Source organism: Acetobacter fabarum (genome assembly GCF_040702925.2).
Lineage (GTDB): Bacteria > Pseudomonadota > Alphaproteobacteria > Acetobacterales > Acetobacteraceae > Acetobacter > Acetobacter fabarum_B.
The window spans coordinates 124,574-182,244 of record NZ_JBFCXX020000004.1; the positions used below are offsets into that span (position 1 = coordinate 124,574).

Annotated in this window: 50 protein-coding genes (2 of these 50 running past the window's edge); 30 read left to right on the forward strand and 20 right to left on the reverse strand. The window is 59.9% G+C overall.

Going from position 1 to position 57,671, the window contains the following annotated elements; genetic code table 11:
• Nucleotides 1–563, reverse strand: partial view of a deoxyguanosinetriphosphate triphosphohydrolase gene (locus AB2L51_RS05120; protein ID WP_395581517.1) — the 5' portion only. It extends 628 nt beyond the left edge of the window; only the first 563 of its 1,191 coding nucleotides appear in the window; its start codon is at nt 561–563; the stop codon falls past the left edge of the window.
• 136 nt (nt 564–699) lie between these two features.
• Here AB2L51_RS05120 and AB2L51_RS05125 point away from each other — a divergent pair, with 136 nt between their 5' ends.
• From AB2L51_RS05125 to AB2L51_RS05170, 10 genes are all read left to right on the forward strand, one after another.
• Nucleotides 700–1,071, forward strand: a complete 372-nt coding sequence (locus AB2L51_RS05125) for a HesB/IscA family protein (RefSeq protein WP_395581516.1) — start codon at nt 700–702, stop codon at nt 1,069–1,071.
• Nucleotides 1,068–1,853, forward strand: coding sequence for an exodeoxyribonuclease III (locus AB2L51_RS05130; protein WP_395581515.1), 786 nt, complete (start codon nt 1,068–1,070; stop codon nt 1,851–1,853). The genes AB2L51_RS05125 and AB2L51_RS05130 overlap by 4 nt, the downstream gene beginning before the upstream one ends.
• On the forward strand, nt 1,831–2,436 hold the full coding sequence (locus tag AB2L51_RS05135; RefSeq protein WP_395581514.1) for a GNAT family N-acetyltransferase: 606 nt from the start codon (nt 1,831–1,833) through the stop codon (nt 2,434–2,436). The genes AB2L51_RS05130 and AB2L51_RS05135 overlap by 23 nt, the downstream gene beginning before the upstream one ends.
• Nucleotides 2,437–2,632: 196 nt before the next feature.
• The gene (pqqA, locus tag AB2L51_RS05140) at nt 2,633–2,713 is read left to right on the forward strand and encodes a pyrroloquinoline quinone precursor peptide PqqA (RefSeq protein ID WP_035370857.1); all 81 of its coding nucleotides are present in this window, start codon (nt 2,633–2,635) and stop codon (nt 2,711–2,713) included.
• A gap of 87 nt (nt 2,714–2,800) precedes the next feature.
• Nucleotides 2,801–3,712, forward strand: a complete 912-nt coding sequence (pqqB, locus tag AB2L51_RS05145; RefSeq protein WP_395581513.1) for a pyrroloquinoline quinone biosynthesis protein PqqB — start codon at nt 2,801–2,803, stop codon at nt 3,710–3,712.
• Nucleotides 3,709–4,449 (forward strand): pyrroloquinoline-quinone synthase PqqC, encoded by a 741-nt coding sequence (pqqC, locus tag AB2L51_RS05150; RefSeq protein ID WP_395581512.1) that lies wholly within the window; start codon nt 3,709–3,711, stop codon nt 4,447–4,449. Before pqqB ends, pqqC begins: the two co-directional genes overlap by 4 nt.
• Nucleotides 4,446–4,742, forward strand: coding sequence for a pyrroloquinoline quinone biosynthesis peptide chaperone PqqD (gene pqqD / locus AB2L51_RS05155; RefSeq protein WP_166111748.1), 297 nt, complete (start codon nt 4,446–4,448; stop codon nt 4,740–4,742). The genes pqqC and pqqD overlap by 4 nt, the downstream gene beginning before the upstream one ends.
• Entirely contained in the window at nt 4,739–5,827 is a 1,089-nt protein-coding gene (gene pqqE, locus AB2L51_RS05160; protein WP_395581511.1) for a pyrroloquinoline quinone biosynthesis protein PqqE, read from the forward strand. Before pqqD ends, pqqE begins: the two co-directional genes overlap by 4 nt.
• Nucleotides 5,828–5,981: 154 nt before the next feature.
• Nucleotides 5,982–6,977 (forward strand): DMT family transporter, encoded by a 996-nt coding sequence (locus AB2L51_RS05165; protein WP_395581510.1) that lies wholly within the window; start codon nt 5,982–5,984, stop codon nt 6,975–6,977.
• Nucleotides 6,978–7,101: 124 nt separating this feature from the next.
• Entirely contained in the window at nt 7,102–7,458 is a 357-nt protein-coding gene (locus tag AB2L51_RS05170; protein WP_166111757.1) for a zinc ribbon domain-containing protein YjdM, read from the forward strand.
• Between the two features lie 206 nt (nt 7,459–7,664).
• Here the strand turns inward: AB2L51_RS05170 and AB2L51_RS05175 are convergent, their stop codons facing one another.
• Together AB2L51_RS05175 and AB2L51_RS05180 are read right to left on the reverse strand one after the other, a co-directional pair.
• Nucleotides 7,665–8,678, reverse strand: coding sequence for a ferritin-like domain-containing protein (locus tag AB2L51_RS05175; protein ID WP_395581509.1), 1,014 nt, complete (start codon nt 8,676–8,678; stop codon nt 7,665–7,667).
• Between the two features lie 130 nt (nt 8,679–8,808).
• The gene (locus AB2L51_RS05180) at nt 8,809–9,492 is read right to left on the reverse strand and encodes an ATP-dependent Clp protease proteolytic subunit (protein WP_395581508.1); all 684 of its coding nucleotides are present in this window, start codon (nt 9,490–9,492) and stop codon (nt 8,809–8,811) included.
• A 126-nt stretch (nt 9,493–9,618) separates the two neighbouring features.
• On the opposite strand from AB2L51_RS05180, the gene AB2L51_RS05185 reads away from it, so the two are divergent.
• The 5 genes from AB2L51_RS05185 to recJ all read left to right on the forward strand — a co-directional run bounded on the left by AB2L51_RS05185 (nt 9,619) and on the right by recJ (nt 16,263).
• On the forward strand, nt 9,619–10,644 hold the full coding sequence (locus tag AB2L51_RS05185; protein ID WP_395581507.1) for an OmpA family protein: 1,026 nt from the start codon (nt 9,619–9,621) through the stop codon (nt 10,642–10,644).
• A 166-nt stretch (nt 10,645–10,810) separates the two neighbouring features.
• Nucleotides 10,811–12,046 carry an LL-diaminopimelate aminotransferase gene (locus AB2L51_RS05190; RefSeq protein ID WP_395581506.1) on the forward strand — a complete coding sequence of 412 codons (1,236 nt, stop codon included), beginning with the start codon at nt 10,811–10,813 and terminating at the stop codon, nt 12,044–12,046.
• Complete coding sequence (locus AB2L51_RS05195) at nt 12,043–13,356, forward strand: homoserine dehydrogenase (RefSeq protein ID WP_395581505.1); 1,314 nt, start codon at nt 12,043–12,045, stop codon at nt 13,354–13,356. The genes AB2L51_RS05190 and AB2L51_RS05195 overlap by 4 nt, the downstream gene beginning before the upstream one ends.
• A 54-nt stretch (nt 13,357–13,410) precedes the next feature.
• Nucleotides 13,411–14,409: a class II fructose-bisphosphatase gene (glpX, locus tag AB2L51_RS05200; RefSeq protein ID WP_395581504.1), complete on the forward strand. Its 999-nt coding sequence runs from the start codon at nt 13,411–13,413 to the stop codon at nt 14,407–14,409.
• An 18-nt stretch (nt 14,410–14,427) separates the two neighbouring features.
• Complete coding sequence (gene recJ, locus AB2L51_RS05205) at nt 14,428–16,263, forward strand: single-stranded-DNA-specific exonuclease RecJ (protein ID WP_395581503.1); 1,836 nt, start codon at nt 14,428–14,430, stop codon at nt 16,261–16,263.
• A gap of 179 nt (nt 16,264–16,442) precedes the next feature.
• Here recJ and rpoH read toward each other — a convergent pair whose 3' ends face one another.
• Nucleotides 16,443–17,327, reverse strand: coding sequence for an RNA polymerase sigma factor RpoH (gene rpoH, locus AB2L51_RS05210; RefSeq protein ID WP_395581502.1), 885 nt, complete (start codon nt 17,325–17,327; stop codon nt 16,443–16,445).
• Nucleotides 17,328–17,647: 320 nt separating this feature from the next.
• Nucleotides 17,648–18,601: an RluA family pseudouridine synthase gene (locus tag AB2L51_RS05215; RefSeq protein WP_395581613.1), complete on the reverse strand. Its 954-nt coding sequence runs from the start codon at nt 18,599–18,601 to the stop codon at nt 17,648–17,650.
• A gap of 249 nt (nt 18,602–18,850) precedes the next feature.
• Between AB2L51_RS05215 and AB2L51_RS05220 the strand changes: the two genes are divergently transcribed.
• Both AB2L51_RS05220 and AB2L51_RS05225 read left to right on the forward strand, forming a co-directional pair.
• The gene (locus AB2L51_RS05220) at nt 18,851–19,900 is read left to right on the forward strand and encodes a FecCD family ABC transporter permease (protein WP_395581501.1); all 1,050 of its coding nucleotides are present in this window, start codon (nt 18,851–18,853) and stop codon (nt 19,898–19,900) included.
• Nucleotides 19,897–20,691: an ABC transporter ATP-binding protein gene (locus AB2L51_RS05225; protein ID WP_395581500.1), complete on the forward strand. Its 795-nt coding sequence runs from the start codon at nt 19,897–19,899 to the stop codon at nt 20,689–20,691. Before AB2L51_RS05220 ends, AB2L51_RS05225 begins: the two co-directional genes overlap by 4 nt.
• A gap of 6 nt (nt 20,692–20,697) precedes the next feature.
• Here AB2L51_RS05225 and AB2L51_RS05230 read toward each other — a convergent pair whose 3' ends face one another.
• Nucleotides 20,698–22,164 (reverse strand): protein adenylyltransferase SelO, encoded by a 1,467-nt coding sequence (locus AB2L51_RS05230; protein WP_395581499.1) that lies wholly within the window; start codon nt 22,162–22,164, stop codon nt 20,698–20,700.
• Nucleotides 22,165–22,426: 262 nt separating this feature from the next.
• Here AB2L51_RS05230 and AB2L51_RS05235 point away from each other — a divergent pair, with 262 nt between their 5' ends.
• From AB2L51_RS05235 to AB2L51_RS05250, 4 genes are all read left to right on the forward strand, one after another.
• Entirely contained in the window at nt 22,427–23,530 is a 1,104-nt protein-coding gene (locus tag AB2L51_RS05235) for a branched-chain amino acid aminotransferase (RefSeq protein WP_395581498.1), read from the forward strand.
• A gap of 158 nt (nt 23,531–23,688) precedes the next feature.
• Complete coding sequence (polA, locus tag AB2L51_RS05240) at nt 23,689–26,499, forward strand: DNA polymerase I (protein WP_395581497.1); 2,811 nt, start codon at nt 23,689–23,691, stop codon at nt 26,497–26,499.
• Nucleotides 26,500–26,502: 3 nt separating this feature from the next.
• Nucleotides 26,503–27,126 carry an SCO family protein gene (locus AB2L51_RS05245; protein ID WP_395581496.1) on the forward strand — a complete coding sequence of 208 codons (624 nt, stop codon included), beginning with the start codon at nt 26,503–26,505 and terminating at the stop codon, nt 27,124–27,126.
• Nucleotides 27,127–27,184: 58 nt separating this feature from the next.
• A complete protein-coding gene (locus AB2L51_RS05250) occupies nt 27,185–27,949 on the forward strand; it encodes a lysophospholipid acyltransferase family protein (RefSeq protein ID WP_395581495.1) in 765 nt (254 codons plus the stop codon).
• 6 nt (nt 27,950–27,955) lie between these two features.
• Here AB2L51_RS05250 and ppk2 read toward each other — a convergent pair whose 3' ends face one another.
• The 3 genes from ppk2 to AB2L51_RS05265 form a co-directional block, all read right to left on the reverse strand.
• Nucleotides 27,956–28,873 carry a polyphosphate kinase 2 gene (gene ppk2, locus AB2L51_RS05255; protein WP_395581494.1) on the reverse strand — a complete coding sequence of 306 codons (918 nt, stop codon included), beginning with the start codon at nt 28,871–28,873 and terminating at the stop codon, nt 27,956–27,958.
• Between the two features lie 70 nt (nt 28,874–28,943).
• Nucleotides 28,944–30,557 carry an inorganic phosphate transporter gene (locus AB2L51_RS05260; protein ID WP_395581493.1) on the reverse strand — a complete coding sequence of 538 codons (1,614 nt, stop codon included), beginning with the start codon at nt 30,555–30,557 and terminating at the stop codon, nt 28,944–28,946.
• A gap of 144 nt (nt 30,558–30,701) precedes the next feature.
• Nucleotides 30,702–31,283 carry an LOG family protein gene (locus AB2L51_RS05265; protein WP_395581492.1) on the reverse strand — a complete coding sequence of 194 codons (582 nt, stop codon included), beginning with the start codon at nt 31,281–31,283 and terminating at the stop codon, nt 30,702–30,704.
• Nucleotides 31,284–31,538: 255 nt separating this feature from the next.
• Between AB2L51_RS05265 and AB2L51_RS05270 the strand changes: the two genes are divergently transcribed.
• A complete protein-coding gene (locus AB2L51_RS05270; RefSeq protein WP_395581491.1) occupies nt 31,539–32,834 on the forward strand; it encodes a dicarboxylate/amino acid:cation symporter in 1,296 nt (431 codons plus the stop codon).
• 183 nt (nt 32,835–33,017) lie between these two features.
• Here AB2L51_RS05270 and AB2L51_RS05275 read toward each other — a convergent pair whose 3' ends face one another.
• Entirely contained in the window at nt 33,018–34,391 is a 1,374-nt protein-coding gene (locus AB2L51_RS05275; protein WP_395581490.1) for an 8-oxoguanine deaminase, read from the reverse strand.
• Nucleotides 34,392–34,438: 47 nt separating this feature from the next.
• Nucleotides 34,439–36,886, reverse strand: coding sequence for a TonB-dependent receptor (locus AB2L51_RS05280; RefSeq protein ID WP_395581489.1), 2,448 nt, complete (start codon nt 36,884–36,886; stop codon nt 34,439–34,441).
• Between the two features lie 344 nt (nt 36,887–37,230).
• Here AB2L51_RS05280 and AB2L51_RS05285 point away from each other — a divergent pair, with 344 nt between their 5' ends.
• From AB2L51_RS05285 to AB2L51_RS05305, 5 genes are read left to right on the forward strand one after another with little or no spacing between them, the layout of a single operon-like run.
• A complete protein-coding gene (locus AB2L51_RS05285) occupies nt 37,231–38,538 on the forward strand; it encodes an allantoate amidohydrolase (RefSeq protein WP_395581612.1) in 1,308 nt (435 codons plus the stop codon).
• Nucleotides 38,535–39,761 carry a pyridoxal-phosphate-dependent aminotransferase family protein gene (locus AB2L51_RS05290; RefSeq protein WP_395581488.1) on the forward strand — a complete coding sequence of 409 codons (1,227 nt, stop codon included), beginning with the start codon at nt 38,535–38,537 and terminating at the stop codon, nt 39,759–39,761. Before AB2L51_RS05285 ends, AB2L51_RS05290 begins: the two co-directional genes overlap by 4 nt.
• A gap of 33 nt (nt 39,762–39,794) precedes the next feature.
• Nucleotides 39,795–40,199: an oxalurate catabolism protein HpxZ gene (hpxZ, locus tag AB2L51_RS05295; RefSeq protein ID WP_395581487.1), complete on the forward strand. Its 405-nt coding sequence runs from the start codon at nt 39,795–39,797 to the stop codon at nt 40,197–40,199.
• A gap of 15 nt (nt 40,200–40,214) precedes the next feature.
• Entirely contained in the window at nt 40,215–40,403 is a 189-nt protein-coding gene (locus AB2L51_RS05300) for a DUF4089 domain-containing protein (RefSeq protein WP_395581486.1), read from the forward strand.
• Nucleotides 40,400–41,749: an AtzE family amidohydrolase gene (locus AB2L51_RS05305; RefSeq protein WP_395581485.1), complete on the forward strand. Its 1,350-nt coding sequence runs from the start codon at nt 40,400–40,402 to the stop codon at nt 41,747–41,749. The genes AB2L51_RS05300 and AB2L51_RS05305 overlap by 4 nt, the downstream gene beginning before the upstream one ends.
• A 161-nt stretch (nt 41,750–41,910) precedes the next feature.
• Here the strand turns inward: AB2L51_RS05305 and AB2L51_RS05310 are convergent, their stop codons facing one another.
• The 4 genes from AB2L51_RS05310 to AB2L51_RS05325 form a co-directional block, all read right to left on the reverse strand.
• Nucleotides 41,911–44,421: a TonB-dependent receptor plug domain-containing protein gene (locus tag AB2L51_RS05310; protein ID WP_395581484.1), complete on the reverse strand. Its 2,511-nt coding sequence runs from the start codon at nt 44,419–44,421 to the stop codon at nt 41,911–41,913.
• A gap of 123 nt (nt 44,422–44,544) precedes the next feature.
• Entirely contained in the window at nt 44,545–45,741 is a 1,197-nt protein-coding gene (locus AB2L51_RS05315; protein ID WP_395581483.1) for an acyl-CoA dehydrogenase family protein, read from the reverse strand.
• Entirely contained in the window at nt 45,738–47,084 is a 1,347-nt protein-coding gene (locus tag AB2L51_RS05320; RefSeq protein WP_395581482.1) for an MFS transporter, read from the reverse strand. Before AB2L51_RS05320 ends, AB2L51_RS05315 begins: the two co-directional genes overlap by 4 nt.
• A complete protein-coding gene (locus tag AB2L51_RS05325; RefSeq protein WP_395581481.1) occupies nt 47,074–47,772 on the reverse strand; it encodes an enoyl-CoA hydratase/isomerase family protein in 699 nt (232 codons plus the stop codon). Before AB2L51_RS05325 ends, AB2L51_RS05320 begins: the two co-directional genes overlap by 11 nt.
• A gap of 132 nt (nt 47,773–47,904) precedes the next feature.
• Between AB2L51_RS05325 and AB2L51_RS05330 the strand changes: the two genes are divergently transcribed.
• Complete coding sequence (locus AB2L51_RS05330; protein WP_395581480.1) at nt 47,905–48,930, forward strand: alcohol dehydrogenase catalytic domain-containing protein; 1,026 nt, start codon at nt 47,905–47,907, stop codon at nt 48,928–48,930.
• Nucleotides 48,931–48,934: 4 nt separating this feature from the next.
• A complete protein-coding gene (locus AB2L51_RS05335) occupies nt 48,935–50,431 on the forward strand; it encodes a class I adenylate-forming enzyme family protein (protein ID WP_395581479.1) in 1,497 nt (498 codons plus the stop codon).
• Between the two features lie 12 nt (nt 50,432–50,443).
• Here AB2L51_RS05335 and AB2L51_RS05340 read toward each other — a convergent pair whose 3' ends face one another.
• Entirely contained in the window at nt 50,444–51,142 is a 699-nt protein-coding gene (locus AB2L51_RS05340) for an IclR family transcriptional regulator (protein WP_198911987.1), read from the reverse strand.
• A gap of 92 nt (nt 51,143–51,234) precedes the next feature.
• Complete coding sequence (locus tag AB2L51_RS05345; RefSeq protein WP_395581478.1) at nt 51,235–52,113, reverse strand: LysR substrate-binding domain-containing protein; 879 nt, start codon at nt 52,111–52,113, stop codon at nt 51,235–51,237.
• 121 nt (nt 52,114–52,234) lie between these two features.
• Between AB2L51_RS05345 and AB2L51_RS05350 the strand changes: the two genes are divergently transcribed.
• Nucleotides 52,235–53,764: a UxaA family hydrolase gene (locus AB2L51_RS05350; RefSeq protein WP_395581477.1), complete on the forward strand. Its 1,530-nt coding sequence runs from the start codon at nt 52,235–52,237 to the stop codon at nt 53,762–53,764.
• 265 nt (nt 53,765–54,029) lie between these two features.
• On the opposite strand, the gene xdhC is transcribed toward AB2L51_RS05350, so the two are convergent.
• The 3 genes in view from xdhC to xdhA are tightly spaced (at most 10 nt apart) and all read right to left on the reverse strand, a layout consistent with a single transcriptional unit that may run on beyond the window.
• Nucleotides 54,030–54,893: a xanthine dehydrogenase accessory protein XdhC gene (xdhC, locus tag AB2L51_RS05355; RefSeq protein WP_395581476.1), complete on the reverse strand. Its 864-nt coding sequence runs from the start codon at nt 54,891–54,893 to the stop codon at nt 54,030–54,032.
• Complete coding sequence (gene xdhB / locus AB2L51_RS05360) at nt 54,874–57,255, reverse strand: xanthine dehydrogenase molybdopterin binding subunit (protein WP_395581611.1); 2,382 nt, start codon at nt 57,253–57,255, stop codon at nt 54,874–54,876. Before xdhB ends, xdhC begins: the two co-directional genes overlap by 20 nt.
• Before the next feature lie 10 nt (nt 57,256–57,265).
• Nucleotides 57,266–57,671, reverse strand: the 3' end of a protein-coding gene (gene xdhA / locus AB2L51_RS05365) for a xanthine dehydrogenase small subunit (protein ID WP_395581475.1). The gene runs 1,100 nt beyond the window's last position; only the last 406 of its 1,506 coding nucleotides appear in the window; its start codon lies beyond the right edge, outside the window — the gene reads right to left on this strand; it ends in the stop codon at nt 57,266–57,268.

The following is a 57,671-nucleotide window of genomic DNA, read 5'->3' on the forward strand; positions in this document are numbered from 1 at the left end:
CCGCCCAGTTCCAGCGGGAACAGCGCATCCACCTCCGCCAGTCTGGCGGATGGCCTGCGTACGGGGCCATTGTGTTTGGCCAGCCCTTCCAGCGTCTCCCATGTCAGGTTCAGGCCATCAAACGCCAGATAACGCCGCTCCAGCAGCATGACCTGCCGCAGCGCCTGCGCATTATGGTCAAACCCGCCATACTCCTGCATGCGCGTGGCAAGTGCATCCTCCCCCGCATGGCCAAAAGGGGTGTGGCCAAGGTCATGCGCCAAAGCCACGGCCTCGGTCAGGTCCTCATCCAGCCGCAGGTAGCGGGCCATGGAGCGGGCCACCTGCGCCACTTCCAGCGAATGGGTCAGCCGGGTGCGGAAAAAATCGCCCTCGTGGTTGATGAACACCTGCGTTTTATACTGCAAACGCCTGAAGCCGGAGGAATGCACCACCCTGTCCCGGTCGCGCTGCCAGGGGGAGCGGGTCAGGGATTCGGGCTCCGCATGCAGGCGCCTGCCCCGGCCCTCGCCGGGCTGCACGGCATAGGGCATCAGCTCATCGCGTTGTGTGGCTTGCAGCATTACGCACCTCCTGGCCTGTCCGGGCGCACAATGCCCACGGACCATGCCCCCTGATCTTAGGCTATTGGAGGAAAGTTGACCATTGGAGGCATCTTGCCCCTTCAAACCTGCACACGGGCGGATTATCTATGGAGGTATGACACAGCCAGCCCCCACTTTTTCCGTCTCCGACTCCGCTGCAAACCGCATTGCCAGCGTTATCGCCAAAAAACAGGCCAGTGCCACCACCGGGCAGGAAGCCCCGGTTGCCCTGCGCGTAGCGGTGGAAGCAGGGGGGTGCAACGGGTTCCAGTATCAGTTCATCCTCACCCCGCCCGGCGGGCTGGCCGCTGATGACGTGCGCATAGAAAAAAACGGCGCACTGGTGGTGGTGGACCCGACAAGTCTGGACCTGCTGGCCGGGGCGGAGCTGACCTTTGAGGACAAGCTGATGGGGGCACATTTTGCCGTGACCAACCCCAATGCGGCGTCCTCCTGCGGGTGCGGCACGAGCTTTTCCCTCGCATGAAAATCGCGACATGGAACATCAACTCGGTGCGTCTGCGGCTGGATCTGGTGCTGAACTGGCTGGCGCGCGAACAGCCCGATGTGCTGATGTTGCAGGAAATCAAATGCGAGACGCATCTGTTCCCCTCCGAGGTCTTTGAACAGGCAGGCTACCGCAGCGCCGTTGTGGGGCAGAAGTCCTATAATGGAGTGGCCACGCTGGTCCGTGGGGATTTTACGGTCACAACCGAGCATCTGCCCGGCTTTACCGACCCTGCCGCCCGGTATGTGGAGGTCTGCACTCAGGAACTGGTGCTGGGTAACCTGTACCTGCCCAATGGCAATTCCGGCGCGGAGCAGGGTTACGCCTCCAAGCTGGAGTTTCTGGCAGCGCTCACTACGCGCGCGCAGGATTTTTTGCAGCAGGATACGGACTTTGTGCTGGCGGGGGATTACAACATCTGCCCCACTCCCGAGGACTGCGCCCCCGGTGCGCTGGCCCCGGATGACGCCCTTGTGCGCCCGCAAAGCCGGGCTGCATGGCGGCAACTGCGCTGGCTGGGCCTGACCGACGCCCTGCGCGCCCTGCACCCCCATGGCGCGGCCTATACGTTCTGGGACTATCAGGCCGGAGCATGGCCACGGGACAGCGGGTTGCGGATCGACCACATGCTGCTCTCCCCCCGTGTGGCCGAACGCCTGCAAACAGCACAGCCCGACCGGGAGGAACGCGGCAAGGAACGCCCGTCCGACCATGTACCGCTTATTGTCACGCTGGAAAATGGCGCACCCACACCCAGCTAGGCCCACAGGTCCAGCGGGCAACCCCGCCGCGGGTGCTCACCTGCCCTACACCATCCGCCCCGCCTGTCTGGCGGATGCCCCGCACCTGCCAGCACTGGAGCGGGACGCCGCACAGGCATTTGCCACCATACCGGAACTGGCATGGCTGGCCGGGGGTGACGTGCTCCCCCTTGCCGAACATACCGCCAGCATAGCCGCGCAAGCCTGCCGGGTTGCAGCCAGTGCTGCGGGGTCGCTGCTGGGGTTTGTAACAGCACACCCTTATGGGCAGGACCTGCATATTCAGGAAATGTCGGTCACGCGGGCGGCACAAGGCCAGGGACTGGGCCGCCGCCTGCTGCACGCAGTATGCACAGCCGCACAGAAGCGGGGATTGCAGCGTGTAACACTCACCACGTTTGTCAACGTGCCATGGAACGCGCCATTCTATGCCTCAGCCGGGTTTTGCCATGTACCCCACGCGGCACTGGACGCACGGCTGGCCAGCATACTGGCGCATGAGCACGCCACCGGCCTTGCCGCAACGCCCCGCTGCGCCATGCAGTATGCTGTACCTGCAACGACTGAATATGTTTCAAAATGAAACAGTTGCGCCGCTCAAAGCGGGCCTGCGCCATCACACTGCCGTGATAAGGCCGTGCCTGCCCCCCTTATGGTGGCGCCAACCCTTGCACGTTTGTTTTTTTTCATCACACTAACCACGCTCTGACGCACCGCACGTACCTGCGATGTGTGGCTGCGTTTTGTGCACACCACACCCAATGCCAAGGAGAAACATCATGGCCTGGAACGCACCGAAAGTGACGGAAATCCCGTTGGGCGCAGAAATCAACAGCTATGTCTGCGGTCAGAAAAAATAAGAGAGGACATGCCCTCTCTCAGCCGTCAGGCGGGTTGGTGCCTCACCGGCTTTCCCCCTGACGGCTTTTTTGTTTAGAAAGCGCCGTATGCTTGATATTGTCGTCCTTGGCGCAGCCGCTGGTGGCGGTTTTCCGCAATGGAACTCCAACGCCCCTGCCTGCCGCCGCGCCCGCGCGGGTGACCCCGCAGCCCCCGCCCGCACACAGGCCTCCATAGCCGTTAGCGGGAATGGCACGTCGTGGTACGTGCTGAATGCCTCCCCCGACCTGCGGACCCAGATCAACCAGACCCCCGACCTGCACCCGCACACCGGCCTGCGCTCTACCCCCATTGCCGGGGTTGTGCTGACCAGTGGGGAAATTGACGCCATTACCGGCCTGCTCACCCTGCGCGAGCGGCAGGCGTTTGATCTGTATGCAACGCAGCCGGTGCTGGACCAGCTGGATGCCAACCCCATTTTTACAGCGCTCGACCGCACACTGGTGCCCCGCCTGCCCATGGTGCTCGATCGCCCGATTGCCCTGGACCCGCCGGGCTTTTGCATCACCCCGTTTTCCGTTCCCGGCAAAGTCCCCCTTTATGCCGAAAAAGCGGAAAACCCGGCCGAAATCATGACGAATGGTGAAACCATCGGGCTGGAAATAACGGATGGTACCGCCCGTGCCCTGTTTATTCCCGGCTGCGCGATGATGACGGATGAACTACGCGCCCACATTCAGGGAACTGACGCCGTATTTTTTGACGGCACGCTCTGGACGGATGATGAAATGGTGCGCGCGGGCCTTGGCAGCAAAACCGGCCACCGCATGGGCCATATGTCCCTCGCCGACCAGCCCGATGGTACGTTCTGCGCTTTTGCGGATTTGAATGTGACCCGCAAGATCCTCATCCACATCAACAATTCCAACCCTGTTCTGCTGGCCGACAGCACCGAGCGCCAGCAGGCCGAAGCCGCGGGCTGGGAAGTGGCCTTTGATGGCATGAAGGTAAGATTATGACAGACCGTATTCTCACCCCCGATGAACTGGAAGCCGCCCTGCGCGCCATTGGGGCCGAGCGCTACCACAACCTGCACCCCTTCCACCGTGCCTTGCACGATGGCAAGCTGAACAAAGGGCAGGTGCAGGCATGGGCGCTGAACCGCTATTACTATCAGGCCAGTATTCCCGCCAAGGATGCCTCCCTGCTGGCCCGCCTGCCCACCACGGAACTGCGGCGTGAATGGCGGCGCAGGCTGGAAGACCACGACGGCACACAACCTGGCACAGGCGGTGTTGCCCGCTGGCTCAAACTGACCGATGGCCTCGGACTGGACCGTGCGTATGTGGAATCGCTCGAAGGGCTGCTGCCCGGCACGCGCTTTGCCGTGGAAGCCTATGTGCAGTTCGTGCGGGAACGCTCCATTCTGGAGGCCATTGCCTCCTCCCTGACCGAGCTGTTCTCCCCCACCATTATCAGCGAGCGGGTTGCGGGCATGCTCGGCAACTACGATTTTGTCACCGAGGAAACACTCGCCTACTTCAAGCCCCGGCTCACGCAGGCCCCGCAGGATTCCGCCTTTGCGCTGGCCTATGTGCGCGAGCACGCCCGCACGGCAGAGCAGCAGACAGCGGTGCTCAACGCGCTCAAGTTCAAATGCAACGTGCTGTGGTCCATGCTGGACGCACTGGATTACGCCTATGTGGTCCCCGGGCGTGTTCCCCCCGGTGCATTCCGCCCAGGCCCGCAGGCATGACCGAGGCCACTGGCCCAACCTTATGCGAGACGACCGTGCCACGCTTTGCGCGAGGCACCCGCCTGCACTATGACCGCGTGCGGGAGGTCTGGTTTATTCAGGCCCCCGAACGCGCTTTTCATGCCGACGCCATTGCCGCCGAAGTGCTGCAACTGGTGGATGGCGCGCGCCCGCTCCACACCATTATAGACCTACTGGCCGAAAAATTTGCAGCCCCCCGTGCCGTTATTGCGCAGGACGTGCTGGCCATGGTGGCAGAACTGGCCACAAAGCAGGTGCTGCTGCCCGCATGAACGCGCCCCCTCCCCCCATGAGCCTGCTGGCGGAGCTTACCCACCGCTGCCCCCTGCAATGCCCCTACTGTTCCAACCCGCTTATGCTCGACCCCAGAACGCAGGAACTGGGCACCACGGAATGGCAGCGTGTGCTGGACGAGGCGGCGCTGATGGGCGTGTTGCAGGTTCATTTTTCTGGCGGGGAACCCATGGCCCGCCCCGACCTACCAGAACTTGTACGCCACGCAGCACAGGCTGGCCTGTATTCCAACCTGATCACCTCTGGCGTGCTGATCCGCCCGGACACCCTGCGCGCTCTGGCCGATGCGGGGCTGGACCATATCCAGCTCTCTTTTCAGGACGTGGACCCCGCCAGCGCGGACCGCATTGCCAACATGGCAGGCGCACACGCCAAAAAGCTGGAAGCAGCACGCCTGATTACCGCAGAGGGTCTGCCGCTCACGCTCAATTTTGTCATCCATCGCCAGAATGCAGGGCGTGTCCCCGCCATGCTGGAACTGGCCGAACAGCTTGGCGCCAGACGGGTGGAAATTGCCCATACCCAGTATTATGGCTGGGGCCTGCTCAACCGCGATGCCCTCCTGCCCGACCGTGCCCAGATAGAGGCCACAACCGAAGCCGTAGCCGCAGCCCGCACCCGGCTGGCAGGGCGCATGAGCATAGATTTTGTCACCCCCGATTATTACGAGGACCGGCCCAAACCCTGCATGGGCGGATGGGGCCAGCGTTTTTTAAACATTACCCCCACAGGCAAGGTACTCCCCTGCCACGCGGCGGAAACCATTCCCGACATCACCTTCCCCAATGTGCGCGAGGCAGGCCTTGCCGCCATATGGGAGGACGCCCCCATTTTTAACCTGTTCCGCGGCACGGAATGGATGCCCGAACCCTGCCAGTCCTGCGCGTTCAGGGAGGAAGACTGGGGCGGCTGCCGTTGTCAGGCACTGGCGCTGGCTGGCAAGGCGGATGCGGCAGACCCGGTCTGCCACAAGGCCCCCGATCACAAACAGGTCACGCAGGCTATTGCCCGGCGCCCCCAAACGCCGCCTCCCTTCCGCTACAGGCGCTTCGGGAACGCCTGAGACAAAAAGGGTTTTTACAAAACTCGCCGCCACATGGCCTAAACAGCAGCACGGACGCCACAGGCTGGCTCAGGCCATGCGAACAAATTGCATCGCAGCCGCACTTATGGCTAAGAGGCACCCGTAACCCGCTCGGACCCGAGCACCCCACCATTTGCCCGGGCCGCATGGCCCCACCCCCCCGGCCAAGGCGACCAACCCCATGCACCACCCAGCCGCACAGCATAACCTTGGCAAAGGCATTGCCTGCGGTGTTGGGGCGGGCGCGTTATGGGGGCTGGTTTTTCTGGCCCCCGAACTGATCCGCAACTTCAGCGCGCTGGAAATGGCCTGTGGACGCTACGTGCTGTACGGCCTGTTTGCCGCCGTTATGGTTGCACCACGCTGGCAGGTGCTCAGCCATACCGTAGGCCTGCGCACATGGTGGACGCTGAGCTGGCTCTCCTTTGCGGGAAATACGGCTTATTATGTGCTGCTCTCAAGTGCAGTCAAAAACGGGGGCATTACCAGCACCACTCTTGTAATTGGCTTTTTGCCCGTGCTGGTGACACTGGTTGGCAGCCGCGACAAGGACGCCCTGCCCCTGCGCCAGCTTTTACCTTCCATCCTGCTATGCCTGGCCGGGGCTGCATGCATTGGCTGGCAGGCCATGCATACGCATGTACATTCTGTGGCCCGTGCGCCTTTTCTGGGGTTGCTCTGCGCTGTAGCAGCCCTTGGCTCATGGACACTTTATGCCGTGGGGAATAGCCGCGCACTTATGCGCCAGCGGCATTTTTCCGCCCATGACTGGAACCTGCTGACCGGGCTTGCCACTGGCGCCCAGAATGTAATCCTGCTCCCCCTTGCCCTTCTGCTGGACAGCTCAGCCCACGGGCTGGAGCAATGGCGCAACTTTGCGCTGGTCAGTGCAGGCGTTGCCCTGCTGGCCTCCATTGCAGGCAACGCGCTGTGGAACAGAATGAACCAGCTCCTCCCGCTGACACTGGTGGGGCAGATGATTCTGTTCGAAACCCTGTTTTCCCTCTGCTACGGCTTCATATGGGAGCAGCGGCTACCCAGCGGGATGGAAACACTGGCCTTTGGCTGTGTGGTGCTGAGCGTATTGCTGTGCGTACGCGCCCACCGCAAACCGGCGGCCCCTGCGTAAACCTCTGCTGCCTCCACTTTTTTCTGCCGGGCCAACGCGCACCCCAGTCGGCTTTTTCCCCTGCTATTTCTATTACCGGGCGCATGTATTAGGTTGCGCCGCATTGTAACCACGGGGGATGACCATGAGCGACGAACACAAATGCCCGCAATGCGGCTGTGAACATATTTATCAGGATGGCGAACTGTGGGTCTGCCCCGAATGCGCACATGAATGGAACGAATTCTCCGCCGGCGCAGCGGATGCGGAAGCAGGTGGTTCTGGCGTTATCCATGATGCCAACGGCAACGTTCTGGCTGATGGGGACACCATTACAGTCACCAAGGACCTGAAGGTCAAAGGGTCTTCTCTGGTGGTGAAAAGCGGCACCAAGGTCAAGAACATCAAACTGGTCGATGGCACGGACGGCCACAATATTGCATGCAAAATAAGTGGCATCGGAGCCATGAACCTGAAGTCGGAATTTGTAAAAAAATCCTGACCTTCTGCACAGGCCCTTCAAGCATCCTCTACCGGTTTGGGTGTGCCAGATCCATATGGGGTATCTGAAGGACTATGCTGCACAGAAGTCTGCCGCACCCAAGCACTTGCCGGGTCAATGTCCTGCTGTGTTTTGTGCTTCTGCCCAAAACAAAACAGCCTGCCCCATAAGGGCAGGCTGCATGCAAACCACGACAGGCAAAAAGCTCAGGCGGCTTTTTTACCGTTGGCCTTGAAAATACCCGATGTAAATTCCCACACCCGACCCACATTGCGGATCACCTTGGCAATGGCGGGGGTTGTGGTCGGGCGCAGCAGGCGCGGGTCATACCCGGCAAAGCGCCTGTCATCTTCTTCCAGACACAGTTCCATAAAGTCCGGCAGGCTGATCTGGATATTGGTCACTTCCTTGGTGCCGGTTACGGTAAAGTTGTTGTCCTGCGTATGGACCTGCCCGCTATCGTCCACCGTGCGGGCAAGGCTCATGCGTTCGTAGGCCAGAAAGCCCCAGACAGCCCATACCTTTGCCTCAAAGAACGGGCGACGCCACCACGGCATAACCGCGCGGTACCACGCCAGCCAGTTGGCAAAAAGCAGGATATGGCGGCATTCTTCCTGCATGATCGGCTCGAACGTGTCGGTCAGGGCTTCGGGGAAGTAGCCCGAACGCTTGGCCAGTTCGAACATGCCAAACGCGAAAAAGCTGTCCACGCATTCCGAAAAACCGGTGACCAGATAGGCCCATTCCACGTCCTTCGGCTCCACATACGGGGGCTCGGGGGCCATGGGAATGTTGTAGGCCGCCACCATTTTGGCCAGCACTTCCTTATGCCGGTTTTCTTCCCACGCATTGCGCGAGATGGCGTCCTTGACATCAGGATCGGTCACAAGGCGGGCGTAGGCGGCCATGCGCAGGCGGGCCTTGCCCTCGGTCTGCACGGCAATATCCCAGATGGGCAGGGAGGTCACGCGGTGCAGGGTTTCGGGGTCCAGCTTGGGCCAGTCAATGACAGATGGCTTGTATGGGTTGAACGTGTCGCGGAACATGGCCGCGAGGGCACGCTTGTGCTCTTCCGAACCCGGTTTGAGCGGCCCACGAATGGGGCTCAGCCAATGCCGCGCGCGGAAATCCGCTTCGACGACTGCCTCGGCATTAGGGGGTGCGGGAAGGTCATCCATACTTTCCGGCAGCTGGGAGTAAATATCGCTCAGAGAACCCATGTGAGGAACCCGTTATCTGGGGACCTCCCCTTTTTGCAACCGGCCCTGACTGGCTGGAACGTCGGAAGGTCCAATAAACCTGAAACATGCCGCCATCCCCATTGCCGGGAATGGCGACGACGCCTCCGTGTTAGTGCAGATCAGCCAGCTTAGAAATGATCTTGGTCACTAAACCGTACTCTATCGCTTCTTTTGCGGACATCCAGTAATTGCGGTCCGTGTCCTTGACGACTTTTTCGTAAGGCTGGCCCGTTTCACGCGCAAAAAGATGGTTCAGGCGTTCGCGCATTTTAATGATCTCGCGCGCTTCGATATCAATATCGGTTGCCGGACCACGCACGCCGCCCATGGGCTGGTGCAGCAGAAACCGCGTGTTGGGCAGGCAGAATCGGCGGTCCTTGTGACCTGCGGCAAAAATAAGCGCGCCAGCAGAAGCCACCCAGCCCGTGCCGATCATATTGACCGGAGCAATCGAATCGACAAAGCGGATCATGTCATGGATCGTGTCGCCACTTTCCACGTGTCCGCCGGGGGAGTTGACGTACACATCAATCGGCTTGTCGGATTCACCGGCCAGTGCAAGCAGGCGGCCGGTTACGTCGCGCGCGACCTTGTCGTTTATTCCGCCAAAAATAAGCACCTTACGCTGCTTGAACAGCTTGTGCTCCAGTTCGCCCTGCGGGGCGCCAGAGGCCTTGCCTTCCTCTTTTTCGGGGGTTTCCGGGGTTTCCGGTTCATCGTCCAGCCTGATGGCGTTACGGGAGAAGATGCCCGTCATTGCTGTCTCCGCACATTGTTCCGTATCAGTATTCATTCTCTTATCCTGCGCTGCCCGAACGTGCCTGCCAAGGGGCAATCATGCGCTCTCTCGCCACGGGGGAGGGAAAAGGGTAAGGTGCGGGACAATTTTATATCAGGTTTTCGGAGCATTCCCCCCGCCATGCAGCAGCCCCCTCTGGAGCAGAAGCCGACCAGCCGGACCCATGCCCCCCGGCCAGACCGCTTTTTGCAGGCTGCCAGCATGGCTGCTCTTGTCGCACTGGGCGGCACGCTGAGCGCCTGCCAGCACCGCGACGCCATTGATACGGCTCTGGACTGGTCACGCAGCATGCGCGGCGGAACCATTGCCGAGCAGCGCCCCCCGCCACCCGGACGCTACGACCCCTACCCCAAAGTGGGCCTGACCCCGACGAATGTGCCCGAAGTGCCCTCCCCCGCTGCACGCGCTCTGTTAAGCGAACAGTTGACCCGCGACCGCAACCTGACCTACCGGACCGCGGCCGCCAACGGGTCCATGATCCCCAACATTCCGCCCCCACCCAATGCAGGCGGCGGAACCAGTGCGCAAAAGGCCCAGCCGACCCTGCCCGCAGGCGTAAGCGGCGCGATTATGGATGCAGCCGACAGCGCCCCCCAGCCCGTGCGCGCACCCCTGCGTTCGGCCGTATCCAGCCTGCCAGCGGGCACCGTGGCCTCATCCCCCGCGCCGGAAGAAGCCGAGGCGGAGGTGGCCATGCCCGAAGTACACAAAAAAGCGGATATTCCCGAATTACGCCCCGACCAGATTCCGCAGATACCTCAAACCCCGCCCCCGGCCGCCAGCTTCCCCGGTTTTGATGTACCAACGGATGCAAACCTGCCCGATGCTGTGCGCCCCAACTATGACCTGACCGATATAAAAGGGACGGCCTTCCATTTTTTACCCCAGTCCGACCAGCTCTCCAGCGGGCAGGACGTGGCACTGGCCAAAATTGTGCAGAAATGGCCAAACGGCCCCCTGACCATTCGCGGGTTTGGTGATGCCGCATCCATGAGCCCGCAGGATCAGGCCGATGCCGTACGCCTTGGCCTGCTGCGGGCCCAGCGCCTTGCGGTGGAACTGAGCAGGCTGGGTATTCCCTCCAGCGCCATAACCGTGCGCGGCGATGCCTTTGGCACGGGGGCAAAGGTGGTTACCCCGCCCTGATCCCCCGCACATATCTCTTCTGCTCCGCCCGGCATGCGGTAAAAACGCGCCCTCACGGTGGTTTTGCATCCAGAGGAGTTGCCTGTTCCATTCAGGCGATTACTATGTTCACTCCCTTCATCCTACAGGGACCATGTTCCCTGTCCTTTCAGAGCACCCAAAGTCCATGACCGAAGAGTTCCATCGCATCCGCCGCCTGCCGCCCTATGTGTTCGCCTCTGTCAATCAGGCCAAGGCAGCAGCGCGCGCACGGGGCGAGGATATTATCGACCTTGGCATGGGTAACCCCGACACCCCTACCCCGCCCCATATTGTCAGCAAGCTGATTGAAACGGTGAACGACCCGCGCTCGCACCGTTACTCGGTCAGCCGTGGCATTCCCGGCCTGCGCAAGGCCGTGGCGGGGTATTATGACCGGCGCTTCAACGTCAAGCTCAACCCCGACAGCGAAGTGATTGTCACCCTTGGCTCCAAGGAAGGGCTGGCCAATCTGGCCTCCGCCATTACCAGCCCGGGGGACACCATTCTGGTGCCCAACCCGTCTTACCCCATTCACCAGTTCGGGTTTATTATTGCGGGTGCGTCCGTGCGCTCCATCCCCGCCACCCCGAACGAGGACATGCTGCGCGCACTGGACCGCGCGGTGCGCCACTCCGTGCCCAAGCCCACGGCGCTGATTGTCAACTTCCCGTCCAACCCCACAGCGTATCTGGCCGATCTGGATTTTTACAAGGAACTGGTCGCCTTTGCCCGGCGCGAGGAAATCTGGATTCTGTCCGACCTTGCCTATGCCGAAATCTATTTTGGCGATCTGGTGCCCCCTTCCATTCTGGCCGTGCCGGGCGCACGTGACATTGCGGTGGAATTTACCTCCCTCTCCAAGACCTATTCCATGGCTGGCTGGCGCGTGGGCTTTGCCGCAGGCAACGAACGGCTGATTTCCGCACTCACCCGTATTAAGTCCTATCTGGACTATGGGGCGTTCACCCCCATTCAGGTCGCAGCCGTAACCGCGCTGAACGGCCCGCAGGACTGCGTGGCCGACCTGCGCAACCTGTACAGGGAACGGCGCGACGTCCTGATCAAGGGCCTGCATTCCGCCGGGTGGGACGTACCCTCCCCCGAAGGGTCCATGTTTGCATGGGCCCCCATTCCCGAACCTTTCCGCGAGATGGGGAGCGTTGCCTTCTCCAAACTCCTGCTGGAAGAAGCCGGTGTCGCCGTGGCGCCGGGCCTTGGGTTTGGTGAATATGGTGATGACCACGTCCGCATCGGGCTGGTGGAAAACACCCACCGCCTGCGGCAGGCCCTGCGCTCCATCAAGGGCTTTATGGCCGCCCATGGCGTCAAGGCCCCTCCTTCCTCCAACCCAGCCTCAAAACCGGAGTCTGTTACACCGTGACATCCTGTTCCTCTTCTTCTCCTCTTCGTCTTGGCATTGCCGGGCTCGGCACGGTTGGCGCGGGCGTTATCAAACTGCTGCGGGCCAATGCTGACCTGCTGAGCACGCGGGCAGGCCGCCCGCTGGAGGTTGTGGCTGTTAGCGCGCGCGAACGCACGCGCGACCGTGGGGTGGATGTGTCCGCCCTGCGCTGGTACGATAACGCCGCAGATCTGGTAAACGACCCCGATGTGGACGTGGTGGTGGAACTGATTGGCGGGGCAGAAGGCACCGCCCGTATGCTGGTGGAAGCGGCCCTTAAGGCTGGCAAACCTGTGGTTACCGCCAACAAGGCGCTACTGGCCCTGCATGGCTCCACCCTTGCCCGCCTGAGTGCTGACAACAACGCCCCCCTGCTGTTTGAAGCAGCAGTTGCTGGCGGCATTCCCGCCATTAAAACCGTGCGCGAAGGGCTGGCGGCAGACCGCCTGCTGCGCGTGGGCGGTATTCTTAACGGCACCTGCAACTACATCCTCACCGTCATGCGCGAGACGGGCAAGGATTTTGCAACCGTGCTCAAGGACGCGCAGGACCTCGGCTACGCCGAAGCCGACCCCTCCACCGATGTGGACGGGCTGGACGCAGCCCACAAACTGACCATTCTGGCGGGTCTGGCCTTTGGTCAGCCCGTAGCGTTTGACAGCGTGCATGTAGAGGGCATCCGCCGCATTGGTGCGGTGGACCAGAGTTTTGCCCGCGCCCTTGGCTACCGGATCAAGCTGCTGGGCCTTGCCAGCATGACCGATGCCGGGTTGCACGCCCGCGTCACCCCCTGCCTTGTGCCCCAGCAGGCTCCGCTGGCACAGGTGGATGGCGTCTTTAACGCCGTGGTGGCGGAAGGCGAGTTTGTTGGCCGGATCATGATCGAAGGACGCGGGGCCGGTGCTGGCCCTACGGCCAGTGCGGTCACGGCGGATCTGGTGGATATTGCCCGTGGCAACACCATTGCCGTGTGGGGCGTGCAGACCAGCACCCGGCCCCCGCTGCGGGCCTGCCCCATTTCCAGCGGGGAAGGCGCCTTCTACCTGCGTCTGATGGTGGAAGACCGCCCCGGCGTTATTGCCGACATTACCGCCATCCTGCGTGATTGTGGCGTATCGCTGCGCAGCATGCTCCAGCACCCGGCGGAAAATGACAGCACGCCTTATGTTCCCCTTGTTCTGGTCACACATCGGACATCCGAAGCGGCTATGCAGGACGCCGTCACCCGGATTGACGCTTTGACTGTTGTGACAGACTCCACAGTTGTGATCCGGATCGAGGCTGCCTGAAGCAACCCGCCAGCCCCGCCCGATCACTTGTGTAACTAAGGATCCCGCTTTCTCATGTCTGATTCCATTGGCCCCTCTCCCTTCGTTGTTTCCGACCGCAATCTGGCTCTTGAGCTGGTGCGCGTGACCGAAGCGGCGGCCCTTGCCTCTGCCCGCTGGACGGGCCGCGGCCGTAAGAACGATGCAGACGGTGCCGCGGTGGAAGCCATGCGCATTGCCTTTGACACCGTGGCCATTGATGGCACCGTAGTCATTGGCGAGGGCGAAATGGACGAAGCGCCCATGCTCTATATTGGCGAGAAAGTAGGCTCCGGCGGCCCGGCCATGGACATTGCCGTGGACCCGCTGGAAGGCACCAACCTGTGCGCAAAGGACATGCCTAACGCCATTACGGTGGTGGCACTGGCCGAACGCGGCAACTTCCTGCATGCACCCGATGTGTACATGGACAAGATTGTGGTTGGCCCCAACCTGCCCCCAGGTGTGGTGGACCTTGAAAACACGATTGAAACCAACCTGAAGAACCTTGCCAAAGCCAAAGGCAAAAGCGTGCAGGACCTGCTGCTGTGCACGCTCGACCGCGAACGGCACGAGGAAATGATTGCCCGCGCCCGTGCAGCCGGTGCCCGTGTGCGCCTGCTGAGCGATGGCGACGTAGCCGGTGGCATTGCAGCCTGCCTCGATAGCAGCCAGGTCGATATTTACGTAGGCTCCGGCGGTGCGCCCGAAGGGGTGCTGACCGCCGCCGCCGTGCGCTGCGTGGAAGGCCAGATGCAGGGCCGCCTGCTGTTTGAAGATGATGCCCAGCGCGAACGCGCCCAGAAGATGAACCCCGGCAAAAACCCCGACCGCAAGCTGGACCTGCATGATATGGCCGCAGGCTCGGTGCTGTTCTCGGCCACAGGGGTCACCACCGGTGCGCTGCTGCGCGGCGTGCGGCAGTACCCGCATCAGGCGGTGACGCATTCGCTGGTCATGCGTTCCAAATCTGGCACGTCCCGCTTTATTGAAGGGCACCACAACTTCAAAACCAAAACATGGACGCCGCAATAACAGGCGTTTTTTAACCCCATGCTCTCGACCGCATCACCAGAGGGGGCGCACGCCCCCACCCCAGCCGCAATACCAGCCGTGCTCAATGTGGAGCACAGCGTTAACGCACGGCGCTGGTCATGGCGGGAGGGAGCAGACAACCCGACCACCAACCGGCTGGGGGCCGCACTGGCCCAGCAGCTTGGCATACCCGAAATTGTAGGCCGCCTGCTGGCCATGCGCGGGGTCAGCCCCGAGCATGCACCGCATTTTCTGGCCCCCACCCTGCGCGCCCTTATGCCCGACCCGTCCTGCCTGACGGATATGGACAAAGCCGCCGCCCGCATGGCGCAGGCCGTACAGGCGGGGGAAACCATAGGTATTTTTGGCGATTATGACGTGGACGGCGCATGCGCCAGTGCCGTGCTGGCCGCTTTTTTTGAACAGCTTGGCTGCTCCGTTCTCACCCATATTCCCGACCGCATGACCGAAGGGTATGGCCCCAACCTGCCAGCCCTTGAAGCACTGGTGGCCCAGGGTGCCAGACTGCTGGTCTGTGTAGACTGTGGCACGGCCTCTGCCGATATTCTGAACCAGCTTGCAGGCAAGGCCGATGTGGTGGTGCTGGACCACCACAAGTCGGAAGATGCCCTGCCTGCCATTCTGGCCACCGTTAACCCCAACCGGGCGGACTGCTCATCGGGTCTTGGGCATATCTGCGCTGCGGCACTGAGTTTTCTGGCCACGGTTGCGACCAGACGCACTCTGCGCGAGAATGGTTTTTTCAACGCAAGCCATCCCCAGCCCGACCTGCGCCCCCTGCTGGACCTTGTCGCTCTGGCCACGGTGTGTGACGTCATGCCTCTGCAAGGGGTCAACCGCCTGTTTGTGGCCGAGGGGCTAAAGGTTATGGCGGCCCGGCAGCGTGTCGGGGTTGCCGCCCTGCTTGAAATTGCAGGTGTCAGCAAAGCGCCTGATGCGTTTTCGTGCGGGTTTGCGCTGGGACCACGCATTAATGCGGGCGGGCGCATAGCCGAAGCCGCACTTGGCCTGCGCCTGCTCCGCTGCCCGGATATGCATGAAGCAAAGCAGATGGCCGAGCGGCTGGATGCCGTCAACCGCCGCAGGCAGGATGTGGAAGCCGATATTCTGGACCGCGCCATGGAGCAGGCCGCAGAGCAGAAGGAGGCTGGCCACGGCGTTATTCTGCTCGCTGGCAAGGACTGGCACCCCGGTGTCGTGGGGATTGTGGCAGGCCGCATAAAAGAACGCTTCAACCGCCCCGCTCTTGTTGGCGCGCAGCAGGAGGACGGAAGCATAAAAGGCTCTGGCCGCTCGGTTGCCGGGCTGGACCTTGGTACGGTGATTATTGCCGCACGTCAGGCCGGGCTGCTTAAAACAGGGGGCGGGCACGCCATGGCGGCGGGCTTTTCGCTCCATGCAGACAGGCTGGCGGAGTTCCACTCTTTTCTCGACACCCGTCTGCCGCAAGCGGCGGAACTCCCCCCCACCGTGGACCTGACCATAGATGCCGTTGTGGCCGTAACCGGGGCCACGGCAGAACTGGCGACCGACATGGCAGCCCTGGCCCCCTTTGGCGCAGGCAACCCCGAACCGCTGATTGCCCTGCCCAATGTGCATATTGTACGCACCGACCGCATAGGACGGGACAGCAACACCCTGCGGGTGCTGATCCGCGCCAGCAATGGCGGCAGGCTCAAAGCACTTCTGTTCAAGGCGGATAACAACCCGCTAGCCGTTGTGCTGGAGGATGCAACACGCCCCGCCCTGCACCTTGCAGGCTACCTGCGGGCAGAAAGCTGGAACGGGCGTACGGACGCCACATTTTTTGTGCAGGACGTAGCCCGCGCCTGAACGGCCCTCCCCTGTGCTGGCACAGGGTAGCATACCACACACCAGATATAGCGAGACCTGATACGGTTTATGGCCTGTGGCTGTGGCTGTGGCTGTGGCTGTGGCTGTGGCTGTGGCTGTGGCCCACATGCCCTCCGCATGACTGTGTGTAAAGCGGGTGCAAACGCCACAGGGGGAGCTTATTCCCCCTGTGCGGCGTTGCGGCGGGCTGCGATTTCCTGCTTCATGGCGTCCTGCACTTTTTCAAATGCGCGCACTTCAATCTGGCGCACCCGCTCGCGGGAAATGCCGTAGTCATGGGCGAGTTCTTCCAGCGTTGCCGGGTCATCCTTGAGGCGACGTTCGGCAAAGATGCGGCGCTCACGCTCATTCAGGGTTTCGAGTGCGGTGGCAAGCAGTGCCTTGCGACCCGACATTTCCTCATTTTCGGCGTAAACTTCTTCCTGATTAACCTGATCGTCCACCAGACGGTCCTGCCACTCGCTTTCCTGATCCGCTTTGAGCGGTGCGTTCAGGCTGTGGTCAGGTGCCGCCATGCGCCGATTCATGTCCACCACATCCTGCTCGGATACACCAAGGGTTGTGGCGATCTTGTTGACCTGTTCGGGCTGGAGGTCACCATCATCAATCGCCTGCATCTGCCCTTTGAGGCGGCGCAGGTTGAAGAACAGCTTTTTCTGGGCCGCCGTTGTGCCCATTTTGACCAAGGACCAGCTATGCAGGATGTATTCCTGAATGGCAGCACGGATCCACCACATGGCGTAAGTGGCCAGCCGGAATCCTTTTTCGGGGTCAAAGCGGCGTACGGCCTGCATCATCCCCACATTGCCTTCACTGATCAGTTCATTGATCGGCAGACCATAACCCCGGTAGCCCATGGCAATCTTGGCAACCAGACGCAGATGGGATGTCACCAGCCGGTGGGCTGCCTTGACATCCCCCTGATCGCGCCATTTGCGTGAAAGGGTGAGTTCTTCTTCTGGCGTAAGCAGGGGATATTTACGAATTTCCTGAAGGTACCTTGAAAGATTGCCTTCAGGCCCAACATCAATGACGGAAGCCATGATTTGAGTACTCCTTCCTGAGATGGAAACTCCCTCGGATGCATTTGGTTCCTGTTCCGTTAACAGGTGCATCCAGACTTGCTGCGGCGAGTCCCATTACCCGATGGAAAATTATGACGGCCCTTGCATCTGCCCTCGACATGAGCAGCAGAGACCAAGGCCCCCTTCCCGCTTTACGGAAAAGTGAGCGGTATGAACCCAGAGGGTGCGCCTGAAAAATACACCCTGTCAAGAAAACAGGTGCGGATGGTAGCAAAACTGCCACAGTTAGAAGACTATAGCGGTCCCCTTTAACGCAGACTCGGAGCTGCCCGGTACCGTTACGAGTCGCTCAGGGCCTGTTCCAGTTCCTGCATGTCGGGCGGCATTGGGGTTTCAAACAGCAGGTGTTCACCCGTTCTGGGGTGGGTAAAGCCCAGCCGTGCCGCATGGAGCGCCTGACGGGGGAAGTCCAGCCCGGCCCCCTTGCCCGCCGGGGACAGGCCACGGGCCGCAGCGGGCACGCGCCGCAGGTAGAGCGGGTCCCCCATAAGCGGGTGGCCATTGGCCGAAAAATGCACCCGAATCTGGTGCGTGCGCCCGGTTGCCAGCTTGCACGCAACAAGGGCGACCGAGGCACTGAACACCCTGAGCGTGCGGTAATGGGTCAAGGCCCATTTGCCACCATGGGCAACCAGCGCCATGCGCTTGCGGTCCCGCTTGTCGCGGCCTATTGCGCCTTCATAATCCCCCTCCGCAGGGGTGGGCACACCCCAGCAGAACGCCAGATAGGCGCGGTCTATGCGGCGGGCGGCAAAATCATCCGAGAGCGCCAGATGCGCTTTTTCCGTTTTAGCAACCACCATAATGCCCGACGTATCCTTATCCAGCCGGTGTACAATGCCGGGGCGGCGCTCCCCGCCAATACCTTTAAGGCTATCGCCACAATGGGCGATCAGGCCATTGACCAGCGTACCCGTCTCGTTCCCCGGTGCGGGGTGGACCACCAGCCCGGCGGGTTTGTCCAGCACGATCAGGTCGTCATCTTCGTACAGAATGTTAAAATTCATGGCCTCGCCCTGCGGGGTTGCAGGGGCTGCGGCGGGCAGGTCCAGCACCACCACCATTCCGGGCCGGACCGGCGTGGCTGGTTCACGCAGCACCACGCCATTGCACAGCAGGTTCCCGCCCTCGATCAGCCCTTTGATGCGTGACCGCGAAGGGGCTCCGGGGCAGGTGGACAAAAACCGGTCCACCCGCTCGCCCGCCTGCGCGGCCTCCACCGTAAAGGCCAGCGTGGTGCCGTGGGTTGGGGCAAAGCCGGGCGCGGCTTCGCCTTGAGGGGAAAGTGTGTATGCCAAACCCGTTTGTCTCATTCACGCTTGCTGGGTGGAATTGCGCGTACAAAGCCTGCTTGCTGGCCGTGCGTCAAGCAGCAGGATAAACCACCAGCCCTGCCTGTGACATGGTCTGCGCATCTTTTGGTGTGTCCATACGCCATGCCCCCTTGCCCTGCGCCATATACGACGGAATAGTGTGCGGGTATGACCCATTACCCCGCCATTGCCCGCGCCTACCAGACCGCCCTGCGCCACCGCAGCCTTGTGCTGACCGGGCTTCTGGGCGTGCTGGCCCTGTCTGTCCTGCTGGATTGCGCTGTGGGGCCTGCCGAGCTTTCCCCCACAACAATGCTTCGTGCCATTTTTGACCCTGCCGGAGTGGATGCGCAGACAAGCCTGATTGTCTGGCAGATCCGCCTGCCCTACGCGCTTATGGCGGCCTGCGTGGGGGCTGCACTGGGGCTGGCAGGGGCGGAAATGCAGACAATTCTGGCCAACCCGCTGGCCAGCCCGTTTACGCTGGGCCTGTCCGCCGCCGGGGCGTTTGGCGCATCCCTTGCCATTGTGCTGGGCTGGCACATAGCACATGTGCCCGATATGTGGCTGACCGCAGGGAGCGCTTTTGTCTGCGCGGCCCTGTCCGTATGGATTCTGGACATGCTGGTACGACTGCGCCAGGGCGGTACGGGCACGGTTATCCTGTGCGGGGTGGCACTCGTGTTTTCGTTTCAGGCGTTGGTGGCCCTCATGCAGTTTGTGGCGAACGAGGACACCCTGCAAAATCTGGTATTCTGGACCCTTGGCAGCCTGACCCGCGCAACATGGGGCACACTTGGCCTGCTGGCCGGGGCTCTGGCCTGTATCCTGCCATTTTCGCTCCGGGCGGCATGGCCGCTCACCACCCTGCGTATGGGGGAGGACCGGGCCGCAAGCCTTGGGGTGGATGTGCCACGCCTGCGCCGTGCGGCCTTGCTGCGCATAAGCCTTTTATGCGCGCTGGCGGTGGCCTTTGTGGGGGTTATTGGCTTTATCGGGCTGGTGGCCCCCCATATTGCCCGCCGCCTTGTGGGGGAGGACCACCGCTTTTACCTGCCTGCCAGCCTGCTGAGCGGGGCGTTCATTCTCTCCCTCGCAGCCCTTGTCGCACGGGTGCTGGTGCCCGGCGTTGTGGTGCCAACGGGTATTGTGACCGCTCTGGTGGGCATCCCGTTTTTTCTGGTCATTGTGCTGCGCCGTGGGGAAGGACTGCCATGACCACCCCTGTGCCAGCCGGGCTAACGCTGCATAACCTGACGGTGCGGTACGGACGCAAACCCGTACTGGCCGAACTGGATGCAGGACCGTTCCCCCACGGGGCCGTCTGTGCCGTTCTTGGCCCCAATGGCAGCGGCAAATCCACCCTGCTGCGCGCCACAGGGGGGCTCCTGCACGCCACAGGCACACTCATGCTGGATGGGGTGGACCTTACCCCCCTGCCACGGGCCCAACGGGCGCAGCACTGCTTGTACCTGCCCCAGACCCTGCCAGAACCCGTGCGCCTGAGCGTGCTGGACGCCATGCTGGCCGCCCGCCACGCCACAGGCAGGCAGGGCAACACCGGCACGGCAGCAGACATAGACGCCGCCATGGCCTGTCTGGCCGATGTGGGTATTACCCACCTTGCCACGCAAAGCCTGCATGAACTCTCTGGCGGGCAGCGCCAGCTTGCAGGGCTGGCGCAGGCCCTTGGCCGCCAACCCCGCGCCCTGCTGCTGGATGAACCCCTGAGCGCGCTTGACCCGTACTACCAGCAGACCGTTATGGCCCTGATCCGGCGTGAGACCGTACAGCGCAATCTGGTCACCCTGATTGTGCTGCATGACCTGAACATCGCACTCAACCAGTGTGATCTGGCCTGCCTTTTGCACAATGGCCATATTCTGGCCTACGGCCCGCCAGCGGAAGTTTTAACCCCCGAGCACCTGCGCACCGCGTACCGTATTGATGCACGGGTGGATACAGGGCAGGACGGGCAACGCTTCATCAGCACCGCAGGGGTGGTGTAACACCCCTTACGTACCACAATAGGTATAGGGCACCACCTCATCGGGTTGGGGTGGTGTTGTGTAGCTTTCCATGCCTGACTGCTCCACATAGGGAGTGGCCAGCACGTCCAGCATCTCCCTGAATGGGGCGTAATCCTGCTGTTTTACGGCGGCCTGAATCATGGCCTCCACCTTGTGGTTGCGCGGAATATAGCACGGGTTGGCCCGCTGCATGGCGCTGGCGCGAGTGGCATAATCCGCACTCCCCTGCAGCACTACACGGGCGCGCCAGCAGACCAGCCACGGGCTGGTACTGGCAGGCAGCCCGGCTGGCAGGCCGGGGCCGCGCAAAGCCTCTTCATGACTGAGAGCGCGGAAGGTGTTGGTCATGTCCATCTTTTCCGCTTCCATATGGTCCAGCAGGGTTTTGAACAGGGTTTCATCCCCCTCATCCTCACCCACCAGCCCCAGCTTTGCACGCATGCCAGCAAAATAGGCGGCATGAAAATGCGGATGGAACGCCTCCAGCGCCTGCTGGGCCAGACTGATGGCCTGCCCATCCTCCTCCGCCAGCAGGGGGAGCAGGGCTTCGGCAAAACGGGTCAGGTTCCACAGGGCTATGGTCGGCTGGTTGGTGTAGGCGTAGCGGCCACGCTTGTCTATGAAGCTGAACACGGTGGCCGGGTTGTAGGTGTCCATAAAGGCGCAGGGGCCGTAATCTATGGTTTCGCCCGATATGGCCATGTTGTCAGTGTTCATGACACCATGAATAAAGCCGACCAGCATCCACCGCGCTACAAGGGCTGCCTGCGCCGCCACAACGGCCTGTAGCAGCGCCACATAGGGCTGCGCGTCCTGTGCAGCCTGCGGGTAAAGCCGGGCAATGGCAAAATCGGCCAGAGCGCGCAGGGCCTGCGTGTCCTGCCGGGCGGCAAAGAACTGGAACGTACCAACACGGATATGGCTGCGCGCCACACGTGCCACAATGGCGCCGGGCAAGGGGGTTTCACGGTAAACGCGCTCACCCGTTGCCACGGCGGCCAGCGCGCGGGTGGTGGGGATGCCAAGAGCTGCCATGCTCTCGCTCAGCAGGTATTCACGCAGGACAGGGCCAAGGGCGGCCCGGCCATCCCCATTACGTGAATAGGCCGTAGGGCCGGAGCCTTTGAGTGCAATTTCGCGCATATGGCCGTTGCGGTCCTCAACCTCCCCCAGAAGCAGGGCGCGACCATCCCCCAGCTGAGGGGAAAAATGGCCGAACTGGTGCCCCGCATACACGGTTGCCAGCGGGTCCATGCCCTGCGGTATCTGGTTGCCTGCCAGCATGGCCAGCCCCTGTGGCCCGGCCAGCCATGCCGCATCCAGCCCCAGTTCTGCGGCCAGTGGCGTGTTCAGGGCAATCAGTTCAGGCCGGGCAACCGGAGTGGGCTGCGTGCGGGTATAAAAGCTGGAGGGCAGCGTTGCATAACCCTGCCGGATGGGAGAATGAGGCATTGTTACACCACCTTGCAAAAAGCCCTGACACTCTGGCGCGGGGCTCCAGCCCTGCCGCAGCCGCACAACACACAGGAACGGACCACATACGCCATGGTTTGCACCTGTCTGGCACAGACACGGCGAACATGATAGGAAAGAGCTTAACCGGGCCACCGGAAGGCTGCCTTATGGCATGCCTGAAGCAACAGAATGAACCCGTATATCGGAGCAACCAGGCCCCTGGTCCCCACACCAGCGCCGCGGAAAACGCGAGAACAGCATGACCACCGTAGCCGACAACATTGCCTTCAAGATCACCCGCAAAACGGATGGCACCCCCGCCGCCGAGCGTGAAAGTCTGGTCGCCAACCCCGGTTTTGGCCGCGCTTTTACCGATCACATGGCTGTTGTTACCTATACGGAAGGCAGGGGCTGGCATTCGGCCGAAATTCTGCCCCGCCAGCCGCTCATGCTCGACCCCGCCGCCTCCGTGCTGCACTACGCGCAGGAAATCTTTGAAGGCATGAAAGCCTACCGCGCCCCCAATGGCGGTGTGCAGCTCTTCCGCCCCGAAGCCAATGCCCGCCGGTTCCAGAAATCGGCCGAGCGCATGGCCATGGCCGAACTGCCCGAAGACCTGTTTCTGGAAGCCGTGACCCAACTGGTCAAAATCGATCAGGACTGGGTGCCCGCACCCGAGGTAGGCACGCTTTACATCCGCCCCTTCATGATTGCGACGGAAGCAGCCCTTGGGGTCAAGCCTGCCTCCGAGTTCAAGTTCATTGTCATTGCCTGTGCGGCGGGGGAATACTTCTCCAAGGATGCCGGTCCGGTTTCGGTCTGGGTGGAAACGGAAACCGTGCGCGCCTCCCGCGGGGGCACGGGTACGGCCAAATGCGGCGGCAACTACGCCGCCAGCCTGACCGCGCAGATGGAAGGCAAGCACCACGGCTGCCAGCAGGTTCTGTTTCTGGACGCGGAAGAACGCCGCTGGCTGGAAGAAATGGGCGGCATGAACGTGATGATGGTGTTTGAAGACGGCACGCTGCTGACCCCCCCGCTGGAAGGCGGCACCATTCTGCATGGCATAACGCGTGACAGCCTGCTGACACTGGCGCGCGATGCGGGGCTGAGCGTAAAGGAAGAGCGTTACGCGCTTGACCAGCTTTTTGCCGATGCCAAATCCGGCAGGCTCAAGGAAGTGTTCGCCTGTGGCACAGCGGCTGTTGTGTCCCCCATCGGGGCGTTCAAGAGCAAGACGGATAGCTGCACCATCAACAACAATCAGGTGGGTGACGTCACGGCAAAGCTGCGCCAGAAGCTGTGCGACATCCAGTTTGGCCGCGCGGCTGACCCACATAACTGGATCAGCACCGTAGCGTAAGGCGACTTCAGGGCACCCCGCTCAAACACCCCGGTCCCCGCCGGGGTGTTTTTGTCTGTACCCCCGGCAGAGATGCTGGACAGACCGGCCCAAGCGGCATATCCCCAGAACATGCTTGCTTTTTTACCCGCCCTCCCCTGCACACGGTTCCCCCAGCCATGACCAACACGCCGCATCTGGTTCTTGTGGATGGCAGCGGCTTTATTTTCCGCGCTTTTCATGCCCTCCCCCCCATGACCAACCCCGAAGGGGTGCCGGTCAATGCGGTTTATGGCTTTACCAACATGCTGGCCCGCCTGCTGCGCGACCATGTGGGCACGCATCTGGCCGTGCTGTTTGATGCAAGCCGCCAGACCTTCCGCTCCGAAATTTACCCCCAGTACAAGGCCCACCGCCCCGAACCACCGGAGGACCTGCGGCCCCAGTTCAGCCTGATCCGGGATGCCACGCAGGCTTTTAATGTCCCCGGCGTAGAACTGCCGGGCTGGGAGGCGGACGACCTGATTGCCTCTTACGCAGTGGCCGTGCGCAAAATGGGCGGCACCTGCACCATTATTTCCTCAGACAAGGACCTGATGCAGCTTGTAGGGCAAGGCGTGTGCATGCTTGACCCCATCAAGCAGACCCCCATAGGCCCGGCGGAAGTGGAAGCCAAGTTTGGTGTCCCGCCCGAAAAAGTGGTGGATGTACAGGCCCTTATGGGCGACCCGACGGATAACGTGCCCGGCGTGCCCGGCATTGGCCCCAAAACGGCCTCCGCCCTGATTAACGAATTCGGCACGCTGGAAAACGTGCTGGCCAGCGCCCCGGACATGAAAAAATCCAAAAAGCGGGATATGCTGATCGAGCATGCGCAGGCGGCCCGCCTTTCGCTCCAGCTGGTAACGCTGGCAACGGACGTGCCCCTGCCCGTACCGGTAGAGGAGCTGGCCACGCGCGAGCCGGACACGCTGGTACTGGCCGACTGGCTGGACAGCATGGGCTTCCGCTCTGTCATGTCCCGCATGGGTATGGGCAGCCCGGCTGGCGCGCATGCTCACCGCGCGGCCCGTGCCTCCGCCCATGCCAGCGCAAACGGGCAGGACACCCCCAACCCGGCCCAGACAGCCCCCTCCACCGGCCCCGCCGACCTGCTGAGTACACCCTATGCGGAGTACGAAACCGTGCGTACCGCCGAGGCCCTGCAAAAATGGGTCAGCATGGCGCAGGAAGCAGGTGTGTGCGCCGTGGATACGGAAACCGACGGGCTGGACCCGCTGGCCGCCAGCATGTTGGGCTTTTCCCTTGCCACGGCGCCCGGCAAAGCCTGTTACGTGCCCGTGCGGCACGAAGGCACGCTGGAAGCCCTGACCGGCGAACAGCTTGACGCCACACAAGCACTGGAACTGCTGCGCCCGCTACTGGAAGACAGAAGTGTTCTCAAGGTCTTCCAGAACGCCAAGTTCGACCTGCTGGTACTGGACCACGCAGGCATAGACCACACCAGCATTGCTCCGGTGGACGACACAATGCTGATCTCCTACAGCCAGTCTGCCGGGCTGCACGGGCAAGGCATGGATGAGCTGTCTGCCCTGCACCTCAACCACACGCCCATAACGTATGACAGCGTAACCGGCACGGGCCGCAACCGTATTCCCTTTGCCAGGGTGCCGGTGGAAAAAGCCACCACCTATGCCGCCGAAGATGCAGACGTAACCCTGCGCCTGTGGCATGTGCTGCACCCCACCTTGCGCACCAGCAAGGCGCTGGCCCTGTACGAGCAGGTGGAGCGCCCGCTGGTGCAGGTGCTTGCCACCATGGAAAAAAACGGCATTGCAGTGGACCGCGCGGAACTGACCCGCCTTTCCGCCGATTTTGAAAGCCGCATGAAAAACATGGAACAGGGCATTTACGCCGCGGCTGGCCGGGAGTTCAACATTGCCTCCCCCGGCCAGCTTGGTGAGATCCTGTTTGATGAAATGGGGCTCAAGGGCGGCAAACGCGGCAAGGCAGGAGCGTGGAGTACGGATTCCTCCGTATTGCAGGACCTGGCCGATCAGGGCCACGACCTGCCAGTACGCGTGCTGGAATGGCGGCAGCTTGCCAAGCTCAAATCCACCTATACGGATGCCCTGCTCAAGCTGACCAGCAAGGAAAGCCGGGTCCATACCTCGTTCCAGATGGCCATTACCACCACGGGCCGTCTGTCCTCCTCCGACCCGAACCTCCAGAACATTCCAGTCCGCACGGAGGAAGGCACACGCATCCGTCAGGCATTTGTGGCCCCGGCCGGGCGCAGGCTGATCTCGGCCGACTATTCCCAGATCGAGCTGCGGCTGCTGGCCGATGTGGCCAACATTCCCACCCTGCGTGAAGCCTTTGAACTGGGGCAGGACATTCACGCCCGCACAGCCTCCGAGGTGTTCAACATCCCGCTCGAAGGCATGGATGCCCTGACCCGCCGCCGCGCCAAGGCCATTAACTTTGGCATTATTTACGGCATTTCCGCCTTCGGGCTGGGCAAGCAGCTTGGCATTCCCGCAGGGGAGGCCAAAAGCTACATAGATGCCTATTTTGCCCGTTACCCCGGCATTCGGGATTACATGGAGCAGATCAAGGCCGAAGCCCGCGCCAACGGCTATGTCATGACCCCGTTTGGCAGGCGCTGCTATGTACCGGGCATTCACGAAAAAAGTGCCGTCCGCCGCCAGTATGCGGAGCGGCAGGCCATTAACGCGCCCCTTCAGGGTGGTGCTGCGGACATTATCAAGCGCGCCATGGTGCGCCTGCCCGAAGCGCTGAAGACCGCAGGGCTGGACAGTGCGCGCATGCTGCTACAGGTCCATGACGAACTGCTGTTTGAAGTGGATGTGGAGCAGGCTAGTGCCGTGGCCGAAAAAGCCAAGGCCATTATGGAAGCAGCGGCACAGCTCAAGGTGCCGCTGGTGGTAGAAACAGGTATTGCCCAGAACTGGGCGGAGGCACACTGACCCATGACACCCGCAGGAAAACGCATTGCCCTGATCAGTGTGGGTATTCTGGCTCTTGCCGGGGGCGGTAGCCTGCTGGCTACCAAGCTGGCACTCAGGCACAGCATTACCCTTAACTCCTACGGCAACCCCATTGGGGGCTCCTTCCGCCTGATGGACGCCACAACCGGCACCATGACGGACAAGAGCTTTCAGGGCCGGTGGATGCTGGTGCTGTTCGGAGCGACCCATTGCGGGCAGGACGCATGCGCCCCGGCCCTACAGGCCATGTCCGCCGCCATGGATGAGGTTGATCCGGGCAAGCGCAAGATGGTGATTATTTTTGTCAGTCTGGACCCCGACCGGGATGACGCCGAGCGCCTGCGCCAGTACGGCGAGAGCATAAGCCCCCGCGTGGTGGCTGGCACGGCAGCCCCCTTTGCTCTGGCTGATCTGGCAAAGGAATACCATGCACCGGTTGAAAAAATGAGTGATCCGGAGTGGGATTACGCCATGCGCATGTCCCCCCGGTTTGTGGTCATGGACCCGCAGACGCGCTACCGGGGCACCATAGATGCGCAGGCTGACAAAGCCAGTATGGCCGCAAACCTGCGCCAGATCATGGCGGCGGATACGCCCGCCCCCTGATCTGGCTCCCCCGCCTTAACTTTTGTTCTGTGTTCCTGCAGGTCTGTTCCCTCGCCCCATGCCGCTATCCCCCTCCGCCATAAGTGCCTCGGCGCGCTTTTATACCTCCCTGCTGGTAACAGGAGGGGTTTTTGTGGTGCTGGATGCAGGGACGTTCGTGCTGCGCCATACCATGCCCGAAGGAGCGCGCCGCAGGCGTGTTGCCCGGCGCTGGCTGTGCACCATGGCAAAGGTGGCCGTGCGCTACCTGCATGCCGCCGGTATTCTGGACTGTGACATGGCGGAACTGGCAGCCATTGCCCAGCGCCGGAACCTTGTGCTGGTTGCCAACCACCCCTCCCGGCTGGACTGCCTGCTGCTGGCCGCAGCCCTGCCGCATATGGTGTGCGTGACCAAAGCCTCCATATGGGAGCGGGGCGTGCTGGGCAGTACCCTGCGCACCGCAGGCTATGTGCGGCACGATACGTTGCTCAGAATTATTGGCCCGGCATCCCAGGCATTGCGTGAAGACTGCCAGCTTCTGCTGTTCCCCGAAGGAACACGCTCCCGCGCAGGGGCCGAGCCCGGCCCGGTGCAGCCCGGCTTTGCCGCCATTGCCCAGCGCACACGCTCGGACGTGCAGGTGGTGCTGATAGAAACACCATCACCCTACCTGTCACAGGGCTGGCCGTTTTTAAAACGCCCTCCCCTGCCCATGCGCTACAGTATAAAGCCTGGACCGCATTTTACCGCCCCCAAACGGGACGAAGCCAGCGGGCGGGCCTTGATTGAAGCCGTGGAAAATTGCTTCAGGTCCTCCCCGCAGGGCGGGGAGGATTTTTGAACACACCTAGTATATTTCTGGAATAATCATGTTTTCAGGCGTAGGCAGGCGTTCATAGTCCGCATGATGCACGCGCGGAGGTAGGGCGACCTCGGGATGAGACACAGGCTGGTAAGGCACCTGTGCCAGAAGGTGGTTGATGCAGTTCAGCCGTGCGCGCTTTTTATCCACCGCCTGCACAACCCACCACGGGGCCTCGGCAATGCTGGAGCGCTCAAGCATGGTTTCCTTGGCCTTGGTATAGGATTCCCACCTGCGGCGGCTCTCCAGATCCATCGGGCTGAGCTTCCACTGCTTAAGCGGGTCTTCTATTCTGGCACGGAAGCGGGCTTCCTGCTCATCATCCGTGATGGAGAACCAGTATTTGACAAGCTGGATGCCACTGCGCACCAGCATGCGCTCAAACTCGGGTACGGAGCGGAAGAACTCCTCGTATTCCTCATCCGAGCAGAACCCCATGACCCGTTCCACACCCGCGCGGTTGTACCAGCTGCGGTCAAACAGAACAATCTCGCCCGCAGCGGGAAGCTGGGCTACGTAACGCTGGAAGTACCACTGTGTTTTTTCGCGGTCTGTGGGAGCGGGCAGCGCGGCCACGCGGCAGATGCGCGGGTTGAGCCGCTGGGTAATGCGCTTGATCGCACCGCCCTTGCCTGCGGCATCACGCCCTTCAAACAGCACCACCAGACGGTGGCCTGTTTCCTTCACCCAGTCCTGCAAACGCACCAGTTCGCCCTGCAGGCGGACCAGTTCGCTAAAATAGGTATGGCGGAAGCTGCGGTCAGACACGGAGGCCTCCCCCCACAGTCCCTCTTCCTGCAATTCGAGTTCGATCTCTTCATCCAGATCGTCAATGATCTCCTGCCGGATACGCTCGCGTTCACGCTCGGCGGCAGAAAGGCTGTTCACATTGGCATCAGACATGATCTTGCCTTCGCAGTTTGGCAGAAACAGTGTCTGGCGTGGTGCATGACCACGCCAGAGCGGCGGTTTTTTAGAAAATGTGGCGGAACACCACATACAGCACGCCACTGATCAGCATGGCGGCAGGCAGGGTGGTAATCCATGCCATGCCCATGGCGCGCAGGGTGCCCCACTGCAAGCCACCACCACCGGCAGCCATTGTGCCAGCCACACCGCTGGAGAGGATATGCGTGGTGGAAACCGGCAGGCCATAACCTTCGGCCAGACCAATGGTGCCCATGGCCACGAACTCGGCGGAAGCGCCCTGAGCGTAGGTCAGGTGGCTTTTGCCAATTTTTTCACCCACGGTCACAACAATACGCTTCCAGCCGACCATGGTGCCAAGGCCCAGAGCAACGGCCACCGCAATTTTAACCCACACAGGAATAAAGCGTGTGCCTGCGTTAAGCTGCTTCATGAACGTGGCGAGTTCGCTGTCTTCTTCCGCGCTAAAGCTTGTTCCCTTGCCCATGTTGTGAATGGCTTCCGCTACCAGATACATGTCGGTACGCACGTTGGGCACGGTTGCTGCGGGAATTTCGTGCAAGGAGTGGTACCCACTTACGGCCTGCGCAATATCAGCCGACAGGACGGAAAGTGCCGCATACACCTCAGGGCGGGCTACGGATTTGATGCGCAGCGCGTCTGTTACCTGCGCGCGGGCTTCTTCCGCCGTGGGCTGCCTGAGCATGGGCTGGGCATGCACGTCAAACACATGGGAGGCCTGCTGCGCGGTTTCCACAAAGCCGGGCATCATGCTGTCGGGCATGGCGCGGTTCAGGGCGTAGGCGGTGGGAGCTGCACCAATCAGGATCAGCATGATCAGGCCCATGCCCTTCTGCCCGTCATTGCTGCCGTGGAAGAAGGAAACACCCGTGCAGGTGCCAATCAAGAGACCACGGATCCACAGGGGAGGCGGGGCATCGCCTTCAGGCGCACGGTAGAGGGCGGCGTTACGCACCACAACGCGCAGCACCATGAACAGGCCCGCGGCAAGAATAAAGCCACACAGAGGGCTGAACAGCAGGGCGGAGAATACTTTTTTAACCTGCATCCAGTCCACGCCATACAGCGCGCTGCCAGAAGGCGACATAAGCTGGTTTGCAAGGCCCACACCCAGAATGGAGCCAACCAGAGCGTGGGACGAGCTGTTGGGAATACCCAGCGCCCATGTTGCAAGGTTCCACACAATGGCGGACAGCAGCAGGGCAAAGATCATGGCATGGCCAGCACCACTGCCAACCTGCAGGATCAGTTCCACCGGCAGCAGCGTTACAACACTATACGCCACAGCGCCCGAGGAGGTCAGAACCCCAAGCAGGTTCCACATACCAGACCACACGACCGCAACCAGTGGTGGCAGGCTGTTAGTGTAAATAACAGTTGCGACCGCATTGGCCGTATCGTGAAAACCGTTCACGAATTCAAAGCCCAGAGCAATAAGCAACGCCAGAGCCAGCAGGGCGAAGGCCCCTGTTGCTATGCCACCGGTACCAACAGCGTGCAGGTCAGCCAGCACGCTGTAACCAACAAACGCCAGAGCTGCTGCAATCACTCCCAAAAAGAACATGCGGAAAGCCTGATGCTCCCCTTTACGCATATTCGGACGTCCTCCAACCGGAGAACTCAGCATTGTATCTGACATAAAAGCACCCTGCGCAGAAAAAGATGAGCGCAAGATAAAACTCTTTTTATTCAGGTTGCGTTAAGAAATTGTGAAACAAAAATCCCTTTCACATCAACTCTATAATCTAGATATCACCCTTATTAGTGCAATGTTGAAACACATTTAGCGTTCATCCTGCGCAATCCATTTTGTCTCCTGCGGGGGGTGCCATTGGGCTAGCCTGTCCAGCAGGTCTTCCGGTGTCTGGTCAACCTGCAAAATGGCTCTGTGCGCGGGTTTAAGAAAACCCTCCGCCACCACGTGGTCCAAAAACGTGCCGAGCGTGCTGTAAAACCCGTTGACATTCAACACACCGCAGGGTTTGGCGTGGTTGCCAAGCTGGGTCCATGTCCAGACCTCAAACAGTTCCTCCAGAGTGCCAATGCCGCCGGGCAGGGCAATAAATGCGTCGGACATATCCGCCATAAGGGCTTTGCGCTCGTGCATGGACCCTACAATCCGCAGGTCCTCCAACCCGTTATGCGCCACCTCCCGCGCGACCAGCGCCTGCGGGATAACGCCCGTAACCTGCCCGCCACCGGCCAGCACGGCATTGGCCACAGCACCCATAAGCCCGACCGAAGCCCCCCCATACACCAGCCCTATGCCGCGCCGGGCCATAAGCAGGCCAAGCTGCTCTGCCGCATGCAGGTAGGCAGGCCCACGCCCGGCACTGGAACCACAAAAAACACAAATCCGTCGCACGACCGCTTATTCCCCCCGCAAACCCCGGTACATGATGCGCCCATTCTGCCCGCATACGCACAGGTGCGGAGGCAAACACACAACAGTGTTGTTTTTTTCATGCCCCAGATCAGGGGACAACCCTTTCCAAACGGCAACAAGTGGGAGTAGCTTACCCCTGCTGACACCGAGAGGCTTGATATAACAGAATAACTTTTCGCCAACGCCCGTTGTGGACGCCAAAACAAAAACAATAAAAACAGAAAGATAACCAGCGTGCTTCCCTCTACTGCTCCCCTTTCCAGCTCACACCAGCGGTTCCTTTATCTTCAGGTTCTCGTAGCCGTGGCGGCAGGTATTCTTGTCGGCGCTCTGTTCCCCTCCGTTGCAACGTTGCTCAAACCGTTGGGAGACGGGTTTGTAAAACTGATCAAAATGGTCATTGCGCCGGTTATCTTCCTGACTGTCAGCACCGGCATTGCAGGCATGGCGGACCTTAAACAGACTGGCCGCGTGGCGGGTAAGGCCATGCTGTATTTCCTGTGCTTTTCTACACTGGCACTGGCTGTGGGCATGGTGGTGGCCAATATCGTGCGTCCTGGTGCTGGCATGCACATCCACCCGCAAAGTCTGGACAGCGCCTCCGTTGAGCAGTTTGTGCAGGCAGCGCACGGCCATTCCTTTACCGACTTCCTGCTCCAGATCATTCCCTCCACCACGGCGGGGGCTTTTACCTCGGGCGAGATCCTGCAGGTGCTTCTGGTCGCCATTCTGTTTGGCATCAGCATGGCGCAAATGGGTCAGGCGGGGGAAACTGTGCTGAACCTGTTCCGTAGCCTGACGGAAACGGTGTTTGGCGTGGTCCGGCTGGTTATGTATCTGGCGCCAGTTGGCGCATTCGGAGCCATGGCATTTACCATAGGCAAGTTTGGCCTTGGCGCCATTGTGCATCTGCTGGGGCTGGTGCTGACCTTTTACTTTACCGCAGGCGTGTTTGTGCTGGTTATTCTGGGTATTGTTGCCCGGCTGGCGGGGTTCAGCATTCTGCGGCTTCTGGTGTTCCTCAAGGAAGAACTGCTGATTGTGCTGGGCACCAGCTCGTCCGAATCAGCCCTGCCGGGGCTTATCAGCAAGCTTGAGCAGGCCGGGTGCAAACCGGGTATTGTAGGGCTGGTGGTGCCTATGGGCTATTCCTTCAACCTTGATGGCACCAATATCTACATGACCCTTGCAGCCCTGTTTATTGCGCAGGCAACAGACGTGCATCTGGGTTTTGGTGAACAGCTTGCCCTGCTGCTTGTGGCCATGGTCAGCTCCAAAGGGGCCGCGGGGGTTACAGGAGCCGGTTTTATTACACTGGCGGCCACCCTGTCCGTTGTACCCAGTGTGCCGGTGGGAGGTATGGCGCTCATACTGGGGATTGACCGTTTTATGTCCGAGTGCCGCTCGCTCACCAACCTTGTGGGCAACGCCGTGGCGACCATTGTCGTAGCCCGGTGGGAAAACGCACTGGATACGGAGCAGCTCGATAAAACCCTGCATGCCTCCCGGAAGGGTATCCCTTCCGCCTGACCCCGCGACCGCACGGCCTCCCTCCCAACGGGAGGCTTCTACAGGCCGGGAAAAACCGGCAAGGACAGGACATGCTGGCGATACGAAACGGACACGCAGCCAGCACTGATCAGGCCGGTACGCCGGGGATAGCGCCTGCTTTGCCGGGTGGGGCTGACTGGTAAAATACCTGTATGGGCAGCCCTACCCCCCTGCGCACAACCGCGCGGCAAGCTGGTTGTGCCGCGCCACCAGCCCGTGCAGGTCCAGCCGGGCAAAATATCCGTCCTGTATCAGAACATTTCCGTTAACCATGCTCATGGAAACCTGCGTGGGGGAGCAGAACACAAGGGCTGCTACCGAGTCGGTCTGGGCACCGGCATGGGCCAGACCACGCACATCAAACGCGACAATATCCGCCGCCATGCCCACGGCAATCTGGCCAATATCATCCCGCCCCAGCACGGCCGCACCCCCCCGCGTGGCAAGGGCCAAAGCATCCCGCGCGCTCATCATCCCCGGAGTTTGCGGGGTTTCGGGGAGCAGGCGGGAGAGCAGCATGGCCTGCCGCGTCTCACCCAGCAGGCTAGCTCCATCGTTGGAGGCGGAGCCATCCACCCCCAGCCCCACACGCACACCCGCGGCCTGCATCTGCCGCACCGGGGCGATCCCCGATGCCAGCCGCATGTTGGAACACGGGCAATGCGCCACACCTGTTTGCGTGCGGCCAAAACGGGCCATGCCATCCGCGTCCAGCTTTACACAGTGCGCATGCCAGACATCGGCCCCGACCCAGCCCAGTGCTTCGGCATATTCTGCCGGGGTCTGGCCAAAACGCTCGCGGCTGTAGCTGACATCATGCTCATTTTCAGCCAGATGCGTGTGCAGCATGGTGCCCGTGGCCCGGGCCAGCGTTGCCATATCCCGCATAAGCTCCCGGCTGACCGAAAAAGGCGAGCACGGCGCGCCCGCAACCCGCAACATGGCTAGGGGTTCGGGGTCATGGTAGGTTTCAATCAGGCGTTGCGTATCGTGCAGAATATCGGCTTCACGCTCCACCAGCGCATCGGGCGGCAGGCCGCCCTTGCTCTCCCCCACGCTCATGGCGCCACGGCAGGCATGGAAGCGCATGCCCATGGCAAAGGCGGCTTCTATCTGGTCATCCAGCCTGCACCCGTTGGGAAAGATGTAGAGATGGTCACTGGTTGTGGTGCAGCCTGAAAGCAGCAGTTCCGCCATGGCCGTGCGGGTGGAGACCTGCACCATCTCCGGCGTAAGCCCCGCCCAGATGGGGTAGAGCGTTTTAAGCCAGCCAAACAGGGAGGCATCCTGTGCCTGCGGAATAACCCGCGTAAGCGACTGGTACATATGGTGGTGGGTGTTCACCATACCCGGCAGCACCACATGGCCCTGCAGGTCTATAACGTGGTCCGCGCCGGGCGGGGGCGTAACCTGCCCCCCACCCAGCGCCATAATCTGCCGCCCTTCTACCAGAACCCACCCGTTTTCCAGTTCGGTGCGGGCGTCATCCATACACACCAGTCTGGTTATGTTTGTGAGCAAAGTGCGGCGTGGCATGCAAACTCCTGTCGCACCCGGCAAAACCGGGTGCGCTGGTTAACTGATCAGAAGGACGTGGAGACAGAACCTACCATGGTAAAGCGTGGTTCCACCATGAACGAGTTGCCATAACCCACTCCACCCGTGCTGCTACCGCTGCCGCTCCATACCGGGTGCGAGTTCAGGTCACTCCCCCGGTAAACAGCACCCATGGCACCCGTGCGGACGATAGACCCTGTCAGGTTGGTAAAGTTCAGCTTGAATGTAGGCGATTTGAGGAAACCAAACGGCTTGAAGTGATAGCCAAGCGAGAGCGTGTTGGTCACATACCCCGGAATACGCTGGTCGTCGGCAATGCTGACAGACTGCGGGCCAGTGTAGTGTACGGAGCCGTTCGCAAAAAATCCTTTATAGGTATAGGTCAAACCAAAGTTTGCCATAATCCGCGGGGCCATGATGGCCTGCGTGCCCTTGGAGTGGATCATCGTATTGTCGTTGGGATCATACACGTTGCTATCCTGCGTAGCGTGCAGATACTCGACCGACGCATACGGGCTGAAGCCATGGTAGGACGTGCCCGCAATCATGAAGTCGAACCCGCGCATGGTCTGGCCACCGATGGACATGGGTTTGAACTGGTTCATCCCCATATACTGGTCCACAATGCGGTTTGTAACGTTGTAGTTGAAGAAGGACATATCAACCATAACGTATTTGTTGTGGTAGCGGTAACCCAATTCTTCCTTGATGGAATACTGGTTTTTGGGAATGGGTGTCCCCGCGTACAGCCAGCCCAGATCAGTGGCACTTGGCTGACGGTAATCCCCCTCCGCATTGACGTAAATCTGGTTGTTCTCGTTAATCTGGTAGCTGATGGACAACTGAGGCAAAGGCTCGGTTGTATTCGCGCCCGAGTTGGAGCCGGTCGGATGGTTTGTGTTCCCCATCCAGCCATTATTCCAGGTGTTGGACATGACAAACTTGAACCCGGCATTGATCAGCAGGCGGTTGTTCAGGTAGCGCGACTGGTTCTGGATAAACAGCGAGTGCAGTTCATACCCTGCGGTCTGGCCGAAAGTGGACCCAACCACATGTGCAGACGCCGTAGGGCCAGAAGCCGCCCCGTTGGCCAGGGTTGTTGCGGTTGGATAGGACTGAATAGTCTGGTTGTTTTCGTACCAGTAACCAAAGCTCAGGTGGTTATGCTTATCAATATCATACCCAAGTTTGGCGACCACACCGACCTGTCGCGCCTCATTTTCCAAAAAGTAGTTGGTCATATTGGTGCCAAACGGCACGGCCTGACCCGTTGACGCATAGTTCCCGCCTACGAGGCTATTCGTCACAGGGTTTTTATAACCGGCCACCCCACCGGGGGAGGCATCCCAACCCTGCCCGAAGCTGAAATAGGGCTGAATGTCGAATGTCAGCTTTTTGGGCAGAACAATATGCACGGGAGCGGTCAGGAAAATCTCGTTCCAGTGGTCGTTATTGTTGCGCCAGTAATTGACATCCTGCGGGTTGGCAGAGCGGCCATAGCCTTGGCCCGTGTGCTTGTATTGGGAGAACTGCTCCGCGGTCGGGTAGTTGTCGATCACGAAATCTTCGGAGTTCCATGACAGGAACAGATGGGCGTTGGACCCGTTGTCCCAGTCCTTGCGCACGCCAAAATCGATATGTTTGCGCTGGTTACTGCCTGCCCCCATCCAGCTCCGGTCATGCGTGTTGGAGAACGAGAAAAAGCTCTTGATCCCGGTCCTGCCGATCTCGCCGGATTCCAGACGGATGAACTCGCGCGAGAGGTTGTTGGTGCCGTAGGAAAAATCGACCATGCCACCCATTTTTTCGGACGGCAGATGCGTGCGCGAATTCAAGACCCCACCTGCGGCGGACATCACCGGCAGGTCACGCGCGGCACTGCCGGGGGTTACGCTGACTTCATCCAGGTTTTCCGAATCAATGTCTTCGGTCAGGTATTTGGCCGCTGCCGCTGGTGCACCATCCACCATGAGCGCCATATCAAGGTCTGTCAGCCCGCGTGACTGGATAGACCCGCCCTGCATCCCCGATGCATCGGGGGTCATGACGTTCAGGCTGGGCAGGTTCTTGACCAGATCAAGCGGTGTGGAGGTGGGACTGCGCATATTGATGTAGTCTTTGGTCACGGTCTGCACCGCATGGGGGGCCACTTCCAGACGCATCATGCCACCACCGCCTGAGCGGGCCGTACGGTTGGATGCAACCGATACCTCCTCTGCACCACCAGCCTGCACCGACCTGTTGGCGGACGCGGCGTGGGCATGCCGGGCCGATACCCTGGCAGCCGGAGCATGCCCTGCCTTGCCAGCAACCGGCGCGCTCTGGCCAGCCGTGGCGGCAAAAGTCTGCCCCACGCCCTGCACGCTGGCGCAGAAACCGGCAACACTGGCCAGACAGGTCAAGGTCGCAAGGCGCTGCCGATAGGTCAGGGATGAACCGACAGAACGGCGAGGGAGAAAAAATCGGGAAGGCATGGTGAAGTCTCCCAAAAGCAGAAGCTGGAGCAGGGGTAAAAGCGGCGGGGTCAGGCATTATCGCGGCGTGTTCCCCAGCCGGTTACCTCAGGCGGGGTATGTTCCGAAACGCTGCCCATGAACGATACGATTTCGATATATAATTGCGAGTTCCCTTTCTCACAAAATAAAAAAAAGCACTTTCTCATTGCTTTTTTCAGCACGGGGGCCGCACTCAATTTTGCAACGCGAAATTGCCTTTTTTGCTTTTGGGAGAACGGACCAAATCCGTCTATGATTACCAGACCACGCCAGCCAGCTCTGGTAGAACCCGATCAGGCATTTGCATACCAAGGACAGAACCAATCACCCCGACCCCGCCCTTCCCCCAAGGCCCGGCAGAGGCCAGCAAAAAGGACTCCCGTCCGGTCAACCGGTGTGACCACCTTGGCGCACACCCTTTTTCCGACACGCAGGACGGTCTTTTTCGGGCTTATCTGTCTCCTGCCCATGCGGCCACCTGCAAACAGGTTGCCCTGTGGATGCACAAGGCAGGCATGGCCACCCGCACGGATGCGGCTGGCAACCTGATCGGCCGTTACGAAGGGCAGACCCCCGGTGCCCCGGCACTCCTTATCGGGTCACATCTGGACAGCGTGCGGAATGCGGGCCGTTATGACGGCACGCTGGGTGTCATGCTGGGCATAGAGGTCGTGGCCCATCTGGCCGCTCAGGGTGAACGCCTACCTTTTGCCATTGAGGTCATCGGGTTCGGGGATGAGGAAGGCTCGCGCTTCCCCACCTCCATGCTTACGTCGCGCGCGGTGGCAGGCACGCTTGATGTCCTCCCCCTTGACACGATGGATGCCAGCGGCGCCACCTTGCATGATGTCCTGCGCCAGAACGGTCTGGACCCCGCCCGCTATCTTGAGGCAGCCTACAGACCCGAACAGGTTGTCGCTTATCTGGAAGCCCATATAGAGCAGGGCCCCGTGCTGGAAGCCGCCGGGCTGGGCGTTGGCGTGGTTACAGCCATTGCCGCGCAACACCGCTTCAAGGTGGGCATACAGGGTGTGGCGGGCCACGCTGGCACCATGCCCATGTCCTTGCGGAAGGATGCGCTGGCCGCGGCAGCACAGGCCATGGTGGCCATCGAACGCATTGGTGCGGATGGCCCACCCGATCTGGTGGCAACCGTTGGCCAGTTGCATGTCGGCCCCGGCGCCAGCAACGTTGTGCCCGGCCAGACCACCTTCAGTCTGGATATCCGCGCGGGCACCGCACAGGTGCGCGACCAGGCCACCACCCGGATTTGCGAAGCCTTGCAGAACATTGCAGATGAACGCGGCGTGGGCCTGAACATTGAACTCCAGAACGACCTGCCCGCCACCCCCTGCAACCCCGCACTAACGGCTTGCCTTGCGGCATCCGTCACCCGCATAACCGGGCAGGCGGCGCACCATCTGGTCAGCGGTGCGGGGCATGATGCCATGGTCATGGCGGCCCTGACCCCGGTGTGCATGCTGTTCCTGCGCTGCCATCAGGGGATCAGCCACAACCCTGCAGAAGCCGTGCGGCATGATGATGCGCATACGGCTTTTCTGGTCATGCTGGATTTCATACGCGCATTGGCCACCACAACCGCACACAAACCAACGGAGTTTTCTGCATGAGTTCCACGTTTTTCCGGCAGATTGACCCACCCCAGCGGATGTTGATGGGCCCCGGCCCCATTAACGCGCATCCGCGTGTGCTGCGCGCCATGTCGGCTGACATGCTGGGCCAGTTCGACCCGGAAATGACAGAGTACATGAACGAAACCATGGTTCTGTACCGTCAGATTTTCATGACACAAAACCGGTGGACCTTTCTGGTGGACGGCACGGCCCGCGCAGGGATTGAGGCGGCTCTGGTCTCCCTTGTGGAACCGGGCAATAAAATCCTGCTGGTGCGGGCCGGGCGTTTTGGCCTGCTGCTTTCCGAAATTGCAGAGCGCATCGGGGCGGAAATCTGCGCGCTCGACCTGCCATGGGGGCAGGTGGCTACGCTGGAACAGATTGAAGACGCTCTCAAAACCCACCAACCAAAAGTGTTCGCCTGCATTCATGGTGACACCTCCACCACCATGGCCCAGCCCCTGGAAGGGGTTGGAGAACTCTGCCGCAAATACAACGTGCTTTCCTACACGGATGTAACCGCAACGCTGGGCGGCATGGCCATTAACACGGATGCGTGGGGGATTGATGTGGTCTCCGGCGGGTTGCAGAAATGCATGGGGGGACCACCCGGCTCCGCCCCCATAACCGTGTCGGACCGGGCGGCGGAACACATTATGGCCCGCCGCCATGTGGAAGCAGGAATCCGGGGTGAAGGTACGACCAATGGCAGCCGGGCACGTATTTTGTCCAACTACTTCGATCTGGCCATGCTCATGGATTACTGGTCGGAAAAACGCCTCAACCACCATACCGAGGCCACAACCATGCTCTACGGCGCGCGAGAAGCCGCCCGCATTGTGCTGGAAGAAGGGCTGGATGCCCGCTTTGCCCGCCACGCACAGGCCAGCGCATGCCTGATTGCAGGGCTGCGCGCCATGAACCTGCGCATTTTTGGGGATGATGCCCACCGCATGACCAACGTAACCGGTGTGTGGATCCCCGATGGTGTGGATGGCGAGGCCATACGCACCCGCATGCGCGATGATTTTGGCATAGAAATCGGCACGGCCTTTGGCCCGCTGGCAGGCCGTATCTGGCGTATTGGCACCATGGGATACAATGCCGTCAAACATAAAGTGCTGTTAACCCTTGGCGCGCTGGAAGCCTGCCTTGCAGCACAGGGCCACATCCTGCCCCGTGGTGCGGCCGTGGATGCCGCACTGGCCGAATGGCCATAACCTCAGGGGCCCCCGCAAAAGGACGGCACGCGCATGATATTGGATGACGCCCAGACCATCCTCGCACTCACGCACTGCTCGGACCAGTACGAACGCGCACTGGCCGAAAACGATGTGGCCGCGCTGGACGCCCTGTTCTGGCAGGGACCACAGACCGTGCGCTACGGCGTGGGGGAAAACCTTTACGGTGCGGAAGAGATTGCCGCCTTCCGCCGCGACCGCACAGGTGGCTCGCCCCCGCGCACCATGTTGCGCCGCGCCATAACCCCCATTGGCACTCAGGCAGGGGTTGTCAGTCTGGAATTCCGCCGCATCGGCTCCACCCGCACGGGTCGGCAGATGCAGACATGGATCAACACGCCTGATGGCTGGAAAATTCTGGCGGCCCATGTGTCCATCATGGCCGAACAGCCAGAAACCGAACGCCCCACACTGTAAGGAAAGGAGCATGCCATGACCACGCCTCCCTTCTCTGATGAGGTTCTTGTCGCTGCCCGTGCGCAGACCATAGAGCTTGACCTCCCCCCGACCTGTATTGCCGGCGTGATTGCCAACACCCGTGTGTTGCAGAACTATGCAGCCCTTGTAAGGGATTTTCCACTCCCCGACACATGCGAACCTGCGGGAGACTACACACCATGACCCGCTTTGCAAGCGCACTGGGTATTGCGCAGGACATCCGCAGTGGCAAACGCAGTGCAGCCTCTGTCATGCAGTCGGTGCTGGCCACCATCAACCAGCATGATGCCGCCATTCACAGCGTGACCCACCTGTTTGCACAGCAGGCCATGGAGCAGGCCCAGGCAGTGGATGCCCTGCTGGCCCGCAACAAACCCCTACCCCCGCTGGCCGGTGTGCCTTTTGGGGTCAAGGACCTGTTTGACATTCAGGGCCATGTCACCACCGCAGGCTCCGTTGTGCTGCGCAATACTCCCCCCGCCACGCAGGATGCCGCCATTGTGGCCCGCCTGCGCGCAGCCGGAGCCATTGCCGTTGCCACACTCAACATGGATGAGTTTGCCTATGGTTTTGCAACAGACAACGCCCATTACGGCATAACCCGCAACCCGCACGATACAGACCGCATGGCCGGTGGGTCCTCCGGCGGGTCGGCGGCCGCTGTTGCCGCCGGTTTTTTACCACTCACACTGGGGACAGACACCAACGGGTCCATCCGTGTACCGGCATCATTATGCGGGGTATGGGGGTTAAAACCCACATTCGGCCGCCTCCCGCGGGAGGGAGCCTATCCTTTTTCCGCCAGTCTGGACGTAGTGGGGCATTTTGCCGGAACGCTGGATGACCTTATGGCCACCTTTTACATCATGGCGGACACACCAGCCGAACCCGAACCCCAGACCCTACGTGCCGCATGCCTTGGCGGCTGGTTTGCCCGGAACCTCAGCCCCGCCCTTGCTGCGGCCATAGGCCGGGTCTGCCAGCATCTTGGTCTGTCGAGCAGTGTGGAACTGCCACAGATACCAACGGCACGGGCTGCATCCTTCCTGATTACGGCCGCAGAAGGTGGCACGCTCCACCTGCCCCGCCTGCGCGCAGCGGCGGAGGAATACGACCCCGCAACCCGCGACCGGCTTCTGGCAGGCGCCATGCTGCCTTCCAGCACCTATGTGCAGGCACAACGCTTCCGTCGCTGGTTCCGCCAGCAGGTGCATGCCATGTTTGAACAGGTGGATGTGCTGATTGCCCCTGCCGTGATGTGCGAAGCCCCCCGACTGGATGACCCCACCATTATGGTTGACGGCAAACCAGCCTCCGCCCGCGCCAATCTGGGCCTGTACACGCAGCCTATCAGCCTGCCCGGCCTGCCCGTGCTCTGCCTGCCGCTCAGGAACACCGGTACCTTGCCACTGGGCCTGCAACTGGTAGCTGCTCCCGGGCGCGAGGCAGCCCTGTTCAGTCTGGCACGCAAGCTGGAACAGGCCGGTCTGGCCGGGCGCTGTCCGCTTGAGGCGCAACAGGCTGCTTAAAAAACATGTGCCGGGCAACACTTCACCCGGCACATGCCTCCCCAGAATAAAAAACATCTGGCAATCAAACAGCTTTTAATGAGTTCCAGAAGGAACCCATTATACAGCGCGCTCTGATAACGCATGAAGGTTTTTGCCCATGAAATGAATGGGGCATCACCTCACAAATGGTAGCTGATCTTTGCAAAGTAATACCCGCCCATAAACCCGTAGGCAGAATAATACGGGTATTTAAACGCCCCGCTCGAAGACGCCTGCCCGGCCTTGGAAACCTGATTGGGATATTTGTTAAACAGGTTTTGCGCCCCCACACTAAGCGACCAGCGGGGATTAATGTCGTAGCTGACTGTCAAGTTGGTAATGAAGGCGGGTTTGACCACTGTCCAGTCCTTTGCTGCAAGGCTGGGGTTGGCAATATATGTCAACTGCCCGTAACGCTGCTCCTGAAAAGACACGAGCCATTTGTCTTTTGCCCATGTAATCCCAAGGGTTTCCCTGTTTTTGGGGGAAGAGTGTAACAATGTGTTCTGGGCATACGCATCGAAATACGGCTGGTTGAGAGCCAGAAGCTGAGAGGGCGTGCTGTTGTAATGGCTGATTTCCGTATCGGCAAAATTGACGCCAACAGAAAAAATCCATTGTCCGTACTTATGCAGGTTCAGGTTATATGCCGCATTAACATCCCCACCATTGGTCACGGTGTTAACCGGGTTTGTATAGTACTGAACGTAGCGGATGCCATTTAACCCAAGATTATTGAGCATGCTCTCCACCGCTGTCCCTCCAAACTGTGTGGAGTTTGCCATGCGGTCGTTAATGGCAATGCGGTAAAGGTTGGCGGTTAACGTAAAATTATCCACCGGGTGCGCATCAATGCCAATGCTGTAGCTGCGTGAGTATTCACCTTTCAGTTGGCCGCCACCCAGCGCCTTGGCCGCGGCACTTGTGGTGGGGAGCTGTGCAAATGTGTAGGTCGGAAATGTTGAGGTATAATAATAATTTTCCTGACCAAGAGTGGGCGGCCGATAACCCGTGTTAAAATTCGCACGAATGGCCCAGCGTTTGTTAAAATCATACCGTGTGCCAACAGAGCCTGTTTCCGTCGTGGCAAGGCTGGAGTAGCTGACCACATGGCCACCTAGTGTCCATTCCCATTTTGGAAGAATATGGAAAGAAAGATTAACGTGCCCGTCAAACGTATCGCGCGCTGTGTTGCTAGTTGTATCGGGGGATGCCCCAATATGGCCCGATGCGCCGGGGGTGGCGGTGGCACCGGCGTTTGGCCCGTCCAGCACCTTGACCCCACCATTAGCCCAGGACTGATACTCCCCCGCCGTTAACTGGAACGTATCGTGCCGGTAATCTCCCCCAAATTCCAGCGTTACCGGGCGAGACAGAAAAGAGGGCGTAAAGTTTCTGGATGCTTTAAAACCCGTGACCAACTGGGTGGAAATATCCGAACCATCATAAAAATTGCGTTTGCTGGCCAGCCCGAATGTCGGGTTATCGGAGTTGAGAGTTGTATAACTCTCATCATCCCGCCCGAAGGTTACATAGCCATCCCAGTCAAACCCAGCGGTTGTGCCCTGCACGCCGCCGTTAACCTGAAAGTCATTTTCGGTCATGCCCATGAGCGGAATAAAACCATCCGGGTAGAGCGCGCGAACCGTATTGTTATTGGCCGGATTACGGTAGGTCACCTGATTTTCTACCGTTCTGTGGCCATAGGTGGCCGTAAGATAACCACGAATACTATCTGTTATGGGCAGGGCACCATTAACGGAGAGTGTCTCCATTGTTGTATGACTCAGCCCTTCCAGACGGTTAAAGTCACGGCCCGCCTTTGTCTGGCGCGGGTCCACACTGCCATCAGCCAGCGGGAAATACATGCTGCCCGTATAAAGGCCCGAGCGATTGGTCGGTAACTGGTTGGAAACCTGCGCCGCAACATCCAGATAACCACCACGGTTCCCCAGTTTTATCGCGTAGTCTCCGTACCCGTTTACGCCCACGCCATCTCCGGCGTAATATCCGCTATCCACAAAATTGAGCGACCCCCCGCTTGTATTGTGCTTGAGCACAATATTAACCGCCCCCGCTATAGCATCCTGGCCATAAAGGGCGGACGCGCCTTCTGTAATGACTTCAATATGATCAATCGCGCTTAAGGGGATCAGAGACAGGTCAGCCGGTTCCGTGCCGGAATTGGGGCCTGCATTGGCATTGAAGTTTGCCGTCAGGTGCCGCCGTTTACCATTCACCAGCACCAGCGTCTGGTCGGCCGAGAGGTTGCGCAACTGCATGGTACGGATAAAACGGTTGGACCCCACCCCGCTGAATGAGGGGGAACTGACTGAAGGCATCAACTGCTCCAGCGCAGCCATGGCGTTGCTCTGCCCGGTCCTTACAATTTCCTGCGCGCTGATCACCTGCACATTAGCCGTGCTATGCCTGCGCGTGGTGCCGGATAACACCGGGTCTTCCTGCTTGCCCACAACCGAGATCAGCTCTGGCGATGCCTGCAAAACATCCTGCTTATGGGCAGTTTTTTTTACTGTGGACGCATTTTTTACAACAGCCTGGTGGGCTGGCACTGCATGAGCCCCCTGCCGGTCCCGACTTTTGCCTTCCTCCGCCGTGCCAGCATATGCCGTGGCCGGTAGCGCCGCCATAATAACAACTATTGGGAGTGCTTTCTTTCCACTCGCAACTTTAATAACCATAACAAACGATCCCTTTTTCATACAACTAATTAAAATAGTTGTATTAAGATAAAAAAACGCCAGATGGCCGATTCAGTAAGTAAACGTGATGGGAGGCGGCTCCCCGTTAAGAAGAAAATTGCCAATTGCCTTGTATTTATAGGCAACACTATCATGCGTTGTATGTGTGCGTGCGTTGCGCCAGTGCCGGTCAAAGTTGAACGGTTTTTGTGTGGTTGCAGCACCACCCACATCGTACAGCTTCTGCGCAACATGTATTGCGCTTTCCGTGGCCGCTATTTTGGCTTCCGCAATAGCAACGGATGACTGAACAAGCAGATTTTCGGTTTCCGCTGTTGTGCTCCGCCCATGGCGGACATCCTCCAACTGGGCACGGGCAGCCTGTTCCACATACTCGGCCGCACGCCGGACCAACGCTTCCGCCGCTCTGACACGGGCAGAAATTTCTCCCACCGTGTAAAGAATGTACGGGTCATCACTGGCTCTGCTCACGCCACTTTCACGCAAAGGACGGGTGTGGTTTTTTGCCCAGTAAACAGCATCATCCAGCACTGCCAGCCCAATGCCCACATCAATGGAACAATGGATAAGCTGTGCGGAGGCCCCTACGTAGTTCCGCCGACCTGCCCAATGCCCTGTGGGAATAATCTGCTCTGGCGACAGAACAATATCATGGAACTCTGTTACACCACTGGCTGTGGTACGCTGGCCCATTCCGTCCCAGTCATCCAGCAGCACAAGGCCCTGTGTGTCTTTGGGGAGCATGACATAAATCCCCTTACCCGCCTCATCCACCGCCTGCACCTTGATCAGGTCAGCAAACAGGCAGCCGGTGCTGTAAAATTTGCGCCCACGCAAGACTGTTTTGCCATCGACATGCGCAATATGGGTATGAATTTCCCCCCGGAAGTTCCCGCTCCGCTCAGCCACGGCACCGGAGCTGATAATACCGCGACCAATCTGCCCCAGATAACGCGCCTGTGCATCCGGCTCGGCCATAAGCCTGAGTTGCTCGATATTGATAAAATGCGGGAACAGAGCCTGCGCCACATTGGGGTCTGCCTTGCCCAGAGCTATAAAAATCTCAGCCACGGCACTCTGGCTGACATCTCCCCCACCCAGTTCTTTCTGCACACGAGCGGCACCAAGGCCTGAACTGGCGATTTTTTCAAAAATAGCAAATGGCAGGATCCGCTCCGCATCCCGCTGGGAGGCATCTTCGGCAATAAGCGGGGCAAGCGTGCGGGCAATATGAACATAATCTGTCATGAGTGTGAATCCACGGTCGAATGAGAAGGAGAGGCCGGGAGGCGTGCCGTGCGGGCCGTCATGGCCAGCAGCACAACCACTCCAAGCCCGACAAACAGGCTGACAATACTCAGGGCGACCTCAAACCCGCCCAACCGGGTTTTGAGAAAACCGATCAAAACCGGAACAAGCATGCTGCTGACCTGACCGCAGCAGTTGATCAGTGCAAAACCAATGGCGCGGTCCTGTGCAGGCAGCAGGCTTGCAGGAATGCTCCAGAAAATTGCTGTTGCAATTAGATACCCTGCGACCATGATGGTTAGAAAAAACACTGTGCTTATGGTGCCATGCACCATCCATGGCAGCGCCAGCATACCGGCCATGGCCAAGGCACCACCCAGAGCAAAATGCCAGCGTCGCTCCTGTTGCTGGTCAGAATGCTGGCAAGCCAGAAGCATGGCCACAATACCCACGCCATGCGGCAGGGCGCTGAGCAGCCCAAGCTGCTGCAAGTTCTGCACTCCTGCGGCACGCAACAAAGATGGTACCCAAAAATTGACCACATTGCCGGTGCACGTAATGGTCAGGCAGTAACTCAGGGATAACAGCCACAGCGTACGGTTGGAAAAGGCACTGGCAAGCGATGCCCGAACAGGCCGCACGACAGAAGATGGTTCGCGTACCATGGCCTGTAGAATGATATTTTTTTCATCACGCCCGAGCCAGCGTGCATCGGCCGGCCTGTCCGCCAGCCAGCCAAAAGCCACAAACCCGGCAATAACTGGCGGCAGCCCACCAAGCAGAAACAGCCACTGCCACCCATGCCAGCCCCAGACCCCGGCCATATGGGTCATGATCCACGTTGCACTTGGCCCGCCCACAATGCCGCAGACCGCTATAGCCATGATAAAGCGTGACGTAATCCGGGCCCGGTACGCACTGGGGAACCAGTAAGTCAGGTACAGGATAACCCCCGGGAAAAAGCCAGCTTCCGCCATACCCAGCAAAGTCCGCGCGACGTACAGGGAATACGCCCCCTGCACAAACGCCATACCAATAGTCACCAACCCCCAGAAGATCATGATCCGGGCAAGCGTTCTCCGCGCTCCCCAGCGTTCCATGACCAGATTGCTGGGAATCTCGCACAGCAAATAACCCGCTGAAAAAAGACCGACAGACAGGCCAAAAACCGTATCGCTTATGTGCAGGTCCGCACCAAACTGCAAATGGGCAAAACTAACGGCCACACGATCCAGCCAGTTAAAAACAAGGCAGATAAAAAGGAAGGGCATCAAACGCCATGCAACACGGCGAAAAACAGCGCCTTCAGTCTGCCCGGCACGCGTCAGGCCATCATTGTTCATATCGACCCACTTCCAGCCTGGCCTGATCAACCAGTGCATAATGCCTGTCCAGTCGGGTACGCCGCTCGGCCAGCAGCAAACGCTTGCTCCATGCCATGGCGGATGTCGGCAGTGCTGCCAGCCGGGCGGCAAGGGCTGTGGCCTCGGCCAGCGGGTCCTGCGCAAGGGAGGAAACAAGCCCCATGTGCTGTGCTTCTTCCGCACCAAAGGTACGACCGGTCAGCATAATATCCAGTGCGGCGGCCTCCCCGATCAGGGAGGGCAGTTCAACCGCGCTAAACCCCGAGAGCATGTCATGCTCGACTTCAGGAAAGCGAAAAGAGGTCTGTGGTGCCGCAATCCGAAAATCACAATACATGGCTATACTTATTCCCAACCCAATGACATGGCCGTGCAGTGCGGCAACAACTGGTTTTATAAAATCCTCCGCCACACCGGGAATACAGGAGGCCAGAACATCTGTTGTAGCGACCTGCTGCGTTGTTGCGATTTCCTTCAGGTCCGACCCGGCACAGAAGGCCCGCTCACCCGCACCGTGCAACACCACGGCTCTGACTGTGGAATCACGCAGTGCTTCACGCCAGACGCGGCCCAAGGCGGCTTTGTCGTGGCTGTCCAGCGCATTCAACCGGTCAGGGCGGTTGAGGGTGATGGTGAGAACACCGGACTGTATAGTACTATCTATCATGGTGTATTCCGTTTTAAAACATGATTCAGAGTCGTTAATTTATCCATAGCAACAATTTTCAATGTGGAATATAAAAAGTTTATATTTTGGTCTACGTGTTCGTAATTCGAACATTTATGGAGGGGCTACGGCATGAAAGCGATCATACTCTCGGACTTTGGCGGTCCATCTCAACTCCGGGTGGAGGAGGTACCAACCCCCGTAGCAGGCCCGCATGATGTGCTTGTGCAGGTGGAAGCTGCCGGAGTCTGCCACCATGACCTGCTGCACAGGGCGGGCAAACTGGCAGGTGCCCCCAAGGGGGTTATTCTTGGCCATGAGGTCGCAGGGCGTGTTGTGGCAACCGGTGCCGCAGTCAGCACTCTTCAGGTCGGGGACCGCATAACAGGCTATCAACGCCGCTTTTGCGGCCAATGCCGCGACTGCCTGAGAGGGCGGCAAGACCTGTGTCGCGCGGTCTCCCTCCCCGCCGTGGATACAGAAGGTGCTTATGCCCAGTATATCCGCCTGCCTGCGGTATCTGCCATTCGCATACCGGATAATGTGAGCTTCCAGCAGGCGGCCCTTGCCTCCTGCCCCATTGGCACCGCCATGCGGGCTCTTATCTCGCAGGCCGGGCTTACTGCGGGTGAGACCGTGCTGGTCAATGGTGCCAGTGGCGGGCTGGGCGTGCACCAGATCCAGATTGCCCGCGCACTTGGGGCACACGTCATTGCCGTAACCGGGGACAGTGCAAAAGTCAGCAGGCTGGAAGAACTGGGAGCCTCTTCCGTTGTGGTTGCACGGGATGGAAACTACAGCGCCGAGGTGTGGAACAAAACCGGCAAAAAGGGCGTGGATGTTGCCATGGAAAATCTGGGCAGCACCCTCCCCCAGACCCTGCGTGCAACGGGCATGGGGGGGCGTATTGTGGTGCTGGGCAACATTGCTCCGGGAGCTGTTGAAGTTTCACCCGGCCTGCTTATCGGGCGCAGGTTACGTGTACAGGGCTCAGGCAGCGCCACGCTGGACGAGGTCAGCCAGTCCCTGGCCATGATGGCCTCTGGCCTTGTTCGCCCCCAGATCGACCGTGTCATGCCCTTTACCCAGGCGGCTCAGGCCCATGCACTGCTGGAGGCACGGCAGGTCAATGGCCGCATTATTTTGAGCGGATGGTAAGAGCATGAGCATACAACAGCTTTTTTCCAACGCGGCTTCCCGCTGGCCAGAAACACTCGCCCTGCATGAACCCGCCACGGGCCAGAAGCTTACATTCTGGCAGATAAACGCGGCTTTACAGGAATTTGGGACCTTTCTGGCAGAACGGGGCATTGCCTGCGGCGCGCGGGTTGGCATTCTGGCCGATGCCAGCATCCCTTATCTGATTGCGGATTACGGCAGCATGGCCTGCGGATATGTGCGCGTGCCGTTTGACCCCTCCCTTTCTGTTGAGGAACTGCGCAACCAAATTGCCGATGCCGAAATTGCCATTCTGCTCCACGACCCGATTCATGCGGAACTGGCACAGCAGGCAGGGGGTGCCACCAGTGTTCCGCTCCCCACCAGATGGCAGACCATAACCGCACATACGGCAGCCCCGCTGGCCGGTGGCTCCCCCTCCACGCTGGCGTCCCTCAACTATACTGGGGGCACAACGGGCCAGCCAAAAGCTGTTATGCACACACAGGGTAGCCTGACTGCCATTGTAAGCAATATCGGGCAGGCCCGCCCGACATCTGCGGGGGATGTGCTGCTTAATGTCCGCCCCCTGTGGCCCATTGCATCGGTTTCCGTGCTGGCGCATCTGTGCCACGGGGGGATGGTCGTGCTGGGTGGGCGTTTTAATCCGTCCACGTTTCTGCCCCTCCTCCAGACAACACATGCCGCCTACAGCTCGCTCGTACCCACACAGATTGCCCGTCTGGTGCAGCACGCTCAGGCACACGGCACCATTGCCAATAGCCAAAACTCCCTTCCCTTTTTCCGTTCTCTGGATGTTGGCGCGGCCTCCCTGCCGCTCGAAACGCTGGAAAAAGCCATGCATCTGTTTGGCCCCCGGCTGAGTATTCTGTACGGCATGACCGAAGCACCATGGAGCTTTTACCTGCCAGCACCAGAACTTGCCGCCCTGCACAAAGCCGGCACCTGCGCTGGAGCTGTCGGCTTTCCCCTACAGCACGTGCAGGCCCGCTTAAACGCGCACAGCACGCAGCCCCATGCTGGGGAAGTTGAAATTCACGGCCCTCACCTTATGGCGGGATACTGGAAACAGCCCCAAAAAACAGCCTCCGTGCTACACGATGGCTGGCTGGCCACAGGGGACCTTGGCATTATGGACAACACCCATATGCTTAAAATTGTGGGGCGCAGCAAAGAGATTATTCGTTCTGGTGGCATGTCCGTGCAGCCAGCCGAAGTTGTTGACTGCCTGCTCTCCTACCGTGGGGTTGCAGAGGCCCATGTTTTTGGTGCGACCGACCCCGAATGGGGGGAGCGCGTCTGTGCCGCCATAGTCCTGCATGCCAATACCGAGCTGGAAGCGGATGATCTGATCCTGCATTGCAAAAAACAGCTTTCCCGCCACAAGGTACCCAAACAGATATTATTTGTACCGCACCTGCCGCGCTCTCATTATGGCAAGGTACAACAGGCAAAACTGCTCAAACTGCTGGAAGAATAATGCCCCGCGCGGTCAACCAAACAGTTGTTCGGCAATACCCCCACAGGCCCGCTGCAAATGCCGCGCCAGAGGGGAAGAAACCTGCAACACTGCATCCATCTCCAACCCCGCTATGACCAGCGCACCAACAGCCGCATCCTGCCCCCGGCGGATTGGATACCCCATAGAGGATAAACCCTTGCGCTGCTCGCTATGGCCAAAAGAATATCCGCCAGCCTGAGCAACCTCCAGCAGTCTGGGGCGCACCCGCTCGTAACGCTCATCCCCCACTGTCTGGCGCGCCTGCGCCTCGGGGTAGGTTGCCAGAATGGCGCGTCCACTGGTGCAACTGTCTATGGCAAATTTGTCATCCAGATCCGCAACAACATTAAAGGGGGTTGCGGCTGTCCACATCCGTTCGATCAGCACAATCTGGTCCCCCACAGGCAGGGCGACAGAGACAATGGCAGGCCGATCCGCAATAACATTCTGCAAATCAATGGTGTATGGCAGCGCAATCCGCCGTAGGGGCAGGCGTGTCAGGTAGGCACTTGCTGGTAGCAGGCAGCCACCCCCAAGGCGGTATACTCCATGTTCCGCCTCCACCTGCCGCCAGTGCATCATCGCTTTTAACAGCCTGTGGACCGTACCACGGTCCATACCCGTCAACCGCGCAAGCTCCAGTGCCGTCAAACCCTTGGAGACACCTGCCAGATGCTTTTGCAGCGCCATATACTTATCAAGGACCCCAACGCCGCTACCCTGCATAACCCCCGACCTTCACAATTCTATCAATTCAAATATTGACTTCATAAACCCTGAACCTAGGCACGCCTATCCTGAACCAGCCATTCAAGGAGCAGATGCTTTGTCTTCTGCTCAGCAGCATCTTCCCTGTAAACAATATAATACCCATATGCAGGGATCGCGCGAATATGGGTGACAGGAATCAGTTTTGCTCCGGGGTCAAAGTGCTCAAGCAGGGCCGCACGCACAAGGGCTACCCCCATGCCTTCCCGCGCGGCTTGGTACATCATGGCAAAGTCACCAAAATGAGGCCCCTCTACAGGTTCTGACCAAGGCAGCCCGGCGGCCATAAACCACGGCTTCCATGGTTCCAGAGGGCTCCTTAGCATAGTGCAGTGCTCCAGGTCGGCAGGTGCAAAAAGACGATGCTGGTTTATAAAATCCGGTGTTGCGGCAGGAAAAATATCTGACTTCATAAACATCAGGCTTTTCATTCCGGGATAGTTGCCTGTTCCAAACCGAATATAAATATCCGCCCCTTCGGCTTTGACATCCAGCCCGGAAGAACTGAGTTCAATACTGATCTGCGCCTCGGGGTGTTCCTGCTGAAAACCCTGTATTGCGGGCCACAGAATCAGCCGAGCAAAAGACGGTGGTGTGCTGATTGTGATGCTGGCCTCAATGGTGTCGGCCAAACGGGGCAGTTTAACATCCTCAAGAGCATCAAGTGCCTGCCTTACAGCCGTAATATACGCCTCTCCAGCGAGGCTGAGAACCAATGAGCGGCCCTGCCTATGGAAGAGAGCAAAGCCCGCCAGTTCCTCCAGAAGTTTGATCCGGTGGCTCACGGCACTTCTTGTCAGCAGCAACTCATCAGCCGCCTTGCTGAATGATCCGTGCCGGACGGCACTTTCAAACGCGTAAAGCGTGTTCAGGGGGGGAATGCGGCGTTGCATCTGTGTCTTCCACTCCAAGACTGGTGAAAAAACTTTGACAGACAGGTGCGACGATTTCAACCCACTCACTTCCAAATCCTCCTTATAAATTAGACGGAGAATTCAAACCGGGATTAGAAAAATGTCCACGATTGCCAACATCATAAAATTAAATCCGCTGGATGATGTCGCCATTGCCACGCTGGCCCTGCCTGCGGGCAGCCTGCTCGAAGGAACCGACGGGGTGCGCACTGCGACCGAAATACCGGGAGGGCACAAGGTTGCCTTAAGAACAATCCAGCGCGGTGATCCCGTACACAAATATGGTCAGATCATAGGGTTTGCGACGCAGGATATTGCTCCCGGCCAGCATGTGCACATCCAAAACCTTTCTATGGGGCATGATTTTGCGCGGGATTATGCGTTTGGCAAAGGGGGCAAACCCTCGCCCGAACCAGCCGAGCACCTGACTTTTAATGGATACCTGCGCCCGGATGGCCGGGGAGCAACGCGCAACCTTATAGGAATTGTCAGCACGGTTAACTGCTCTGCCACAACTGTCAAAAAAATCGCCGAACACTTCGTTCGGTCAGATGTTCTTGAGCACTACCCTAATGTTGATGGGGTTATTCCTGTCACACATGGCTTTGGGTGCTGTATCGACTCAAAGGGGGAAGGCCTCCAGCAGCTTCGGCGGACAATTGGGGGCTATGTGGTGCACCCCAACTTTGCGGCTGTCCTTGTGATCGGGCTGGGATGTGAGGCAAACCAGATGGACGCCATATTCATGGCCGAGAATGTAAGCCCCGGCACACGCCTGATCCCCCTTGTAATGCAGGAGGAAGGCGGAACGCAGAAGACCGTTGATGCCGGGATTGCCGCGATTGAAAAAATCCTTCCCGAAATCAACACTATCACGCGTGAGGCCCTCCCGCTCTCGCATCTGGTCCTTGCCTTGCAGTGCGGTGGATCGGATGGATATTCGGGCATTACGGCAAACCCCGCTCTGGGGCATGCGGTTGATCTTCTGGTCGCACAGGGTGGTTCAGCCATTCTGACCGAAACTCCGGAAATTTATGGAGCAGAACACCTGTTAACCCGCAGGGCAGCACGGCGTGATATTGGCGAAAAGCTCGTCAATATCATCCATGGATGGGAACAATACGCAGAGCGCGAACATGGCAGCATTGATAACAACCCCACCCCGGGCAACAAAAAAGGGGGGCTGACAACCATATTGGAAAAATCCCTGGGGGCCGTCGCAAAAAGTGGTTCCACCGCGCTACAGGGTGTTTACCACTATGCCGAACCCATTGATGCGCGTGGGTTATTGTTCATGGATGCCCCCGGATATGACCCAATGGGTGCCACGGGCCAGATTGCCTGCGGGGCAAACCTGCTGGCGTTTACAACTGGACGAGGCTCCTGTTTTGGATCTCGTGTTGCTCCTACGGTCAAGATCGCAACAAACACCACCATGTATAACCGCATGCAGGATGATATGGACATCAACTGCGGGCATATTCTGGATGGGCATTCCAGCGTGACGGACATGGGGGAAGAGATTTTCCGCTTCATTCTCCGCATGGCGTCAGGAGAACACAGCAAGAGCGAAGCCCTCAATGTGGGTAACGAGGAAATGGTGCCATGGATGATCGGGGCCCAGATGTAATGTAGGGAACCGTCAAAGAGTGTTTTTACGGCCATAACGGCGCAGGGAGGACGCTCTTCCCTGCGCCGTTATCCTCCGCCGGAGAAGAACGGCGTATTCCAGTCAATCAGAACGCGGCGTGGGACAGACCCGCTATTCCATTTCATTCCGTTTTCAAAATTGACGCGTCATGTGCTCTGGAAAGTTTGACGTCTATGCCCGTAATCGGTTCTTCCCCGATCATACCTGCGTCAATGCTGCGCACTGGCCGCGCAGAGTTAAGGGGTCAGGCACTGGCCCCCATACTGGCCCCGGCAAACCCCTCCCCCTGCTGCGCGGGATGGAGCAGTTTTTCCACCACTTCGGCTGCGACAAGCGCCGCTATCACCTCGGGGCGTTTGTCCCGCACGCCCCTATCCCCTATGGGGCAGACCAGTGCCGCAAGCTGTTCTGGAGAAATCCCCACTTCTGAAAAGGATTTTTCAAACCGCAAGCGTTTTGTGCGCGAACCGATAAGCCCAACATAGGCCAGACCGGGCCGAAGGAGAGCCGCCTCCACAATCAGCGCATCCAGTGTGTGCGACGGCGTTAACACCAGAACACCCGCACCGGGCTCCGCCGTTGCCAGAACATCTTCCCACGCGGCGGTCACGCGTGCTTCCACACCTTCGGGCACATGGCCAAACTCATGCGCGCGCGGGTCCACCCAGACCAGCCGCAGCGGTAAAGGAGCCAGTGCGTAGGCCAGCGCACGCCCCACATGCCCTGCCCCAAACAAAAACAGGGTTGGGCGCCGGGCGTTCTGCTGGGCCAGTTGCTGTTCAAGCTGTGCACATAACGGAGCACTCAGCACTTCCAGCCTTACGGCCACGCGGCCACCGCAGCACTGGCTGACATTACTTCCCCCCAGCACTATCTGGCGCTCGCACAGTGCCTCGCCCGACTGGAGCATGGCGCGGGCATGCTGCTCACACGCCAGTTCCAGCGCGCCACCGCCAACCGTACCCGCCACAATGGCCTGCCCGACCAGCATGAATGCTCCCTCCTCTCTTGGGGTGGAACCACGGGTAAGCGTTACGCGCGCCACCACCAGAGGCTGAGGCGTCTGCCGCCAAAGGCCAAGTAACTGCTTAGGTGTGTACCTGCGCATGACCCACTCCACCTTGCTGGCGCAGGCGCTCGGCCACGCGCAAAATCTGTTCGGGCGTTGCCGGAGCGTTGAGCCCCGGATAGGTACGATAATTGTCCACACTGGCCAGCGCATCGGAAATGGCATGCAGCACCGCCAGACCATGCACAAACGGTGGTTCCCCCACTGCTTTGGAGCGGAAGATGGTCTCCTCCCGGTTGGGCGCGTTTTCCATGAGTTTGACATTAAAAATACGTGGCCGGTCGGAACAGGCTGGAATCTTGTAGGTGCTGGGTGCATGGGTGCGCAAACGCCCTGATGTGTCCCAGAACAGTTCCTCCATGGTCAGCCAGCCCGCGCCCTGCACAAACCCGCCTTCGATCTGCCCTATATCAATATCCGGGTTCAGGGAGAGGCCCGCATCGTGCAGGATGTCCACCCGCTCCATTCGGTTTTCCCCCGTGAGCAGGTCCACCACAACCTCCGCGCAGGCAGCACCATAAGCAAAGTAATAAAACGGTCGGCCACGCCCTGTTGCACTATCCCATGAGATTTTGGGCGTTTTGTAAAACCCTGTGGAGGAGAGGGAAATACGGGCCATATAGGCCGCATTGACCAGTGTGGCGAACGGCACCGTAGCCTCCCCTACCACCACACCTCCGGCTGTAAAATGCACCTGTTCGGGGGGAACCTGCCATTTGGCAGCGGCAAAGTTTACAAGCCGGTCCTTGATGGTGCGCACAGCCGCCAGCACGGCCATGCCGTTCAGGTCCGCACCGCTGGACGCAGCCGTAGCAGAAGTATTGGGCACCTTGCCTGTCGTGGTGGCGGTAATGCGTACCCGCTCATGGGGCAGCCCGAACTCGCGCATGGCAATCTGCACCATTTTGGTATGCAGCCCCTGCCCCATTTCTGTCCCGCCGTGATTCACCTGCACCGAACCATCAGTGTAAACATGCACCAGTGCCCCGGCCTGGTTAAAATGCGTGGCGGTAAAGGAAATGCCAAACTTGACCGGCATTAACGCAATACCGCGCCGCAGGTACTGGCTTGTCTTGTTAAACTCCCTGATCTGTGCGCGGCGTTTGCGGTAATCGCAGTCCTGCGCAAGCTGGGTCATGACCTCCCCGGCAATGGAATCCTCCACGGTCATGTGGTACGGAGTTACGTTGCGTTCGGTCGTGCCATACACATTGCGCAGCCGCACATCCAGCGGGTCCAGCCCGGTGGCAAAGGCAATCTGCTCCATAATCCGCTCAGCCGCAGCAGCCCCCTGCGGACCACCAAAACCGCGAAATGCCGTGTTGGACTGTGTGTTGGTGCGCAGCGGCACCGAGCGCAGGCGTACATCCGGGTAGTAATAGGCGTTATCGGCATGGAACAGGGCGCGGTCCGTTACCGGGCCGGACAGGTCGGCCGACCAGCCACAGCGGGCGGCCAGTTCCATATCCACCCCCAGAACATGGCCCTGCTCATCAAAACCCACGTCATAATCAATCACAAAATCATGGCGCTTGCCCGTGATCATCATGTCATCATCACGGTCAAGGCGGAGTTTGGCGGGGCGGCCCGTGCGCGCGGCGGCAAGGGCTGCCAGACAGGCCACAATATTGGCCTGAGTTTCCTTCCCGCCAAAACCACCCCCCATGCGCCGGACTTCCACGGTCACAAGGTTGTTGGGGCAACCCAGCACCTGGGCCACCATGTGCTGGGTTTCGGTCGGGTGCTGGGTGGAGGAGCAGATACGCATTTCCCCGTCCTCTCCGGGCCAGGCCAGCGCGGCCTGTCCTTCGAGGTAAAAATGCTCCTGCCCGCCAATGGCCAGCTGGCCTGCAAGCCTGTGCGGGGCATTAGCCAGAGCCTGAGCAGCATTGCCCCGTGTCATTTCCAGCGAACGGCAGACCAGTGCACTCCCCTGTGCGCGGGCCTGCTCTATGTTCAGCACTGCAGGCAGGTCCTCGTATTCCACCCGTGCCAGCACTGCGGCCTGACGGGCGGCGTGGCGGGTTTGAGCCACTACGGCAAACAGGGGCTGGCCACAGAAAAACACGTGGTCTTCAGCCAGCAGGGGTTCGTCCCCCGCCCCCACGGAGCTGATCTGGTTGTGGTGCGCTATATCGCGCGCGCTCAGCACGCAAACCACACCGGGATAAGCCTGCACCGGTCCCAGATCCATGCTGATGATGCGTGCATGGGCGCGGCTGCTCAGGCCAAGGGCAACATGCACCGCATTGGGCGGTGTTGGCATATCATCCACATACCGCGCCTCCCCCGCTACGTGCAGATGTGCACTCTCGTGCCTGAGGGATGATGAGGCCGCACCGGCCACCTGTGCGGAACCCTGAGGTGCAGCCCCTCCGGCTTCAGCCGGCTGTGCTGCCATGGTGTGGGGGTCAACCATGCGCCACCTCCTGCCAGTTCTGTAATGTGGGGGCGTGGTGCAAGGTGCTGTCCATATCAGGCTCAAACAGGCGAACCAGCAGGTTGGCGGCAACCGTTGCCCGGTACCACGCACTGGCGCGCATGTCTGACAGAGGGGTAAAATCCTCTTTTATGGCGGCCTGCGCTGCAAGAAGTGTTGCGGGGGTGCGCGGCTGCCCCGTAAGAGCGGCCTCCGCCCTGCTGGCCCGGCAGGGTATGCCCGCCATGCCGCCATAGGCCAGACGGGCCTGCCGTATGGTGCCATCTTCCGCCATCACCAGCACGAAGGCCCCCAGCACAGCAGAAATATCCTGATCAAACCGTTTGGAAACCTTGTACACGCCGCACACGCTCCCATTTGGCAGCGGCGGAATAAGC

Excerpts from the sequence above, each read along its gene's own strand:
- AB2L51_RS05125 (WP_395581516.1), top strand. The coding sequence starts at position 700 with ATGACACAGCCAGCCCCCACTTTTTCCGTCTCCGACTCCGCTGCAAAC.
- AB2L51_RS05130 (WP_395581515.1), top strand. The coding sequence starts at position 1,068 with ATGAAAATCGCGACATGGAACATCAACTCGGTGCGTCTGCGGCTGGAT.
- AB2L51_RS05135 (WP_395581514.1), top strand. The coding sequence starts at position 1,831 with ATGGCGCACCCACACCCAGCTAGGCCCACAGGTCCAGCGGGCAACCCC.
- pqqA (WP_035370857.1), top strand. The coding sequence starts at position 2,633 with ATGGCCTGGAACGCACCGAAAGTGACGGAAATCCCGTTGGGCGCAGAA.
- pqqB (WP_395581513.1), top strand. The coding sequence starts at position 2,801 with ATGCTTGATATTGTCGTCCTTGGCGCAGCCGCTGGTGGCGGTTTTCCG.
- pqqC (WP_395581512.1), top strand. The coding sequence starts at position 3,709 with ATGACAGACCGTATTCTCACCCCCGATGAACTGGAAGCCGCCCTGCGC.
- pqqD (WP_166111748.1), top strand. The coding sequence starts at position 4,446 with ATGACCGAGGCCACTGGCCCAACCTTATGCGAGACGACCGTGCCACGC.
- pqqE (WP_395581511.1), top strand. The coding sequence starts at position 4,739 with ATGAACGCGCCCCCTCCCCCCATGAGCCTGCTGGCGGAGCTTACCCAC.
- AB2L51_RS05170 (WP_166111757.1), top strand. The coding sequence starts at position 7,102 with ATGAGCGACGAACACAAATGCCCGCAATGCGGCTGTGAACATATTTAT.
- AB2L51_RS05175 (WP_395581509.1), bottom strand. The coding sequence starts at position 8,678 with ATGGGTTCTCTGAGCGATATTTACTCCCAGCTGCCGGAAAGTATGGAT.
- AB2L51_RS05180 (WP_395581508.1), bottom strand. The coding sequence starts at position 9,492 with ATGAATACTGATACGGAACAATGTGCGGAGACAGCAATGACGGGCATC.
- AB2L51_RS05185 (WP_395581507.1), top strand. The coding sequence starts at position 9,619 with ATGCAGCAGCCCCCTCTGGAGCAGAAGCCGACCAGCCGGACCCATGCC.
- AB2L51_RS05190 (WP_395581506.1), top strand. The coding sequence starts at position 10,811 with ATGACCGAAGAGTTCCATCGCATCCGCCGCCTGCCGCCCTATGTGTTC.
- glpX (WP_395581504.1), top strand. The coding sequence starts at position 13,411 with ATGTCTGATTCCATTGGCCCCTCTCCCTTCGTTGTTTCCGACCGCAAT.
- recJ (WP_395581503.1), top strand. The coding sequence starts at position 14,428 with ATGCTCTCGACCGCATCACCAGAGGGGGCGCACGCCCCCACCCCAGCC.
- rpoH (WP_395581502.1), bottom strand. The coding sequence starts at position 17,327 with ATGGCTTCCGTCATTGATGTTGGGCCTGAAGGCAATCTTTCAAGGTAC.
- AB2L51_RS05220 (WP_395581501.1), top strand. The coding sequence starts at position 18,851 with ATGACCCATTACCCCGCCATTGCCCGCGCCTACCAGACCGCCCTGCGC.
- AB2L51_RS05225 (WP_395581500.1), top strand. The coding sequence starts at position 19,897 with ATGACCACCCCTGTGCCAGCCGGGCTAACGCTGCATAACCTGACGGTG.
- AB2L51_RS05230 (WP_395581499.1), bottom strand. The coding sequence starts at position 22,164 with ATGCCTCATTCTCCCATCCGGCAGGGTTATGCAACGCTGCCCTCCAGC.
- AB2L51_RS05235 (WP_395581498.1), top strand. The coding sequence starts at position 22,427 with ATGACCACCGTAGCCGACAACATTGCCTTCAAGATCACCCGCAAAACG.
- polA (WP_395581497.1), top strand. The coding sequence starts at position 23,689 with ATGACCAACACGCCGCATCTGGTTCTTGTGGATGGCAGCGGCTTTATT.
- AB2L51_RS05245 (WP_395581496.1), top strand. The coding sequence starts at position 26,503 with ATGACACCCGCAGGAAAACGCATTGCCCTGATCAGTGTGGGTATTCTG.
- AB2L51_RS05250 (WP_395581495.1), top strand. The coding sequence starts at position 27,185 with ATGCCGCTATCCCCCTCCGCCATAAGTGCCTCGGCGCGCTTTTATACC.
- ppk2 (WP_395581494.1), bottom strand. The coding sequence starts at position 28,873 with ATGTCTGATGCCAATGTGAACAGCCTTTCTGCCGCCGAGCGTGAACGC.
- AB2L51_RS05260 (WP_395581493.1), bottom strand. The coding sequence starts at position 30,557 with ATGTCAGATACAATGCTGAGTTCTCCGGTTGGAGGACGTCCGAATATG.
- AB2L51_RS05275 (WP_395581490.1), bottom strand. The coding sequence starts at position 34,391 with ATGCCACGCCGCACTTTGCTCACAAACATAACCAGACTGGTGTGTATG.
- AB2L51_RS05280 (WP_395581489.1), bottom strand. The coding sequence starts at position 36,886 with ATGCCTTCCCGATTTTTTCTCCCTCGCCGTTCTGTCGGTTCATCCCTG.
- AB2L51_RS05290 (WP_395581488.1), top strand. The coding sequence starts at position 38,535 with ATGAGTTCCACGTTTTTCCGGCAGATTGACCCACCCCAGCGGATGTTG.
- hpxZ (WP_395581487.1), top strand. The coding sequence starts at position 39,795 with ATGATATTGGATGACGCCCAGACCATCCTCGCACTCACGCACTGCTCG.
- AB2L51_RS05300 (WP_395581486.1), top strand. The coding sequence starts at position 40,215 with ATGACCACGCCTCCCTTCTCTGATGAGGTTCTTGTCGCTGCCCGTGCG.
- AB2L51_RS05305 (WP_395581485.1), top strand. The coding sequence starts at position 40,400 with ATGACCCGCTTTGCAAGCGCACTGGGTATTGCGCAGGACATCCGCAGT.
- AB2L51_RS05310 (WP_395581484.1), bottom strand. The coding sequence starts at position 44,421 with ATGGCGGCGCTACCGGCCACGGCATATGCTGGCACGGCGGAGGAAGGC.
- AB2L51_RS05315 (WP_395581483.1), bottom strand. The coding sequence starts at position 45,741 with ATGACAGATTATGTTCATATTGCCCGCACGCTTGCCCCGCTTATTGCC.
- AB2L51_RS05320 (WP_395581482.1), bottom strand. The coding sequence starts at position 47,084 with ATGAACAATGATGGCCTGACGCGTGCCGGGCAGACTGAAGGCGCTGTT.
- AB2L51_RS05325 (WP_395581481.1), bottom strand. The coding sequence starts at position 47,772 with ATGATAGATAGTACTATACAGTCCGGTGTTCTCACCATCACCCTCAAC.
- AB2L51_RS05330 (WP_395581480.1), top strand. The coding sequence starts at position 47,905 with ATGAAAGCGATCATACTCTCGGACTTTGGCGGTCCATCTCAACTCCGG.
- AB2L51_RS05335 (WP_395581479.1), top strand. The coding sequence starts at position 48,935 with ATGAGCATACAACAGCTTTTTTCCAACGCGGCTTCCCGCTGGCCAGAA.
- AB2L51_RS05340 (WP_198911987.1), bottom strand. The coding sequence starts at position 51,142 with ATGGCGCTGCAAAAGCATCTGGCAGGTGTCTCCAAGGGTTTGACGGCA.
- AB2L51_RS05345 (WP_395581478.1), bottom strand. The coding sequence starts at position 52,113 with ATGCAACGCCGCATTCCCCCCCTGAACACGCTTTACGCGTTTGAAAGT.
- AB2L51_RS05350 (WP_395581477.1), top strand. The coding sequence starts at position 52,235 with ATGTCCACGATTGCCAACATCATAAAATTAAATCCGCTGGATGATGTC.
- xdhC (WP_395581476.1), bottom strand. The coding sequence starts at position 54,893 with ATGCGCAGGTACACACCTAAGCAGTTACTTGGCCTTTGGCGGCAGACG.
- xdhB (WP_395581611.1), bottom strand. The coding sequence starts at position 57,255 with ATGGCAGCACAGCCGGCTGAAGCCGGAGGGGCTGCACCTCAGGGTTCC.